Origin of the sequence: Legionella sp. 16cNR16C, from assembly GCF_021297775.1 — a bacterium.
GTDB classification, from domain to species: Bacteria; Pseudomonadota; Gammaproteobacteria; order Legionellales; family Legionellaceae; genus Legionella_C; species Legionella_C quinlivanii_A.
In genome coordinates this window covers 575,608-633,278 of record NZ_JAJTMX010000003.1, presented here as the reverse complement: position 1 = coordinate 633,278, position 57,671 = coordinate 575,608, and the positions used below count along the sequence as shown (strand labels likewise).

The following is a 57,671-nucleotide window of genomic DNA, read 5'->3' as shown; positions in this document are numbered from 1 at the left end:
GACCTCCTCGCCCTCTCCATCAGTCAGACTGCCCTTATCAAAAACCTGATAAAACAAATTCATGACATCCAGTGACGCTTTTTCAACTTCATCCAGGAGCACTACTGAATAGGAGCGCTGACGTACAGCCTCTGTTAACATACCCCCTTCACCAAATCCCACATAGCCCGGAGGTGATCCTATCAGGCGGCTGACCGAATGTTTTTCCTGAAACTCAGACATATTAATAGTTGTTAAATACTGACGGCCCCCAAACACTCGCTCTGCGATGGCCAATGCAGTTTCAGTTTTGCCAACACCGCTCGGTCCCACCAGTAGAAACACACCGGAAGGCTTGTCGACAGAGCTTAAACCGGTTTTCGCAGCTTTCAACTTTTGTGAAATCACCTCAATCGCTTCATGCTGGCCTTTGATTTGCTCTTCAAGACTCTGCTCGAGCGTAAGCAGAGCGGAATATTCGTTTTTCAGCAATTTACCTAATGGCACGCCCGTCCAGTCTGAAACAACTTTTGCGACAAGTTCTGGTGAAACTTCATACTCAATTAACGAGATGTTTCGCTCACCCATGATGTTGATCAACTCCTGTTGCCTTTTCTGTAAGCTGCTGCTTTTTTTTGGTTTTTTTGAAATCTCCTCACGGATAGCCAGTAGCTCACTAATTAAAGCACTCTCCTCCTCCCAATCGTTCTGAATTGCATTGAGCCTTGCTTTGTTCTCTTTAATTTCCTGCTTCAATGCCCTTAATTTTTTAGGATCAATGGACTGGCCTTGTTCTTTATCTTTACTTAGACTGCCCAACTCCTGCTCAAGTGCTTCAATTTGATTTTCCATAGCACTGGCCTCGGCCGGTTTCGCACTCAGATTAATCTTTACTCTCGCTGCCGCTGTATCTATCAGATCAATCGCTTTATCAGGCTGCTGTCGTCCGGAAATATAGCGGGTGGACAGTTCTGCCGCTGCTTCCAAGGCGTCAGAACGAACGCTTACACCATGTGCTTTTTCATATATTGGCTGCAATCCCCGCAAAATACGAATGGTGTCCTCGATGTCCGGCTGCTGTAATTTAATCAGCTGAAATCGTCTTGCCAGGGCGGCGTCTTTTTCAAAATATTTCTTATATTCATGCCAGGTTGTTGCAGCGATAATACACAATTCACCGCGAACAAGAGCCGGTTTCAGGATATTGGCAGCATCCAGCCCACCCTGCTGTTGCCCTGAACCAATCAGTGTATGCGCTTCGTCAATAAATAATATTATTGGAAATTTGGCGGCGGATACTTCTTTCAACACCGCTTTCAAGCGTCTTTCATACTCGCCCTTTACACTCGCGCCAGCTTCCAGTAAGCCTAAATCCAAAGCAAGAATACTGGTATTTTTTAGAAAATCAGGAACATTCCCCTTGCTGATTTCCAAAGCAAGCCCTTCAGCCAGCGCGGTTTTACCGACGCCAGGGTCGCCCACCAGTATTGGATTATTTTTACGCCGCCGCCCCAGGATATCAACCATTTGCTGAATTTCACGCTCTCGGCCGAACACTGGATCTATTTGCCCAGTTCGGGCTTTTTCGGTCAAATTGATACAAAACTGCTGTAGAGACTCCCCAAGGCGGGATTGATTCTCAGGAGACTCTGCGTTTGAACCTAACTGCGAGATATCCCGTTCGACAGACTCCATTGTATCCGCCTGCCAATGGCTCATTAGACTTTCCAAAGGCAGAAGCTCAAAAATTTCATTTCCAATATGGGTGGGATAATGATTGTGCTTTTTAATCAGAGCAAATAACAAAGAGCTTGAACGTATTTTCTCTACTTTTTGCTCTAAAGTTGCGATGAGCCAGGCGTCCTGCATCCAGTCAAAAAGAGAAACCGAGAAACTGGGTTTTCCCCTGTGCCCCTGTTTCAATTTATCAATACCGGAATGAATATCAAAACGAATGCTGTCTGGCACCAGAGCCTGTTGCTCAAGAATAAGACTGATATCGCTGCGAGGATTGGAGAGTAATTCACTCAACCAATGATCAATAGTAACTTCCCGATGCGTTTTCTGCATACATAAATTAACTGACTGCTCGAGTGTCAGAGCGGTATAGTCATTCAGACGCTCCAGCAAAGCTTTTAAATTGACGGTTAACATGATTACCTGCCGCTGTTATCAGAACTATTGAACCTAGACTGGCATTTCTTCATGACAGTCTGCTTTTAAGCCAGTACCTTACCGTGAAGGATTCAATCTCTTTCTCAGGAGCAAGCCAACTGGCTACCCCCAAAGGATACATGCTTGACGATAATTGCATCCCATGAAGTGAGCCTCGGTCAAGAATCACTTCCATCATGTAATTAAAAGGCTCACGGACATAAAGTTTAAGCAATAATTGCATTAAGTTAATATTGGAACTATCAATTAAAAATGTAGGGAATACGGAAGCATTCAATGGGCCGATGCGAATCAGCACATTATTACTGCTAGCCCTGATCCTGCTGCCAAGATAGGCAGTACGATTTAACTGATGATTGCTATGCCCAATATGACAGCGCTGATCATAAGGAATAGATTGCATGGCAAGAAAAAATGATTTCACCTCAATTGGTACCTTGAAAAAATCCGTCAGAAAATTTCTTAAGCCATTCAAACTGCGATGAGTATTAATCCAATGCCCGGAATATTTTAACAAGCGCAGATAATGAGGAATTTTTTCCCTAACCTCTGTAAGCGCCAAACCAATCAGACCAAAAAGTGCATCCTCTATTTCCCGGTTATGATGTTCAACGAACTGCTCAATTATCCTGTTTTTAGACCAGACACCATACATCAGGTCATATAATCGCTTATGAATAATGTTCAGCAAATATTTTACCTCTCCTATTTCATAAAACTCATCCTGAATAAGCTGCTCTGTATAGAAGGTTGGCAATGGAGAGGTGGTACCAAACAAACTTAAAAAAGTAGCGGTTAAAATATATTTATTCTGATTTTTTTTTATGTCTTCAATATCGGTTTCAGGAAAGGCAAGGCTTAGCCAGGGAACGATATCAAGACTTGCGGGAATTCCTTGCAATCTTTCCTGTTCAATTTCATGATTAAGTAACCGAATAGCCTGATAAAAATTAAAAGATTTCGGCTGAGCTAAAAGCTTTTTAACTATTTCTGGTGAGGATTGTTCAATCTTGGTGTCCATTTCCAGGTCTCTTTAGTACGTGAATTTTTTAAATTCAGTTGAGTAAATGTATTTATCGGTGAGTTCTGTGAAAAATAAATATCCAGGATACAGCCAAACAAGTACATATCCCCAATACTTTTGAAGTGATCTGGCTCGCATATTAATGTAATGTTCACTCCAGCAATCATTTCAGCAAGATACAAACGCCTGCTCTTTTCAACCAGAATATCTTCAACACCCTGTATTCGGCTCATGTTCAGGTGGTAATTTTCGCCCTTTTCATAGAGATAAAGATTAACAATTTGTTTTAAATAGTTTTTATCCAATATCTGAACAAAATTCAGCACTAGCAAGGACTGAAAATTCCAGATCAAGGCCTGACTATGGAGCGGCGGAATGTTGGACGAGGGCGGTATAATATTGGTGAAACTCAAATTCTCGGGCGAGCTGTCAGTAAAACGGGTAATATCCCCCTCATCCAGCAGGGTAGTCAAATCTCCATTCGTACAGGTTAAAGTCACTGAAAGGGTTTCGTCAACGGGATACTCCTGGCCAAAATTGTAAAAAAAACCTAAATAAATATCCCGCCCGTTGCCGCTTATCGAGGGGCGATTATGTATCGTATATTTTTTGTTTAAATCCAGCTCGTCATTAAAATTTAAGACATGATCATACACTATCTGCCTTTTTTCGCGTTGGCGATATCCTATCACCTGCTTTACTTCATAAATCTGATAGTGTTGATCGGCATTATCACTGGGGATAACGCGATACTCCGGCTTTTTATGATCGAGCTGAATAGGCTCGGCATGGTGCTCAAACAGATTGATAATCGGAACAGTATGCAAAATCAGATTGCCTGTTTCTGGAGGAGAAAACCAGACAGGGATGTCTTTAAACTCAAGCGAAACCCTGAAACTCAAGGCATCCGTTTCTCTTAACCATTTATCAAATCCCTTTAACTTGAAGAACAGAAATTTATAAGGCTGGTTAATATACTGATGCAGAATGCAATGCGTATTGTCATCTTTAAATGCCAGTGGATATAAGGGATCATCTGATTCCAGAGCACAGGCAACCAGATTTTCAAGCGGCAGGATATACTCTTTTTCATTATCAGCCCGTAAAATGATCCGTTTTACATAGCGCTGCAGCATATAAAATGTATTGCAAGCTTCTTCCCAGGGCTGTTTTATAAAAAAACGTAGTTCTTTGCCTTTCCAGTTTTGCAAGGTAACACCGCAAAGCTGGCAACTGATTTCCAGAAGGCTGTCACCCTGAAGTGACTCTTTAAATACGATTTGTTCAATCAATACCGGCTCAACCGCCACATCCACTACGGTACGAAACAGGCACTGCGTGCCATTTACAGGAATGGAAGCCAGCTCCGTTCCTTTTTTGACGTAAATTGCTTCTCCCAGATTAGGTTTGGGAATAAATTGGATGATGGAAGTGCTGGGCAAGGCTCTAGAATACTGAGAAAAGAAAAGCTGAGTTAAATCATCTACCATATCCGGCAAATTGTCATCGAGCAAAATCTGGATTTGACTGGTTAAAAATGCAACCCCCTCCAGAAGCCTTTCAATATCAGGATCAGTGCTCTGCTCTCTTAGCATTGGAGCAATAGCAGGATAGGCAGAAGCAAACTCCTTGGCCAGTTTTTTTATCTTACTCAGTTCAGATTGGTAGTAATCGAGAATCATGGCTTATCCTTCAGCATGTAAAACCTGGACAATGATTAATAATCAATTTCAGGCACTATAGTCTCACTATTACTCTACCATGACTTGTCAGAATCGTGGTGAAATAAACCGATATTTCTTCAAAAGGTTTTTTTAAGGTTCCATCAATATGGCAAGTGATTAACTGTTTATCAGGATTAATGATTAGGTTGCTTATTCTAACCTGGGCCACTCTGGGCTCGTAGGTTTTAATCAGATGACTTAAATGCTCTGCCAGTTCTTCCTTGCGAGCCAGGGAATAATCCTCTACCAGCGCTGGTGACTGAGATAAGCCATAATTGTCATCAATCGGCGCATTACCCTGTCGGGTTGACAGGATCTGCTCGATATGTTTTCTTATTGACTCGACTAATATTTCAGGTTCAGACTGATCCAGAGACCTGGAATCTTTTCTGGCCCATCGCCTTAATCGCTCGGTTAAACGCTCCCCTCTCACAAGGCTCTCCTTAAATAGAAATCCCGGCTGCAGGCAGCCGGGTCACAGTGATTTAAGTATGGATCAGTTAATCAAGCCGTCGTTTATGCTTCGCGAGACAATCGGCTTAAGTTCCAGCTAAACTCATAACGATTGAGATTGTCAACTATCTTGAATGATACGGGATGCAAATCAACAATCACCAGGGGGCCTGCCACATGAGAGTAAACATAATCCACCTCAAGGACTTTCGCCTGACTCAGAGTAATCAGTACAGCAGGTTGTACTTCCCCCTGAGGACCTGAACGCAGACAGTGAATATCACAGGTCGTTACATCTTCTCCTGTGAAAATACTTTGCGTTAAAGGAACAATACCACCGCCATCCCAGAGTGTAGTCAGTCGGAAAAACTTAGCATCAGGAACACCAATCAGCTGATCCTGAGCGTCGAAATTTCTGACAGTTGATGTTTTAAAGTCCACCGCCTGTACCCATTGCTCATAGCCTTTAACGGAGCTGTTGCCCTTGATAACGCCTGCCGCAGTCGTTGTTATTCTTGCCATCAGCTTATACTGGGTGCGTACCACTTCGCCTTCCGGCAACAAGGGTACGACATTAAGTTCCGGTTGTTGCATAGCCATTTTCTCCTTAAGCGGCGGTTTCTAAATTACCTACTAATTGTAGAGTAATATAAGAGCCCATATATTTAAAATGAGGTCTGACAATTAAAGTGGATTTATACCATCCAGGTTCCCCGGCAACATCTTCCACTGTGACTTTGGCAAAACGCAGCGGTTTTTTTGCTCTTACTTCGGCAACCGGATTTTCCATATCCACCACATAACTGCCAATCCACTCATTCAGCTCGCGCTCCATATCCACTCTTTCTTTATGCATACCCAGTTTTTCACGCTGCATAACTTTTAAATAGTGAGCCAGGCGGCAAATGATAAACATGTAGGGGAATTGAGTTCCCAGTTTATAATTGGCTTCCGCTTCCTTGTTTCCGCTGACATCGACAAAGGTTTTTGGCTTTTGGATCGAGTTAGCCGAGAAAAAGGCAGCGTTGTTACTGTTTTTCCGCATGGTTAATGGAATAAATCCCTGCTCAGACAACTCAAACTCACGTCGCTCTGAAATCAACAGCTCGGTAGGAATTTTGCTTTGCACTTCCTTCATGGCATCAAAGAAATAGCAGGGTAAATTATCAACTGTACCACCGCCTTCAGGACCAATAATGTTCACACACCAACGGTATTTGGCAAAACTGTCGGCCAGGCGTCCTGCGAAAGCGAATGCCGCATTACCCCATAGAAAGCTGCCATCATCACCATGGCTGACATCTTCCTTGTAGTTGAAAGTGCGAAGATTATAACTTCTGTCATCATAGGGCATGCGCAGCATAAATCGGGGCAAAGTTAATCCGATATAGCGTGCGTCTTCAGACTCACGCAAACCATTCCACTCCGCATACACAGGGCTTTCAAAAATGGCCGCGATATCATTCAATGTAGGCAGATCAGTCATTGATTTGATATTAAAAAACTCAGGACCTGCTGCTGCAATAAAGGGAGCGTGCGCCATAGCACTGACTGCGGCAATATTACGAAGCAGGGTCACATCTTTATGTGAAGGTCCAAAGGTATAATTTCCAATAATGGCTGCATAAGGTTTACCACCGAACTGGCCATACTCTGAACTATACGCCTGTTTGAACAAGCCTGATTTCACAATTTCGGGAGAGTCCAGGAAATCTTCAAACAACTCATCTTTGGTCACATTAATAAAGTCGACCTGACTATTTTCACGAAAATTCGTTTGATCAACCAGGAATTTTAATGACCGCCAGGCCGATTCCAGTTTCTGAAATTCCGGGTTATGCAGGATTTCATCCATTTGCACAGACAACTGGGCATCAATATCAGCAATCACATCATCAACCATCGCCGAAGTCACCGCTTCATCAGTTCGATGTTCTTCAACAATACGATCGATGAACGCGCGGATCCCGGTTTTAGTTACTTCATACCGCTCTTCTTCCGGGGAAATTTCAATCCCTGACAACAAATCATGAACTATTGATTTATCCTGGCCCTTGCCCGGATTTTCTTTCATATCAGCCATCATTATCTCCTCAAAATTGGGTTATTGATTAGTGATCTTTCGAATCTTTTTTCTCTTCAATACCCAAATCTTTTAATAATTTATCTCTCATGCCAGGATCTTTAACAATAGCATCCAGCTTTCTTCTGAATTCCGGAGTGTTACCCAAAGGCCCTTTCAGGGATTTAAGAGCATTTCGCAATTCCATCAGTTTTCTCAATTCAGGAACTTGTTTGACAAGATGATCAGGTTCAAAATCATGCAGAGACTGAATTTTCAGGTCCAGCGGAATAAAATCATTCTTATCGTTGCTTAAGCGGTTGGGAACTCTTGTTGTTATTCTGATATCGTGAAGCTTTAAAATCTGATTGAAGTTGTCTTTGTTGATACTGACTGTCTGTCTTTTTTCCAGAGGAAGTTTGGACGGTTTATTAGTAAATTCACCTAACACCAGCTGTCGCAGGGGAAGCTCAACTATTTCTTCCGCCCCTTCGATGCTGGGCTTGTACACAATATTGACCCGTTCTTTCGGGGCCACAGACTGATCTTTGCGTGCCATTTTCCTCTCCGTTGTTCCAAAAAGTATGTCCAATTCTGAACTTATAAATTAACCATAGCACAAATTATTAATTTTTCTGCCAATTCAGAATCTTTTCAAAAATTTAACAGCACAAACCAGATTATTGAAGTATTCGCTTAAACTCGCTTCATTCAATGTGATACTAAGATAATAAACACTCGCAATCCGCCTTGCTGGCAAGGCTTATTACCGGCTAACCCTTATAGCCAGTTGACAGTCTATAACTCAATAGCTATTGTTGTTAATGACGTATATGGAGAATTGCATGCAAAATCAGATTCTTATGCCCCGAATGCACGGTGCGCTTTTTGAAGGCAGTGAAACCGAAATATTGCAGTTTGAAGGGACGATGGGGGTATCAGAACTCTATGAGTTTCGTGTTGAGCTTGCATCCAAACGCCTCATTCTCGGTAATGAAATTATTAATCATCCTGCCAAGATGACTTTTACGACCAAAGGGGGAGCCGAAAGCTCTCTGCATGGCCGCGTCCATTACTTCAGCCATACAGACAGTCTCGATGAATATTATGTGTACCAGATGATTATTCAACCTGAAGTGACTCGCCTGCAAAAAACCAGACGTACCCATGTTTATCTCGAAAAAAGAATTGAGGAAATTCTGCGGCATGTTTTTCAGAGAAATAATATTAATCATGTCCGATTTGATCTTGTGAATTCTCATCCTGTACGCGAATTCGTATTTCAATACAATGAGGTCGACTGGCAGTTTGTGACTCGCTGGATGGAGCAAGAAGGATTATTCTATTTTTTTGAACACACTGCTGATAATGAAGTTCTGGTTATCACCGACAGTAACTCCACATTACAACTGAATAAGGACATCAATCGACTATTCTATCACGGCTATACAACGGATAGTGAATTCGACCCCATGGCCAACCTGATTTATGATTTTCAATTTACCACCGCCTCCCAGCCTGCTGAAGTTAAAGTAAAATCGTACAATTATCAACAATCCTCCAAATCCTACAATTCTTCCGCAGCCATTGATCCCCAGGGAGTTGGAGAGATTGTTTACTGGGCTGAAAATGTTCAAAGCCAGGAAGAAAACCAGCGTATCGCTAATCAGATTGCCGAGAGCTTCAAGTGGCAAAAAGAGATTTTCAATGGCACCGCCAGTGCAGCACTGATCAATCCCGGCAGTTTTATACAACACCAGCATTTTAAGCTCGGTCATTTGAATAAGCCGATGCTGATTATCCACGCCAAATATAGCGGCTCGCAGAAAAAATCGTTTTTTTCCTATCATTCAGTCGCTATTGATGCAGCGGAGGATCATTTCTCCTGCGACTACCGTGCAATCGATAAGGCAATCCCTTTTCGCTCCGTTCTTCAGACGCCTATTCCCCGCATCAGCGGCGTACTCCCCGGTTTCGTAGACCATGAAGGAGGTGAAGATACTGTCCAGATTAATGAGAAAGGGCATTATAAGTTTCGTATTGCCATCAGTGATGATGGGCCAGGAAAGGGCTCCCGCTGGGTCCGCAAGCTGGAAAGTTATATTGGCGACAAATACGCTTTCAGCCTGCCTATGCGTAAGGGAATGGAAGTTGCTATCGGTTTTCATTTTGGTAATCCGGATTTGCCTATTCTTTTAGGCGCTATTGACAATTCAACTCATCGGAATCTGATTATTAGTGATAACCAGCACTATATGGGACTGCAAACGAAGGAAAACAACGTATTCTTTATCAATGAACAAAAAGGGAAAACCCAGGGAATAAAACTGCGTACTCCTCACAATAATACCACCATGATTCTGGGTACGGACAACATATTCCAATCGCAGCAGGATATGGGCTACTATCTGAGCACTTTAAGCCACTCAAACTCCTATATTGGTAAAGACGCCAATATAACCGTCAAACAGAATAAAACGCTTAGTGTAGACAAGGATTACACCCGTTTCGTCAAAGGGAACGCTACGATGGTTTGCCATCAGGATACAAACTACCAGGTCAAAGGGAATGAAACTGTCCAGATCAACCAAAGTCAATACAATTTTATTGATCAAAATGTAATGAGCTCCATTGGGAAGCACATGATTACGGAGGTTAATGGTAATTTTGCCTTGCACACCTTAGGATCCCATATTAACTCTGTAAAAGGATTCACCGGCAGTTATCATCTGGGCGCCACTATAAAAAGTTACACTGGCTGCCATATTACGGATACTACAGGAATCGATATTAAATCGGTCCTGGGAGGATTCATTCAGTACCTGGGTCCTTTTTCAATGCACATAACCCAGGGATTTAAATACACGGATGATTCAGCGACCAGTTTGCACACCTCTCCTATGATAATCCAGGAGGCGCTTGGCATGATCATGCTTCAAGTGGGAGGATCATCGCTGATCATTGACCCATCTGGCATTAAAATTGTGGCGCCCAGTTTAACAATAGACTGTCCTGCGACGAACGTTTCCGCAGCGGTTACCGCTTTTGACAGCGCTGAGTTTGGAGTGACTGGCAATGTTACTATCGGCGGCGCATTGATCAGTCTGGGTATACCAAGCCCGGATGCAGCTGCAGCAGCTGCTGCAGCGGGTGAAGCCGCTGCAGCTGTCGGCGCAGGAAGCGTGGTTTCAGAAGGAGTAGCTGCAGCAGCAGAAGAAGCCAGTTCCTCTGCTGTCGAGCATATCACAGAAGTCATCAGCACTACACTAACCGCTGTGGCTGGTGCCAAAATAGCCGTTGGCGCTACGGTATTTGCGACAGACGTTATGTCAACTCTGGCAGGCAGTGCACCTCCGTCGGCCCCATCACCCGCTTCAGCGCCCCCGGAAGTTCCACCGGCTCCAGATGATGGTCTTGGGAGTTAAGTTAGTTCGGATATGTCATTATCTCTATGCAAAAGCAGAGGCTCTATACTATCCTAAGCTAAAACTTGAAAACCATCCCGGTGATTTTGCGGTTTCTTCAAGCAAATGAATTTGCTTTATATTACTAATGCGAAAATTTTGATCCCAGCGTTCTTTATCCCAGTCCAGCCAGTCAAAAACTTCGAATCCCAGCTCTTTAAGCCTTTTAATACCCTTATCCCTGTAGGTTTCCTGCTTGACAACCAACCTTTCATAATAGCGTAAATTATAAAAAGGATTAAGCGGTACGGTATCCACTGCTTTTCTAAAATATTGCAGATTATTTTCATTTAAATCAAAAAAATAATTAATATCACCCAAAAGAAAATAAGCTTTTCCCAGTATTAATTTCTGCTCCCGGTCCTTTGTGCCTTCTAATAAAGCCACTATTTCCTTCAAGGACTCCAGGATCCGTTTAAAATTTTTTGTATGCTCTGCAAGGTGTTCTTTCTGAACATCCAAATTCGCCGAGTAGGTTGCCGGCACGCGAATTAGCTCACAAAAATAATCAACTTTTCGCATCAGGGCTTTAACCAGAGCTTTACAGTGATATTCCTTTTCAATGCTATCCGTCGGTTGACAGGATTTGAGCAGTTTAATCGCATAAATAATATGGGCAATTTTGCATTTTGAAATATCAGTGTTTTCGGCCTCATCCGCATCGACGAGAATTTGGGCATAGAATCGTTTTGAACTGGTATAATGCTCAGTCCTGTCATCGCATGGATTGAGTTCATAAGCCTGTCTGCTGGCTGTCAGAGCTTGCGAATAAAGGGGAGCTGCCTTTTCCCAGTCAGTCAATCCTCTGAAATCACGACCCATTTTTAATTTCTTTTCTGATTCCTGATGAAAATAGGTGGAAGCCAGTGAACAGCTATTCCGATCGAAATTAATGCCATCAGAACATCTCTGATAAAGTGTATACGCATCCTCAAATTTTTGATCTGCCACCAGCACACGAAACACTACTGCCGGTTCTCGTTTAGCTAATTCGGGATCGAGCTTCATTGCCAGCCGAATATTGCCAATATTCCTTGCATCTCTTAGATAATGTTTCGCCAATTCAATCGCCAAAATGCTGCCTGCAGTCACCAGGGTCATGTGTTGGTCAGCACTAAAGTGTTTGATTAAATAAGTACAGGCTTTTCTGAGATCTTTCAATTCAACAATCAGGTTAACGGCACTGGCGAAATTTTTCTTCTCAAGAAAATACTCTATATAAATCTCCAAATCCTGCAGGTAAATTTCGGGATCATAGTACAAGGCATGTTCCAGATTTCTCTGAGTTTTAACCTTTGGATTCTCCATGAACAAATTAACAGGAGTAAAACCATAGAACAGGCTTTGCTTATCCTGTTTCGCTTTATCCAGATAATCTTTTGCAACTGCCTTTGCATAATGGCTGCCATTCAGAAAAGAATAGCGCTGGTAGAAGCCAGGCTCAAGATTTTCTCTTGTTTGAGTAATGAGGTGACTGTCCTGAGGGTCAAGACTGGGAATTAAATCCCATAAATTCAGCGCGGCGAAACTTTTTCCAAAATAAGACGGAGGAGATATTCCCCGCCCGGAGCTAAATTGAGGGAAATAAAAGGAGTGATTTCGATAATAAAGGAGCAAGTCTTTTTGCAATTCAGTGGAAACCTCAGAGCTTCGATTTTGGCAAGCCAACTGCTGAAAACGATGAGGCAAAGGGTATTTTATTATCGTCTCATGAGGCCGATATCCTTTTAAATAACCATAATAAGCAAACTTGCGCAGTGATAACTGCACCAGGTGTTCATCGCAATGATTAGTAAATCCTAACCAGCCCTTAAAAGATTCGAAATAGTATCGCCATCGTTCCGCAGGGCGCAGTTTATAACCATCTGTATAAATATAATTGGCTCTTGCTAATTGCTGCCACTTGCTTTCAAATTGATTCTGACTACATTCATAAAGAATGACGTCAGGATAGTAACCCATCACACTGCGATATGCTTTAGGGATCCGGCCCATCGCAATTTTATTGATAATGCTCACCGACTTCCCAATAAATTTATCAATGAGCACAATAATATAACATTTTTAATAGTAGATGAACTATTTATGGCTTAGATCATCGATTACAGCGGCTTGAGCTGAATGCACATGCTCTTCTGTTTTTGTATTTTTACTGCTTTCATGACCAACCCCGGACATTTCCCTGCGAGTCGTTTCCGTCGTTGTGCAGGCAAAAATTGAAAACCAGAAAGCAATAATCATTGTAGATATCAATGTTTTCATTATCTGCTCCTTCCTGGAAGAGATAAAACGACTGAGTCCAATTACTGCTCTGGCTTCTGTCTATCCTATAATTAAAGAAAACTATTTAAAGATAGACGACGCTTTGAAAATTAACAAGCGAGGAATTTTGCAATGAATCAACCCAAAGACTCTCCCGATCAAGGCAGTGAAACTGAAGAACCGACAGCGGTCGAGTCAGCCGATGATAAAAAACTGGATACCGAACAGGACGAAGGACGCCTTGATAACAAAGAGCGCGATCCGAGAACCGGGGATTTTCGCAGCTCATGACGGTTATTTTCTTGAAACAAAGGGATTATCCTTGATGTAAAAGCGTAGTAATTCGTTTGCCCATTCCTTGGCATAATTAACGCCAATTCTAGGTGTTTTAACAATCGAAAATGGGGTTTGTCCTGGCTCATCCTGCAGAAGATAAAAGTGATCGCTTAAGAGATCCTGTCCATAATGCTCTTTGGTGATCCCCATTGCTTTTGATAACAAGCCAGGGCCTTGAGTACGCTCTGAGATATTTTTGATGGGCTCGAGTGCCCGCAACAAAACGCCACAGCCCTTCCCCTCTGTTTCAGTGACAATATTGGTGCAGTAGTACATCCCATAAATCAGATACACATAGGCATGGCCCGCTGGTCCAAACATGACACGTGTTCTTGGAGTCAGGCCTTTTGAAGAGTGCGCGGCAAGATCATGCTGTCCCAAATAAGCCTCCACTTCAACAATACGCCCTATTTTCTGTTCATTACCAATGTGGCGAACCAGATATTTTCCCAGTAAATCCTGTGCCACAATGGTCGTATCCCGGGCGTAAAATTCACGTTCAATTTTTTTCATATAAGACAAATACCGAAATTTCTATTAGTATGTTAATTCCAATTACAGTCATAGACAGGGAGCCGCTATGAGTTCTAGCGTTAATTATAAACCAAATGATTACAATCACATCACCCCTTATCTCATTGCCAAAGAGGCGCGTAAGGCCTTGGAATTCTATAAAAAGGTACTTGGCGCAGAAGTTGTCATGTGTATGGATGGTCCCGACAACCGCATTATGCACTCTGAGCTTCGTATCGGTGATTCCAAATTTATGCTTGCTGACGAATGCGAAGAAGCCCATGCCAAAAGCCCGGCAAGTTATGGCGGCTCGCCAGTCGGCTTATACGTCTATGTTCCAAACGTGGATGAAGTGGCTAAACTCGCAGAAAAAGAAGGGGCCACAATTACTCGTCCTTTAGAAAACCAATTCTACGGGGATCGTACCTGCACTTTCACTGATCCTTTTGGGCACATCTGGTCCATTGGCACTCATATCGAGGACGTTTCAGAAGAAGAAACCCAGCGGCGAATGGAAAAGATGATGAAAGAACAGAGCAGTAAATAAATGTTCCTGGCAGCAACACTGTCATTAAGTTAGCTCAATGTATATTAAACTGTCCTCCCCGCGAAGCGAATAGGTGTTAACTTAAGAAGTTCGTACCTTACGAAATTCTCTCGCCCCTCAGGGGAGAGAGTTAGAGAGAGGGGGGTTAAAATCAACCCTCACCCTAGCCCTCTCCCAAACTTGGGAGAGGGGATTTTCTCTTACGTTTACACCAACGCAGGCTCAGGAATAACAGAAAATTCATTAACTTAATGGCAGCGCCTGCCAGTAATCACTTCTACCAGCAACTCATCCCCTTCGCAGCTGCTGCGCTAATTTTCTCTTCCTGCTGATACCCTTTGTATGAATGAAAATAGAGGCCACCAGCATCTGGCTCAACCAACTCTTCCAAAGCCAAATCATTGGGTTTAAATATTTGCTGTAAATCAGCATAGGAATCGCGGTCGTTCTGACTGTCAAACTGTGAATCGCAACACTCCAAATGGGGTATCGACTGTTTTTTGAAGCGCCAAAGATTGCAGAAAACCAAACCCATCTGCAAAATCATCAGGCTGGCGCCTATTCCCGGATTGAGTACAAAACCTGCAGCAATCAATAGAGTGCTGGCAAGCAGCACCGCAAACAGATTATAACCCAGAGTAAAATACAGATTTTGAGTAATATTACTCATCGTTTGCCGAGCGACAGTAAAAATAGTTGCAATGGGTAAAAGCGAACCGCTCTGGATAATAGCGCCCGCTTTTTTCAATGTCAGCACATGAGAGGATTGCGATTGAACACCCACGCCAAAATCAGCATCAGTGACCGCCACTGAATCATTCGCCGCATCACCCACCATTGCCACGACATAGCCCAAATCTTTCAACTCTTTAATTAATTGTGATTTAGAATGGTCCTTGTCTTTATCGGCCAAGGCAACTCTGCCTGCCCAGATATTAGAAGTTGGGATCTTAAGGCGTTTAGCATAACGGTTTGCAGTTTCTTCACAGGCACCAGTGCTGATGAATACTTCGATACCATTGGCTCTCATAATCTCCAGAGTACGGAATGCATCTTCTCTCAAAGGATCGACCAGTTTAAAATAAACCTGCAGTTTTCCGTTAATGGCGACATAGGCTAAAGAATCCGCATCATCGAGGACACTCGGATCAATATCGACAGCAATCTGATGTTTTCGCATGAAATCTTCATTACCAATACAGATCTCAAACCCGTCAATGATCCCGCTGACTCCCGAGTGATCCCTGTTATTAAACTCTTCAATCTGCAAAGACTTATACTCTTCTCCAAAAGCCGCAGTGTGCTCAAACAAGGCTTCACCTATAAAATGCTCCGCCTTTTTTTCAAGGGCGGCAATATAAGAAAATATGCGTTTCTGATTCAGAACAGGATCTAAAAACTGTACTTTTTCTACTACCGGAATGCCGGTGGTTAAAGTGCCATGGAGATCAAAAACGACTGCAGTGACTCTTGCGGCGGTTTCCAGGGCCTCAGGACTGCTGAACTGAACCCCATGTTGGGCTGCTTTGTGGATTCCGATTTTCATTGCCGTAGGAACAACTAAGCCCAAAATACAGGGACAGGCAGAAACCAGTACTGAAACTGCGCATTGAATAGCAAGAACGGGAGGAAAAAAAAGACCGATGATAAGACCAGTCAGCGCTGCGATGGCAAACACCGAGGGGATGAAATACTGCATAAGCCTGTCGGCTGTATGCTGAATCGGTGCTTTCGAAATCTCTGCAATCTTTAAAGCATGATCCATATGTGCAAGATGCGATTCAGCTTTTGTATGACTGACCCGCATCATCAAGGGAGAGGGGTATTTTGTAAGACGCATTCCTGAAAGTAACTCCGTACCCTGTTTGAGTTTCTTAGGCAGGGGATAGCCATTGATCTCCCTTGTATAAAATTCGCAGCCTTCCGTCAGGCAGATTCCATTCACAGGGATTATCTCTCCTGGAAAAATACAAAGAATTTCTCCCTTCTCAATCTCTTCCAGTGGTTTTTCTGTCAATTGTTCATTTTCATAGACATGAACAAACTCTGGCAGATCATCTTCAAAGGCTTGCGCAGTAATTAACTGTCTGGTCAGGGAGTTTTTAATCGCCTGACCTATATGACGGAATCCAAGAATCAATAAGGCCGCTTCAAACATCATGGAAAACCAGGGAACAAAAAATGAGGCCAGGGAAACCACCAAAACCACCAGGGTACTTATGGCAAATAAAGTATCCATACTCAATTTTTTTGATTTGAAAATATCCAGATAAGCCTGTTTGAATGTAGAAAAGCCTATCAGAAATGTCAGTAAACTGCTGATTCCGCCTATTGCAATCATGGCCGCCAGAGGGAGACCGCCTGAAAGAATACATAGAATCATTAAGACAAATCCGGCAGTAACCCCCACACTGCCCTGAAACCAGTGTGAAACTAAGCCATTTTTTAACTGATTCCAGAACGTGCTCTGGTCTTCGTCCTCGATATTTGATTCCAGTGCAGGCGATTGGGGCTTCGCTGTCGTTCCGGTTTTGGGTAATGTTTGAAAACTTAGAGAATAGCTTTCCATAAACCTGCAAGTAACACACATTTCCTCATCAAGAAAACCGCAAATCTTGCCGCCCAGCTCAACATCCTCTTCATTATGTTCCCATACAATCACTTTAAGCGTTTTGCTTGCCGGGTCGGCATAATATTCATATTTTGGGTTAAAATCCGCTTTCAGGCGGTTTTCGATCGGCTGGGTGCAGGCACTACAGGTTACATCAGGAATAGAAAATTGATAAATAATGGTCATGAATTGCCCTTTGTAGAAAGTGATTCATCCCTGGACTGACATTATCCATTTCCATTAAACCCTTCGCTTTCGCGAAGGAATACATGCTAAACGGTTTACGCATCCATTTTGCGAATCATTCCTTTCATATGCTCGCTGCGAGCCACATCGGCCTGTGCTTTCTCTGCCAGTGCTTTAGAACGATAGGGACCAAGAAGTACCCGATACCAGGTAACCTGTCCCTGTGGAGCAGAGGTTATCATTACATCAAAACCTTTTAATACCAGATTGGCTTTCACTTGTTCAGCATCCGGGCGTCGATTGAAGGAAGCAATTTGCACCAGGTAATACTCTTTCGTATTTTTGGCTGCCGGAGCTGCCACTGGTTTGCTTTCTGCAACTGTTACTGCTTGCGGGGCTGGCGGGGCTGGCGTTTTAGCGGTAGTTGCCGGCGCTGTCGATACGCGGGCTACTTGAGAAGACTGTTGTGCAGCTTGTTGCGCGGTTAGAGTATTTGTAGAGGGAATCGCACGGGGTGTGCCGGCTCCTGGCCGGTTAGCCAATACCTGAGGACTGGAATCTTTAGCCAACAGGGTATAAAACTCAAATTTTGGTTTCGGAGCTTCGGCCTTTTTAGCCGGTATTGTTGCCTCGGGATGAATTTCCTGAGCAGCAAGCACATGTTTATTAAGCCATGCGCTCAAGCTGGTAAAATCGAAAATCGTGGCGGTAAGATAACCGCCCAAAAAAGAGGCCAGCAACAATAGCAATTGGCGGGGCGCATTGCTTCGTTGTCGTGACTGTCGCTTTCTTACGTAATCCTTTGCCATCACATGCTCTCTGGGCATGATACGCCCAATAATTGTAAACCATTCCTTAAGACCTGCCTTACAGCAGTCAATAAACACAATCTTGCAGAGCGTAGAGTATCTTGTTCACACAATAAAGTCACGGCATTGTAATAACTATGAAGCCCGTTTGCGAGTTCACGCAGATAATAGGCAATCTGATGTGGTTCACAAACAGCAGCTGCTGAAGCAATCACTTCGGGATATCGACTGATCAAAGTCATCAAAGCCAGTTCATGAGGTTCAGTCAGTTTTGAAATATTCGCCAGGCCTGTTTCCTGACTCCAGCTTAAACCTCTTTCCTTTAATTGCCTTAACACACTGCTAATGCGCGCGTGAGCATACTGAATGTAATAGACTGGATTATCATTGGACTGGGATTTGGCCAAATCCAAATCAAAGTCCATATGCTGCTCAGGTTTACGCATAACATAAAAAAAGCGAGCCGCATCCTTACCCACCTCTTCTCGCAACTCACGCAGAGTCACAAAAGAGCCGCTTCGGGTAGACATCTGAACACGATGCCCGCCACGGTATAAAATAGCAAACTGTACCAATAACACATCCAGCGCACTGTCATCATGGCCCAAAGCATTAACTGCTGCTCGGATTCGAGAAATATAACCGTGATGATCGGCGCCAAAAATATCAACCACACGGTCAAAACCGCGATCATATTTATTCCAGTGGTATGCAACATCTGAGGCAAAATAGGTCGTTTGACCATTAGCGCGGACTAACACTCTGTCCTTCTCATCATCAAAATCGGTCGCCTTAAACCATAGCGCGCCTTCGTTGGTATAGGTGTGCCCGGCATCTTTCAAAGCCTGGATCCCTTTTTCAATCGAACCGTCTTCCAGCAGATGCTGTTCTGAGAACCAGCAATCAAAATGGACACCAAAGTCTTCCAGATCGTCTTTAATATCATCCAGAACAGAATCAAGCGCTGCTTTATGAAAATATTTAAACCCATCAAGACCCAGTAATTGCTTGCAGCGTTCGATAATCGCATCAATATAGAGTTCCTTGTCGCCGCCTTCGGGCTCATCAGCAGGCAGGTTTTCCCTGATTAAAGTCCAGGCCTTTTTATATTCATCGCCATGCTCTTCAAATACTGCAGCAGCAATATCATTAACATATTCCCCACGATAACCGTTGGCCGGAAATGTAATCGTCTCGCCGGTCAGCGTCAAATACCTCAGCCAGACACTAACAGCCAGAATATTCATTTGCCTTCCGGCGTCATTCACATAGTATTCGCGGCTCACTTTATAGCCCGCAGCACTTAGCAAATTCGCCAGCGTAGCACCAAACGCGGCTCCACGGCCATGACCTACATGCAGAGGCCCTGTGGGATTGGCTGACACGAACTCAATTAACACAGACTGCTGCTTGCCGAGATCACTGTGACCATAATGTTCCTGCTGTTCCAAAACAGTCGCAATCACCTGTGACAAACTATCTTTTTGCATAAAGAAATTGATAAAACCGGGGCCGGCAATTTCAATTTTTGCAATGCTCTCCGGTTGGCCTATTGCTTTAATCAATAACTCGGCTAGCTGACGAGGAGCCTGACGGCAGGGCTTTGCTAATATCAAGGCCAGATTGCTGGCAAAATCGCCATGTGAAGTGTCTTTACTGCGTTCTACTTTAATTTCAACCTCAACGTCCTGTGGGATAATGTTAGAGGCTTTCAGGGAGTGAATCGCATCAGTAAGCAAATTTTCGACAGTCAGTTTCATTGGCTTAATTCATTTCGTCAAAAACCAACTATTATGCGCTTTTTCACGTCAGATGCAAACTATTATCGAGGCTGGACAACAAAGTCCAGCCCTATGCAACTACAAGTTCTATTGAACATTTAAGCTTGCGGCTTAAAACATTCTCCATAAGGACTCTTTGGATTTTGTCATTTTGAAGTTGCGGTAAAAATAACAGGCGGGATACATGAGCATTAATCCCATTAGCCAGAAACCCAGGAGTCCACCTGCCGAGCTGAGTTTAGCGGGTAACAGTATGGAAATTATATAATAGAGATACCAATGACAAATGAAAAAGAACAACGCGCATTGGCCAAAGGTTTTCAAGGGCTGCAGGACAAAGGGTATGTGTCCGATACGGTTTTCCAGTTTTAGCCACAGCAGAATTCCTGTCAGATTAATGCCCCAGGCAAAAAGAAAATAGGAAAGACTGGGAGGATATTTACTGGAGCAGAAATACGCACGCCAGTCCAGATGTTCACCAGGTACCAGTAACTTATAATCACCCCAGGAAAATATTCCCTGTAAATAGGCAGTTTTTATCAAAAACCAGCTTGCCAGCAAAGCCAATGCTATCCACTGTAAAAGTTTAATGCTTTTCCCATCTCGACGAGAAATGATCTTGCCAATAATGAGTCCAAAGGCGACTGCAGGGAACCAGGGAAAGGGCATAAAATCAAAATCCACATGAATCCCGTGAATGTCATAGCCTCCCCCTAGTAACAACAGAATTTTGCCCAAGGTTGGAGAAATATCCGATGCTTGAGTCTGAAACACCAGTAACTGGTTGATAATTATTATTCCGACGCCAATCATTAACGGCAGCCAATATTCGATAGCAGAATGTGCTTTACCCCAGGCAGTTTGTTTTATAGCTTCAATTAATCTTAAGCAACAAGCCGCTAACATCATGCATATGCCCAAGGCATAAAGAACACCTACGTATAAATAAAAATGCTCGGAGGAAATGGTTTCAAAGAAAGCCATGATAGTAAACTGGACGGTTACCATCACTGCTCCACGAGTTAGCAAGTATCGCCAAACTTCATTGGGGTGGTAACCTTCCTTCAGACGAGAATGCCATAGAAAGTGAATTCCGATGCCCATCATCATAAAAAAACCACCTGCGACAATGGACGATACACCCACTTGCTGGAAAAAATCGACCCAAAAATCACCCTTCCATGCAGGAGAAGCATCCATGTGATAATTGGAATAACTATCTGACCCCATGTATTCGCGGCCGTGAGAAAAAGCCATCATCATCATAATCAGACCGCGCTGTATATCTAAAGCGCTGAAACGGGCTGTTTTTCCACTGGCTCTGGTTTTCGTTTCATCATTCAGAAATGAGGCTTGCGAAATAGCTGACTGATTTTCTTGCAAGATATTCAAGATTAATATCCTTATCGTTGAATGGTCCAAATAGGTGATGAACATGGCATTGCCTGTTCATCGTGGACCTATCTTTGCAATTTATAGGCGCTTAATCAAGAGCTTCTGAATCGTGCAAGCAAATATTCACCTACTGCCCGAATACCCATCGCCTCTCCTCCTTCGGGTTTTCCTGGTTTGGAGGAAGTGTTCCAGGCCATCACATCAAAATGGAGCCAGGGAGTGTCTGCGGGAATAAAGCGTTGTAAAAATAAAGCGGCAACAATTGCTCCGGCATAAGGCGCCGCGGAACAATTGGATAAATCTGCAATTGAAGAATCCAGCAAAGGCGCGTAAGGTGCATAAAGCGGCAGACGCCATACCGGATCATTGACCTTCACTGCCGTATCGTAGAGCTCATTCGCCAATGCATCGTCATTACAGAACAGGGCTGAAATCTCGGTACCTACTGCAGTTCTCGCAGCTCCGGTTAAGGTGGCAAAATCAATGATAAGCTCTGGTTTCTCCTCACCCGCCAGAGCAAGCGCGTCAGCAAGGACTAACCGTCCTTCCGCATCAGTGTTATCCACTTCCACAGTAAGACCATTTCTCATCGTTAACACGTCACCAGGACGATAGGCGTCCGGGCCGATAGCATTTTCTACAGCGGGGATTAACACTTGCAGTCTGACCGGGAGTTGCTTATCCATAATCCACTGAGCCAGACCTAGCACTTGCGCTGCTCCACCCATATCTTTTTTCATCAGACGCATGAAATTAGAAGGTTTAATATCCAGACCGCCGCTGTCAAAACAAACTCCTTTTCCAACCAGACAAACCTTGGGATGATCTTCCTTCCCCCAGTTTAAGTTTAATAAGCGCGGCTGATGAACAGAGGCTCTTCCCACAGCATGTATGGCAGGAAAATTGGCAGTGAGAAGCTCATCACCAACCCACTCCTGAAAGCTTGCTTCATAACGAGTGGCCATCGCTTTAACAACATCCGCCAAATCCTCAGGCCCCATACAATTAGTGGGGGCATTAATCAGATCCCGAACCAGAAATGCGGCATCCACATCCTGAATAATATCTTGAAGGTTCTCTTTAAGTATTAAAACCCGAGGCTGTATTTCCTGCTTTTTATAACGATCGTAGCAGTACTGGGCCAAACCCCAGAAAATAATATCCGCATTGCTCAAATCCTGCTGCAGCTGATAATTCCCTTCTGGCAGGCGGGAAGCAGCGATAGCCAGCGACAGCGAATAATTGTTGGAATCCCCCGCTCCCAGATACACTTTCTGACACTTTCCATTGTCGCCGCTAATGATACAAATATCCCCCGCATTTCCCTTGAAACGCTGGGTAAAAAACTGATTACGCTCAGAAGCAGTAAGCTCCGGCATTCCCGAGGCCCAATCCTGTTTAGCAAGCAGAAAAACAGGAACGATATCCTGACCTTGATGTTTATAAAATAATTCTGCCTGCATAGCCTACTCCTTAATTAGTCCGCGAAATTGCCGGGGTCTTACACCGGTTAAATACAGTGCTGAAAAATAAATAAGAATTGCCGCACCCACATGAGCGAACAGCAGCATGAGCCTCATAACCGATGAAAGATGCAACCACGTTTGGACATCGCCACTGGCATAATAGAGATAAACGGCAATTAATGTATTGGCAAACAACAACTGCATTATAAATTTTAGCCAAGCTTTTGCCGGATGATAAATTTTTTTACGCAAAAGCAGAAAAATAAGCAATCCGCAGTTTACATATCCTGCAAGGGTCGAAGAAAGCGCCAAGCCTGCATGGGCCAGGGGCCATATCAATACAGCGCAAAGAATACTGTTAACCACCATTGCGATGGCCCCGATTTTTACCGGCGTTTTAATATCCTGACGAGCATAAAACCCTGAGGCGAGCACCTTGATCATCATAAAAGCAGGCACGCCACTGCCTAATGCAATCAGGCTTTTCTGAGTTTGCAGAAGATCATTTAAATTAAATTTGCCATAGGAAAAACAACAGGCAATCATTGGCATGGAAAAAACAGCCAGACCAATACCTGCCGGCAAGCCAATTAATAAAATGAGCCTTAATCCCCAGTCCAGCGCCCGAGAATAGCGTTCATTGTTTTGCTCGGCATGACGGCGTGACAAATGAGGCAAAATAACCGTGGCAATTGCCACACCAAAAACACCAAGAGGAAAATCAGTCAGGCGATCCGTGTAGTAAAGCCAGGAAACGGAACCTACTTTTAAGAAAGAGGCAAAAATTGAGTCGACCATCAAGTTTAACTGGGCAATGGAAACGCCAAAAAGCGCAGGAATCATTAATTTCATCACCCGCTTCACCCCTTCGTCCTTTCGCGCCAGACGGGGTCTTACCAATAAGGTTCTTTTATAAAGAAAAGGCAGCTGAAACAGAAACTGGGCGACACCTGCAATAAATACTCCCCAGGCCAGTGCGACAACCGGCTGAGGCAGCATGGGACTTAAATACCAGGCCGCCAGGATCATGCTCAGATTTAACATGACAGGTGTTATTGCGGGAATGGCAAAATAGCCATAGGTATTCAACACGGCACCCGCCATTGCGGTTAACGAAACTAACATCAGATAGGGAAACGTAATACGCAGCATTTCTGTGGCCAGCAAACTGCGCGGACTCCCCTCTCCAAAACCGGGAGCAAAAATAAAAATAATCAGCGGCGTGGCCAGAATACCGATTAGAGTGACTACCGAGAGCACTGCGGATAATTGGCCCGAAACGCGCGCGATAAACAGCCGCACATCATCAACGGACTGCGTTTGCTGATATTCAGCCAAAACCGGAACAAATGCTTGTGAGAATGCGCCTTCGGCAAATAAGCGCCGCATAAAATTGGGGATCCGAAACGCTACAAAAAAGGCATCCATTCCAGCCCCTGCGCCAAAAAGCTGGGCGATGACCACATCACGGGCAAAACCGGTCATTCTTGAAATGAATGTCATCACGGAAACCAGTGTGGTTGAGCGCAGCAGGCTTTGTTGTTTTGGAAGCATTATCTCAGTCGCAGACATGATTATTCAGATTTAAAAGAAAGAATGATTATCCCATTAATTACCAACTGAGTCTAACGCTCACTACCATTAACCTACGTAAATTTTGCAATTAGCTATATGGCCTAATGTCACGTACTTAAGGCTTTACCCCTACTCCCCTACGTCCCTCGGCTTGTCCGAGGGATCCAGGAATCTCATGTCAGGATTGGATCTCTGGATCCCTCGGACAAGCCGAGGGACGTAGAGACTAGGAGCAGACTGTGTTTTCTGAGATGTGTAGATACCCATGGAGCAAACCACGGGACGTAGGTAAATTTATTTCATTCTTGTCTTAACAATCATATCCGACATCTCCGGACCCTCTACTGAACCGTTCGTATAATTTTTGCTTTTTTCAACAATCACCTGTGTGGAGGCCCCGATTGGCCCAACCCCAACACCAAGCTTGACACTTGTTTTATTTTCTTTATTCGAAAATCCCACTTCTCCTCCCGCGCTGAGAAGGCTCAGTTCACCTACTACGGTCACTGTTGTACAGGTATCCTGATTGCAACTTGGCTTCGACCGGAAAAAAGTCTGTCCTTTTGCCGCAGAAACCCGGGCACCCACACTAAACCCCTCAGAGGATACATTGCCAGTGACATCGCCAGTAAACAAATCTACGCGGCTGCCACCCTCGGTTTTTAAAACCTCGAGACGGGTGGAAGCTGCAACACTGACTGAGGGTATGCCGCTTTCCGTAGTGACCTGGACAGCCGACACACTGGTCGACTTCGTCAATTCCACTTGTATATTTTCGCTCAGCTTTACAGGCTCTACAAAGGAAACACTGTTTGAAACCGCTGCTGTTCTATCAGCGTCTCTGATGCTGAGACCAGGTTTATTAAAAAAACCAATATTGCCAGTTGGAATTTGTTTCTGAGGGGCTGTGGTATATTGACCCGTCTTGGGATCACGCCAGCGTGTTTTGTCTTTCTTATCTTTTTCTTTCTGTTTTTCTTTAGCAGGTATAGTTAATTTGGTACGTTCAGCTTTGCTCGAAGAAGCGCTTGTTTTCTCTTTAGCCAATTTCTTTTGAGGGGGAGTATTCTTTATTTTTTCAGAAAGAGCCGGTCTTTTCAACGACAAGGGCAGTGTTTCAGGCACAGCCGATTTCTGTAAAACCACAGTTTCCTCTATATCCATTGCTACAGGCTGTTGCTCTCGAGCAGGAGCAGGCTTGTTGACTGCCTCATCTAACTGCTTGCTGAACTGGCCTTTCTCACCTGAGTTATATACAGGGATGGCATCAGGCTGTTTGGCGGTTCCAACCGTTGCTTTCACGTCCTGACCATTCGTTTGCACGCCAACTCCCACACCGCCTTTGAATACTTCTTTAACGGCTTGTTCGCCAACTTTTACGACACTCTTTAGCACCTTGGTTCTGTTTTTATGAACGCGTTCCTGTTGCTGCACTTCCAAGCCGCCAAATCTACGCTCGCCCACATTCACCGCAGTTTTATGAGCCAGTTCAAATATTCCTCTGCCCTTCGTAATCTCATTTGGGGGAAAATTACCTCCCGCTGTTGCAAAACAGGCGTTAATAAAAGAATCCCTTTGTCTGACAGTTGCAGTGGTTTCCAGATGTTGATTGCAAATCATCGTTAGTTCCGTCTTTTGTTGTCCATTCAGAGGCGCAAACCCGGCTTTTTTGAATTCCTTGTCAATTTTCTCTATGAAAACCTGTACAATGAGATTGGCTTGAGGCACGCTATCTAAATATTTAACCGTTTGTACAGTAACTGGTTTTTGAGATTCGTATTGAGCGAGCAAGGCTTTGGCAGCGGGTTCAGCTCTATTGGATTCCATGTATCGGGTTGCCGAGCGGATCAGGCGTTTTTCATGCCTTTTTGAACTACCACCCTGATCTTTCTCAAACTGTACACGCATCGCTTCTTTTGCAGCGCTATCATGATAGGCAGGATCCCCGCCCCAAAACTTACAGGCCAAAGTATCAGCCATTCGTTGAGCAATAGCCTGTATGCCTCCTCCAGCATGCCGCTCGGTCTTAACTAATTTCTCCGCAGTCAGGGAGTCATCCCATTTTTCAAAAGGAACAAGCGGTTCGACTCTGGCTCTTTTAACTCGGGATATTTCATCGCCATCATCATCTGCTTTTCTTTTTCCTGAGCTTTTTTCGCCAGTTATTTCTGCCAGTCTCTCTGTCAGTTGATCGAGATCCATCACTTCCTGCCATTCTTTGACCTTCTCAGCAATGTCGTAATCCTCATAATCCTGCTCACTGCCGCTCCACAGAACGCGCTCATTGCCATCATCATCCTGCACGGTTAATTTGACCCTTTTGTCCTGATGATTCATATAGGCATGGATACCACCAGCAGCTCCTGAAGCCAGTGCGGTAGCAACAAGAGTAGCAGGCTCGAGGTTCTTACCCAAAGGCTGCTGAAGAATTATGTTTTCAGTTAGCGTTGAAGTCACCTGGCTGCTGGTTGCGGCTGTCGCGGCGGTAAGTGACTGGTTCACAACCGCTTTGAGCGCTGAGCTGGCAGGATTAATTAATTTACTCAGTGCAATTTGAGATGCCTTCGAGGTCCACTCGGACGTTTTATTACCTACAACATTCGTAATTCCACCAACTACCACCTCACCTATCAATTCTTTTCCAGAAGGCAGCTTCTTATTATCAACTACTGCTTCCATGACTTTTGCAGTAGGTCGACTCAAGGCACCTGCCAAAATTATGGCCTTATACCCTTCTCCAACCAGAGCCGCAGGACCACCGCCCGCGAGAGCCGCAGTTCCATTAATCAGAGCTGTTTTAAAATAGTCACGTGTACTGCAATTTTTATCTTGTATCACTTTTATGGCAGTTCCAGTCGCTGAGCTCATTAATACAGCTCCCGCGACAGGATTTATAGCACCCACTGCCACAGCAGCAACCATCTGAACTCCAGAAAATGTCAATTTAAGTATCTGATTACTAGTGACGCCTCCCATCAGGCCATAAGATACACCAATAACGACTTTTTTCCCTGAAGGCCTCAGATCAACGACTTCCACCTGCCTGGGATTCAAAGTTTTAAACTGCTCTTGAATGAAGGTACAAAGAAGCTGCTCGTTATTCCGAGAAGCCGGAAAAGTCGACAAAGACTTAAATGACTCAGTTAACTGGTAATCATTGGTTCTAAAGGACTCACCTGGTGTGCGCAACTTAAATTGCAACCGCCCCTCATGAAGGGAAACCGAAATGGTGTATTTTTGGAAATTCTCAAATTTTACTTTCATGCTGGACTTAAGGGAAACAAAATGCGCCATTATAGCACATTATTGCCATCGTGATTATAATAAGCACACAAAGACCTTAAATTAATTCGTTAAATGCAGGCCGGAGAGATTCCATTTCTGGAATATCAAAATTATCCCTGTTTGAAACTTCATAAATATTGACAAAATCGAGTGCATTGTGCATGATCTGCATCTTTTGATATATAGTCCGTAGCCTGAATAGAACGAATGGCTGCTGTCTTACTCAGTGGAGATTTTAAGTGGCAAATATTAAGTCAGCAATTAAACGCGCCCGTCAAAACATTAAATTGCGCCAACATAATGCCAGTGCGCGCTCAATGTACCGTACTTTTGTTAAAAATGTACTGAAAGCCGTTGAAACAGGTGACCATGAAGCAGCTAAAGCAGCTTATGCCAAAGCACAACCTGTTATTGACAAAGCGGCTGGCAAGGGCCTGATTCATAAAAATAAAGCAGCCCGTATTAAAAGCCGTCTGAGTGCTCGTATCAAAGCGATGTCTGCCTGATTATGTCTGAGTTCTCGCATCACTGCATGCGAGAACGCCTTTCTCTCCTTATAACTTCCCCCAATTTAAATAGTTATCTATTGCTCTCTGTGATTGAAAATTACACTGAACCGCCATAAACTTTATATAGTTACTCTCTTTTATTCATTCTGACTAGCCGTAAGTAAGGAGAATTCGCATGGATGATAAAAAACCTGTGAACGTTCAAAACGAAGAGGCCAGTAGCCACCATCAGGGAAACTATCAGACGGAAAAACCTGGCGAAATAACTAAGAAATCGCAAGGTCCTAAAGGAAACCAAATTCCAGAGCCCGATCAAAAAAAGTTTAACAAATAATGCGCGCCTCGAATGATGTGATTAATAGCTTGTTGAAAAATGGGCTTTTATTTTTTTGTTTAATATACTTCAAGTAAGGTTTGAGGAGTCGTGCCGGGATACTAAATGATCAAATTGCGTGCAATTATATCATTTTTATTGCTCTTCTTATCAAACCGTTTTTAGGGAACTGGAAGATACACATCGAAACGGATGGTTTTGCCTGGGATATTAGAATTCGCCGGAAACAAGGGAGGAAGGGTTTGCGGCCATTTTACAACCACTTTATTGCGGACTCTTTTCCTGGCAATCTGCAATAACTGATTTGCATCGTAATCACTGCCAATCAGCTGCTGCAGCACCTGCAAATCTTTTTTTACCAGCGCTGATTTTTGCCGCACCGGATGCATGGGATCGATATAAATGATATCAGGATAGTGCTCTTCCTTTAATTCATTCAAAAAATGAATAGCATTGCAGTGCAGAACTGTTAAATGAAGGGCATTTTCAGACACTTGATCGCGGCGCATTAAGGCATCCTCTAATAATGCCGCAATCACCGGATTTCGCTCCAGCATCAGAACGCTGGCTCCAAAAGAAGCAAGGACAGCCGCATCCCGCCCCCAACCTGCTGTGGCATCGATTATGCGCAAACCGGCTTGTGGTTTGCATGCCCGAACCAGACCCTGCTTTTTACCCTCGTTTTTGCGAGCTTGCCAATAGCCAAGATCAAAATTCGCCTGCTGGGCTGAAAAAGGACCAATTTTGAGTGATAAACCATTGCTGGCGACAAGCAACTGGTTCTTTGCTGATAAATTGATGGGCAAATTCAAGCGCTTTGATAACTCTTCCGCTTGTGAATGCTGCAGATCGTTTTCATAGACAATGGATAAATTTTCAATCATCCCTGTCCTTGCAGACTTTCCACATATTCCAGCAAGGAGTGGTAAACAGGAACTTCCGGATAATTCATCAGCCCTATCCGATCAGTCATTGGCGATAGCACCATAACAGGGGTGGCGCCAGCTGCCATTGCAGCCTGGATATCGGATACTCTGTCGCCAACGAAAGGAACCCCTTCGAGAGAACAGGAAAACCTTTTTCCTAAGCGTTGCAATAAACCAGGCTCTGGTTTGCGGCATGAACAGCCTTCATCGGGCATGTGAATGCAATATTCGATGGCGGCTATTTCCCCCCCCACCGCCTGTAACTCACCAAGCATTTTCTGATGTATCCGCTCCAGCGTTTTTTCAGTGTAATAACCGCGTGATACGCCAGACTGATTGGTGGCAATACCCAGCAAATAACCCGCGCGAGTTAATCTGGCAATAGCCTCTTTGCTGCCTGGCAAGAAATTAAAATCATCCTCGCAGCGAATATAGTTGATTGAATCGGAATTAATAATTCCATCCCGATCCAGCAAAATCACTTTATTCATGATACCGTCTGTAATATCGAAATATCTGCTACACTCTGGAGCAGTACCTGTAAACGACTTAGCAAAGCCAGGCGATTAGCCTTGATTTTTTCCTCGTCGACCATAACCATCACTCGCTCAAAAAATGCATCAACCGCGGTTTTTAAACCGGCTAGTTGATTTAATATCAGCGAATACTTTTTAGTTTCCTGCCAGCTTTTAGATCGTTCCTCAACTTCGAGAAGTGAAGCATAAAGATGCTGCTCAGCAACTTCGGAAAACAGGCTGGAATCCACATGGTTATCATTGCTTTGCTGCTGCAGAATATTGCTGACACGCTTACAGGCCGCCGATAGTGAACTCGCTTCGGGCAAGTTAATAAATTGCAGCAATGCCTGAATTCGCTGATCAAAGTCATAGAGATTGTCAGCCTGGCGGGCACGAACAGCCAGCACGATATCATTGCTTACCGCTTGCGCCTGATAATAGGAATGCAGGCGTTCCAGAATAAAGGCTTGAATTTCTTTCAAAGCCGGCTCATTCGCATCAATCAGACGGCCATAAGCGCTGATTGAGGCTTCAATTAATTCAGAAAGATTAAGCTCGGTGTTATGACTCACCAGCATACGCACAATGGCTAAAGCATGTCGCCGCAGCTTGAAAGGATCTTTCATACCAGTGGGCTTCTGCCCAATTGCAAAAATTCCGACCAGGGTATCCAGGCGATCAGCCAAAGACAGGGCGAGGCCAAGAGAAGACTGAGGAAGACCATCACCCGCAAAGCGCGGCAGATACTGTTCATTAAGAGCGACAGCAACGTCCAGCTTTTCACCATCATGCCGGGCATAATAGTATCCCATAAGGCCCTGTAATTCCGGGAACTCACCAACCATACCGGTCATCAAATCACACTTGCTAAGCTCTGCTGCACGCATTGCCTGTTCTCTGTCTAAACCCAGAGGCTTTATGAGATGTTCCATAATCCCTTGAATGCGGAGCGATTTGTCGAGCAGACTACCCAGTTTTGCCTGAAAGATTACTTTTGAAAGTGAATCAAGGTGTCTGGAAAGTGTCTGCTTTTTATCCTGCTCAAAAAAGAAAGCCGCGTCACTCAAACGAGCGCGCATAACCTTTTCATTACCCGCGATCACCTGCTTCGGCTTTTTGCTTTCAATATTTGAAATTGCAATAAACAAGGGCATCAACTGCTGGCTTTCATCCTTTAGTGGAAAACATTTCTGATGTGATTGCATAGAAGCGATTAATGCTTCGGGAGGCACATCCAGAAAAGCCTGATCAAAACTGGCTAACAGGGCCTGTGGCCATTCAACAATTGAGGTCACCTCATTCACCAGCTCTTCAGGCATGATGGCTGTTCCTCTGGCCTCTGCTGCTGTTTTTTCAATCTGTTCAACTATTAATTGACGGCGTTTGCCAAAGTCAGCAACAACCGACGCACTATGTAAAGCTTGTTCATAATCGGCAGGCTGGTCTATTTGAACAGCGTGAGGATGATGAAAACGATGTCCGTAGGTGATGCGTCCTGTCGCCATACCAAAAATGCTTGCTTTAATGATTTGCTTACCCCAAAGCATGACAGCCCAGTGAACAGGTCGAGAAAATTCATCATCACCTGTTCCCCAGCGCATAGGTTTTGGTATTGGCAAATTAGCCAGTGCCTGTTGGACCAGTGCAGGCAGTAACGTTTCGCTGGGTGCTCCAGGTGAATGACTTTCATAAACAAACCATTCGCCTTTATCAGTTTTGCTGCGGCTAAGCTGTTCAACGTCTACTCCACAGGAGCGCGCGAACCCCAGAAGCGCAGGAGTGAATTTACCCTCCGCATCATAAGCCGCAGCGACTGCCGGACCTCTTTTGACTGAGGTTTGAGAGGGCTGTTCTTTGGCCACATTGCTTATCAGGACAGCAAGGCGCCTTGGCGTAGCAAATGATTTAATTTCATCATAAGCAATTTCGGCTTTTTCTAAAGCATCCTTCATGTTATAGGCTAGTTCTTTAGACAGAGGCAAAACAGAGCCGGAAGGCAACTCTTCACAACCCAATTCAAATAAAAAATCATTGACCATGTTTACACCTTTAATAAAGGAAAGCCCAGGGCTTCGCGTGCCTGATAGTAAGCCTGTGCAACCGACCTTGATAATTGGCGCACACGCAGAATATAGCGCTGTCGCTCAGTCACCGAAATGGCATGTCGCGCATCCAGTAAATTAAAGGCATGTGACGCTTTAATAACCATTTCGTAAGCGGGTAAAGGCAAGCCCAGTGCGATTAATTTTTCAGCTTCAGTTTCGTAATAATCAAACTGACTGAATAAGGCCTCCACGTTAGCTTGTTCAAAATTATAGGCCGACATTTCCACTTCGTTCTGGTGAAACACATCGCCATAAGTCACTGTTTTGTCCTGAGTCTTGCACCAGGGCAAATCAAAAAGATTATCTACGCCTAAAACTGCCATGGCGATACGCTCAAGACCATAAGTGAGCTCGCCAGTGACTGGTTTACAGCTTAAGCCGCCCACCTGCTGGAAGTACGTAAACTGAGAAACCTCCATCCCATTTTGCCAGACTTCCCAGCCTAATCCCCAGGCACCCAAGGTAGGAGACTCCCAATTGTCCTCTACGAACCGAATATCATCGGTTAAGGGATCAACTCCCAGAGCGCGCAGTGAATCAAGATACTTTTCCTGAATATCCAGTGGAGATGGCTTCAGAATCACCTGAAACTGATAATAATGCTGTACGCGATTGGGATTATCCCCATAGCGCCCGTCCGCCGGCCTTCTGGATGGCTGGACATAGGCCGCAGCCCAGGGCTCCGGGCCAATGGCTCTCAGGAATGTCGCCGGATGAAAGGTACCGGCACCGACTTCCATGTCCAGGGGCTGTAATATCACGCATCCCTGATTGGCCCAGAATTGTTGCAAGGTCAAAATAATGTCCTGGAAAGTCGATGGTTTATTCATTCTTATCTCATTTACTCTATGTTTCAGCAAAGTGTAGCAAATATGACATTACTAAAAGAAGTCGTTCTTCTAAAGCAATTCTTGACTTCTACGTTCTGCCGCTTATTCGGCGCCCTTTCATAAATAATCTGTCGTCTTTGCGAACGAAGTGAAGCAATCCAAAACTAACCCTGGACAAAGTCAGGATCTGGGTTGCTTCGCTGACGCTCGCAAAGACGTCTTTTTACATTTATCTTTTTTTATACAACGAGGCCGAACAAGTCCCGGAACGTAGAAAAAACCTATAATGATTGACGTACATCAATTTATTATTTCATGCGTATTAGCCCTGCTTTATACCAAAGCATGGCTAATACAAGCTGGCAATTAATTACTACCGGCTTTCTTAATTAAATCAATCAATGCCTCTTCACTGGCGGCTCCCGGAATGAACGCTGGCTCACTGCCGGCCTTAAAGCTGCCGTTGGGTGTCGATGCAACGATAAATGCAGGTGTTCCCATCAAATGCAGTTTTTCAGCTAATTGGCGATTCGCTTCCAAAGCATCTGTTACTGTTTGGCTATTCAGATCCGCAGCAAACTTGGTCATATCCAGGCCAGCCGCTTTCGCTGCATCATTAATGCTTTGATCCGTTACTTTCTGATCCTGATTAAACAAGGCATCATGCATGGCTTTGTATTTGCCCTGCATCGCAGCCGCTAAAGCAGCGCGGGAGGCCTGTTCAGAGCTTTTTCCAAAAATAGGGAATTCTTTGTAAATCACACGCAGGTTAGGATCTTTTTGTATCAGTCCACCGACAATAGGCGCCATTTTTTTGCAATGGATACACTGATAGTCAAAAAACTCAACCAGGGTGACATTGCCATTGGGATTACCCAAAACAGTTAATTTGTCGCTGAACAAATCGTTAGCATTGGTTTGAATTGCAGCCTGAGCCTGTTGCTGCATGTTTTGCTGTTGTTTTTGCTGCAATGCCTGGGAAGCTTCAATTAAGACTTCGGGATTATTAACCAAATAATCATGAATGACCTGCTCCATCGCTTTCTTTTGCGCGTCGGGTATGGAAGCGGTTGCGGCAGTGTTTGCTGCGGTATTGCTATCGGCCATAGCCATTGGAGAAAACATTGCAGTAATTAATGCGCCAGCTGTTAACAGTCCTGAAAATTTCACGAAAATCCCCTTAATTTATAGTCCACATTGCTGGTGCTCCATCACATGAACTGTGGAGCCACCCGTTTCAATTTTCCGGATGAACCGTAGCATCAGCAGATTTTAATTTCAAGTTAATTTTAAACCTCTTGCGGTGTCAGATTGGCGTAAGCGAGCACGAGCCATTTTATTCCATGACTTTTGAATTTAACCTGTACACGCGTATGCGCCCCGTTTCCTTCCACAGAAATAACCACGCCTGTTCCAAATTTGGCATGAGAAACTGCCTGACCCAATTGCAATCCGGCATCTTCCGCCAAACTGGCGGTCATGGCTTTGGGAGTAACTGGCTTCTGGAATTGCGTTTTTACCCTTAATTCGTGCAAAAGCTCTGAGGGTAATTCACGCAGGAAGCGAGAAGGACGGTGATACTCTTCACGACCATACTGCCGCCTGACTTCCGCATAAGTCAGAAAAAGCTCTTCCATTGCCCGAGTCATCCCAACATAGCATAGTCTTCTTTCTTCCTCGAGCCGTCCAGGTTCCTCAATAGACTGCTTACCGGGAAAAACCCCTTCCTCCATTCCGCTTAAAAATACGACCGGAAACTCCAGACCCTTCGCCGCATGAAGGGTCATCAGATGGACATAACGCTCATGCTCTGCCGCCTGCATTTCGCCCGCTTCAAGCGAAGCATGAGCTAAAAACGCCACCAGTAAAGGCAATTCCTCATCATAATCATCCTGCTCATAGCGAAACTGTTTGGCAGCACTGATTAACTCCTGCAGGTTATCCAGACGCGATTCAGATTTATCCCCCTTCACTTTCGCGAAATGAGCATACAGGCCGCTTAAATTGATAACTTCATTGAATTGTTCATCGAGTTCAAGCCCTGCGATTCGCTGTTGAAGATCTTTTATTAAATCCAGAAAACGGGCCAGGGCACTGCTTGCCCGCTGAGTCAGTGTGGAGTTATTAATTAACAGATCAGCAGCCTGCCAAAGCGAGATTTGCTCTGTTTTAGCCAAATGCCGCAGCTCATCCAATGTTTTTTCACCTATGCCGCGTGTCGGAAAATTAACCACTCGCTCAAACGCGGTATCGTCGTTTGAGTTGGCCATCAAACGCATATAAGCCAGGGCATCCTTAATTTCTGCTCGTTCAAAAAAGCGCAGCCCCCCATGAATGCGATAAGCAATTCCTGCATGCAGCAGTGCTTCCTCCAGAACACGGGATTGCGCATTGGAACGATACAAAATTGCCACCTCATCGGCACTGCGTCCCTGGCTCAACGCAAGGCTAATGCGATCACTGATAAAGCGTGCTTCATCCAGCTCATTAAAAGCACTGTAAACGACAATCTTTTCACCAGCTCGCCCCTCTGTCCACAGCTCCTTACCCATTCGAGACTTGTTGTTGGTAATTAAGGCGTTAGCCGCTTCAAGGATGGTCGACGTGGAGCGGTAATTCTGCTCCAGACGAATCGTTTCCGTATTAGGATAATCCCTGACAAACTGAGCGATATTTTCAACTTTCGCCCCCCGCCAGCCATAGATCGACTGATCATCATCCCCCACTGCCATAACCACTGCCTGCTCACCGGCTAATAAGCGTATCCAGGCATATTGAATGGTATTGGTGTCCTGAAACTCATCAACCAGAATGGCGTTAAATCGCTGGCGGTAATGCTCAAGTATATCCGGATTATTACGCAGCAATTCATGCGTTCTAAGCAGGATCTCGGCAAAATCAATGACGCCTGCGTTCTGACAGGCTAGCTCATAGGCCTCATAAATGCGAATCAGAGTGCGTGTAGGTCCATAGCTTTGTGCATGGATATGCGAAGGACGCAGGCCCTCATCTTTTTTACCGTTAATAAAGGATTGAGCCTGCTTTACTGGCCATTGCTCTTCATCAAGATTAAGTGAAGCAATAACGCGCTTTATCAAGCGAGCCTGATCATCACTATCAAGAATATGAAAAGTTTCCGGAAGGCGCGCTCTTTCATAATGGCGGCGCAACATACGATGACAGAGCCCGTGGAATGTACCTACCCATAAACCATGAACCGGACTGTTAAAAATCTGAGCGAGCCGGCTGCGCATTTCTCCAGCGGCCTTATTCGTAAAGGTGACGGCCAGAATAGAGGAAAAGGGCATGTTATAATGTGAAACCATCCATGCTATCCGGCTTACCAGTACTCGTGTTTTTCCGCTGCCAGCACCTGCTAAAACCAGAACATTCTTCAAAGCAGCAGTGACGGCTTCATATTGTTTTTGGTTCAAACCCTTTGTTAATGTTTCTACCGTCATGCATGACTCCCACTTCAAAAAATGAGCTATTATCTTAAATTTAGTGGAGTTAAAGCAATATTTATGGAATGTTTTCCAATTCAGATAAACAAGTATATGATTAGTAAAAAGGAAGACGAGTAAAACTATGCATACCCTATATCCACCCATTAAACCCTACTATATCCATGAGCTCCCCGTTGCGCACCCTCATGTATTGTATGTTGAGGAAACAGGAAATCCCGAAGGTTTACCGGTTATAGTATTGCATCCAGGGCCAGGGGCTGGGGGTGACGCCTATCTCAGGCGTTTTTTTGATCCGCAGGTTTATCGCATCATTCTATTTGATCAGCGCGGTTGCTGCCGCTCCACTCCGCATCTTGAGCTTAAAGACAACACCACGCAGTCATTACTGGACGATATCGATGCTATTCGGGATTACCTGGGGCTTCAGCGCTTTGTTTTGTCAGGCGGAGGCTGGGGAAGTTTATTGGCATTACTCTATGCGGAACTATATCCTCAGCAAATCTGCGGCTTATTATTACATCGTATTTTTTTAGGCAGACAACAGGATATTGACTGGTTTTATCGCCAGGGCGCTAATTTGATCTATCCCGATTACTGGCAGGAGTTTACTCATCTTATTCCCGAGACTCAGCTTGATGAAGTACCTGCTTATTATACCAGCCGCTTGCAGGGACCTAATGAATTAGGGCGTATGTCCGCTGCAAAAAACTGGACACTTTGGCTGGCTCGTTGCAGCAGCCTGCAACCTCATCAAAACCTGATTGATCAGTATAGCGACCCGCATTTTGCCCTGACCCTTGCTACCCTCGAAACTCATTACATTAATAATCGCTATTTTATTGAAGAGAATCAGGTACTCAAGAATGCCAGCAAACTGCGTCATATCCCGGCATATATAATCCATGGACGTTATGACATGGTATGCCCTTTATCGGGTGCCTTGACCTTGCATCAGGCTCTGCCCGCTTCCAATTTAAGCATTGTGCGCGATGCAGGCCATTCAGACAGGGAGGCAGGAATTATTGATGCCCTAATATGCGCAAGCAAGGAAATGTCTCGCCAGAGATCAGACGCATGCTGACGGTTATTCAGGTAGTTCGTGAAGCACGTGTGGAGGTCGAACAGCAGATCATCGGTCAGATTGAGCGTGGTCTTTTGATTTTATGCGGTTTTGGGCCAACAGACAGCAGCGCCACCCTGGAAAGCATGCTTGAAAAATGCCTTAATTACCGCATCTTTAGTGATATGCAAGGGAAAATGAATTTAAATCTGCAGCAGGTTGAAGGCGGCTTGTTACTGGTTCCTCAGTTTACCCTTCTCGCAGACACACGGAAAGGCCTAAGACCCAGTTTTTCCAATGCAGCACCCCCAAATCTGGCCAGAGCTTTATTCAGCGAACTGGTGGAACGGGCTAATCAGAAATACTCTAGAGTAGCAAAGGGGGAATTCGGAGCCGATATGCAAGTCCACCTTTGTAACGATGGACCGGTAACCTTTGTGATGGATTTTTAAATAGTTTTTTCATATTGTGGCGAATCCAGAGATAGTGGTAACATGAACTTTCCATGACTCGGAATAATTGAAATATCATGCGTTTAATGGCAGTTTTAACCACTTGTGCAAGCTCATTCCTGCTTGCCTCCTGTATCCATAAAGGCCCGAATCCTGTTGACCCTTATGAATCCATTAATCGCGAGACTCACAAGTTCAATATGGCATTTGATGTCACGTTTCTGAAACCGCCAGCCCGCCTATACAAAGCGGTTTTACCAGGACCAGTACGCGCCAGCATTAACAATGCCTATGAAAATGTGAATATGATTCCAACAGTAGGCAATGATTTGCTGCAGGGAGAATTACGTCAGGCAGGCAAAGACACCTGGCGCTTCCTGATTAACTCCACCTTAGGTATCGCCGGATTTTTTGACCCTGCCAGCCGAATGGGATTGCCGCCGCACAGTAATGATTTGGGCCTCACTTTTGCAAAATGGGGTAACAAAGAATCCCCCTATATTGTGATTCCATTCCTCGGTCCAAGCACTTTCCGCGATGGTATGGGCATGCTGTTTGAATACCCGCTGCTAACGCCATATCCTTATCTGGACAGCACTGTTCTGACCAATACACTTATCGGAGTGAGATATGTTGATCTGCGCTCGCAATTATTCGATACCGAACGGCTTATGGATGAAGCGCTGGATAAATATGCCTTTATCCGCGACGCTTACTTACAGCACCGTAATTATCGAATTACCGGCGAACAAGGACAAACTGGTGACTCAGAGTCTCTGTATGTTGAAGAAAATGGAGAAAACGGAGAGAAGCTAAGCAGTAATTCAGCTCTGGGTAGTGATTATATCGATGAATAGGGTAAAATTGTCCCACCCATCTCCATTGATCTAAGTTTCGTATGTTGCATATTGCGCTTTATCAGCCTGAGATTCCACCCAATACCGGCAATATTATTCGTTTGTGCGCCAATACCGGCGCGCAATTGCATTTAATTCATCCTCTGGGTTTTGAGATGGATGACAAGCGCATGCGGCGTGCGGGTCTGGATTACCACGAATGGGCCAATGTCATTCACTATGAGAATGAAGCGGCATTTGTTGAGCAAAACAGCAGTCGGCGTATTTTTGCCTGCTCCACCAAAGGCAGCGTTCCCTATAACCAAATCACCTATCAGGATGGCGATCTATTACTATTCGGACCGGAGACTCGTGGTTTGCCCGCTGAATTAAGAGAGCGCTACAGTGCCATTCGCATTCCGATGAAGGGAAACAGCCGCAGCTTAAATCTTTCCAATTCGGTCGCTATTATTCTTTATGAAGCCTGGCGGCAATTAAACTTTGTTTGACTTTATACCACCGGTAAGCATAGTCTTCGAGAGGAAGCTTCGACTCGAAGACTAATGAACCTCATTTTTAGATATCATTCTCGGCATGATTGGAATCACTGACCCGCAACTCCAGCCACATCGCGTTTAATACAGCAAAAGTGCAGGCCAGACCTGTACCCAAAATCCAGGAAAAATACCACATAATGCCTCCTAATAGCCCATTGCGGAATTATTGTTAACGGTTTCTGTGGTCACCTTACCCCTAAGGACTCGATAAACCCAGGCCGTATATAAAAGAACCAGCGGCAGTAAAATCAGAGTTGCAAACAACATAATTGTTAAAGTCAAAGCACTCGAAGAGCTATCCCATACCGTTAAACTTTGTGAGGGGTTGCTGACAGAAGGCAGAATGAAAGGAAACATACTGACTCCCACTGTAGCAATAATGCATGCAACAGTCAGTGCACTGAATAAAAAAGCTATTTTTTGTTTTTTAGAACATAAGATAGCCAGTAAAGCCGATAGCAGCCCGGCTGCAGGAACAAGCAATGTCCAGGGCTTCTGATAATAGTTAAAAAACCAGGCGCCCGGCACCCTGACAACCGTTTTATAAAGAGGGTTAGAGGGTCCATCCTGTGGAATCGGATGCGCCAACGCATAGCCGTCAATTCCCAGATAAATCCAAACGCCGGCCGCTGCAAATAAAAGAATTACCAGCATAGCACTTGCTCGCGCAGCCACTGTTGCACGGTTTTGTACAGGCCCCGCTGTTTTCACTGTCAGGAAAAACGCCCCATGCATGGCCAGCATGGCGACCGACAATACGCCACATAACAAAGCAAAGGGATTTAGCAGTTCCAGGAAAGTTCCGGTGTAGAAAGGACGCAGGCTCGTATCAAAATAGAAGGGAACCCCCTGTAATACATTTCCCATGGCCACACCGAAGATCAGCGCTGGTACTACTCCGCCGATAAACAGCGCCTTGTCCCAATTATTTCTCCATCGTATCGATGGCAGCTTGGAACGGTATTTAAATCCGACTGGCCGCAAAATCAATGCGAGCAGCACCAGCAGCATCGCAAGGTAAAAGCCGGAAAACGATAGCGCATACAGTGCCGGCCAGGCAGCAAAAATCGCCCCGCCCCCCAGAATGAACCACACCTGATTGCCTTCCCAGGTTGGAGCAATACTGTTAATCAGAATTCTCTTTTCAGTATCGTCTTTGGCGAGCCAGGGCAACCACATCACCACGCCCAAATCGAAGCCATCCATCACCGCAAACCCTATTAATAAAAGTCCTAAAAGAATCCACCATATTACTCGCAGCATTTCGTAATCGATAATCATCTTACTCTCCATGTATCAGGCTGTCAGGACCAAGGCGTATAGCCTTAACCATTAAATAAACCTCAATGATCGCCAGTATCGTGTAAAAAATGATAAAACCGGCCAGAGAGGTCGCGACTTGAGAAAAGCTGACTGACGAGGTGGCAATGTAGGTGGGTAAAATCCCCTGTACAACCCAGGGCTGCCGCCCATATTCAGCAACTATCCAGCCCAGTTCTGCGGCAATCCATGGCAAAGGAAGCGACCAGAAAGCCACATGGAGATACCAGCGAGTGGTGTGCAGCCTGCGTTTTATAGACAAATAAAATCCTATTGCAAACAGCAAAATAAAGAAAAAGCCGCAGGCAACCATGATGCGAAATGAGAAAAACAGAGGCAGCACTTTCGGCTTGAGATCATTTGCTGCCGAATTGATCTGCTCTTCCGTGGCATCACTTACATTCTCTGTGTATTTTTTCAATAAAAGCCCATAGCCTAAAGCATGGCGATGTGCTTCAAAATCAGCTTTTGCCTGACTATCCTGCGGGTTTTGCTGAAGTACCGCCAGGGCTTTATAGGCAAGCATCCCCTCACGAATATTCTGTTTTCCTTCATCAATTAACTCTGAGATACCCTGCAAAGGCTCACTAATAGAGCGTGTGGCGATTAATCCAAGCATATAGGGCACTTCAAAGCCATAGTCGGTGGTCTGTGTTTTTTCATTTGGAATACCGAAAACCGTTAGCCCCGCCGGCGCTTTTTCGGTATGCCACATCGCTTCAATTGCAGCCAGTTTCATTTTCTGATTGCTGTTGGCGACATACCCGCTCTCGTCTCCAAGAACCACCACCGACAAAGCCGATGCCAGGCCAAAGGAAACCGCGACTGTCATAGAACGTTTGGCCATATCAATATGGCGCCCGCGCAGGATAAAATAAGCGCTGATAGCCAAAACAAAAATAGCGCCGGTTACATAACCCGCACTGATTGTATGAACAAATTTAGCCTGGGCAACTGGATTAAACATGACTTCGGCAAAATCACTCACTTCCATTCGCATCGTCTGGTAGTCAAATGTGGCGCCAACCGGATTTTGCATCCAGCCATTCGCAATCAGGATCCATAACGCCGATAAGTTGGTTCCTAAAGCCAAAAGCCAGGTACAGCACATATGCTGAAATTTCGATAATTTATCCCAGCCGAAAAAAAACAGACCGACAAACGTGGCTTCCAGAAAAAAGGCCATGAGCCCTTCCAGCGCTAAAGGAGCGCCAAACACATCACCCACATAGTGAGAGTAATACGCCCAGTTGGTACCGAACTGAAATTCCATCGTCAATCCTGTGGCCACTCCCAACACAAAATTGATACCGAATAACAGCCCCCAATATTTAACCATTCGGCGCCAGATTTCACGCCCTGTCATTACATAGACAGTTTCCATAATGGCCAAAAGCAAAGACAATCCGAGAGTTAGAGGAACGAAGAGAAAATGGTACAGCGCGGTTAATGCAAATTGTAAGCGGGATAAATCGACAACTTCACTGGCAGGAATCATAGCTCACCTTAGTAACTGAAGTTAAAAAAACAAAGCCCTTGTTCGATCAAAGAATTAATGTTCTGCGATAGCCTCCATAGTCACCGGTGAACCAAATAGATATTGCTTGAACGATTGGGGCTTTTCGATGTGATGAAAGCAACAGAACCACAAAGCAGTCAGAAGGACAATTTTTACCGCAAACGTAATCAGAATTTCACGGGAAAAGGAACGCATATCAGGCTCAGCAATTTGAAGACAAATAGTGTAACTGAAACAAAGACTCAGCACCAGTTGAAGTCTGATTATTCCTTTCATTCATTCTCAAAGCTGTATCAGCTTAGAAATCGAATTGCCCAGCTTTCAATCTTAAAATCAGCACCAGATTATAGTGCTGATTTTTTCTCCAGACAGCGCATATACTCTCCTGCGATATCCAGACCAGATACCTGCATTATTTCTCTGATGCAAGTGGGGCTGGTTACATTAATCTCAGTCAGATAATCGCCAATCACGTCAATGCCTACGAAAAACAAGCCTTTTTCACGCAGAGTCGGCGCAATCTGCTCGCAAATCCAGCGATCTCTGTCGTTTATCTCGACTACTTCACCTCTGGCCCCTGCAGCCAGATTGCCGCGAATATCTCCCTTTGCAGGAATTCTGGCCAAAGCATAGGGAACAGGAGAGCCATCGATTAATAAAATGCGTTTATCTCCAAGGGTTTTGATTTCCGGGATGTAACGCTGCGCCATAATGGTCACTGTTTCATCTCGGGTCAACACCTCAAGGATAACCGATAAATTACTGGCTTTTTCATCGACATGGAAAATGGCATTCCCACCCATGCCTTCAAGAGGCTTATATACTACCTGCTGATGCTGCTCCCAGAACTGGTACAAGCGGTCAATATTTTTGGTCACCAGAGTTAAGGGACAGCATTGTGGAAACTGGAGGGTAAAAAACTTCTCATTGGCATCGCGTAAACTTTGCGGCTTATTGGCCACCAGCACTCCGGCCTTTTCTGCAAGCTCCAAAGCATAAGTAGCATAAATATATTCCATATCGAAAGGAGGATCCTTTCGCATCAGAATAATATTGAACTCATTGAGCGAGCGCTCGGCTCTTTCGCTCACCTCTGCCCAGTTGCCAGAGTGCTCATCCCCCACCCTGATTGAGGCGACCTGTGCGAAAGCCTGACCCTGTTTGCAGGAAATATCGGCAGGGGTAAAATAATAACACTCCCATCCCAATTGCTGAGCGCTTTGCAGCATGGCGACAGTAGAATCTTTATACGCCTTTATTGAATCCAGAGGATCCATCAAAACAGCCAGCTTCATTATTCGCCTCCAATTGCAGCGATTTCCCTTGCTGCCGCAAGCGCCGCTAACCGTGCGATGACGCCATAGGCGTAAAAACGGTTGGGGTACTCAACAGGTGGTAAATCACCTCTTGGCATGTTGCAGGGTTGTGAAAAAGCCAAAGGCTCAAAATGCATGCCCGGCGCATTCAGATTTTCATCACTGCCACGCCCCTGATGCACGCGGTAAAAACCACCGACTACAAATTGACCCATCATATAAACCACGGGTTCGGCAACGGCTCCATCGGGCATGGTTTCAAAAGAAAAAACACCTTCCTGCAAAATAACGCGCTCAACTTTCTGGCTTCCTTTACTAGCCGCCATACGGGTACGCTGCTTACGATTCAGCTGACGCAGTTCATTCGCATCATGCACCATCATAACGCTCATGCCATAGGTACCATTATCCGCTTTAACAGCCAGAAATGGCTTTTCGTCAATACCATAAGTTCGGTATTTGTCCTCAATTTGTTTTAAAAGCATATCGGCTGCTGCAGCCAGATTTTCCAGGCCTTCCTGAGCCATAAAATCAATCCCATCCACCGCGGTGAAATACGGGTTAATCAGCCAGGGATCAAGATTGATTAATTCACAGAAATCGCGGGAAACTTCATTAAAAAAACCGAAATGGCTGGATTTTAAACGCGAAAACCAACCGAGTTTGGCCGTGGGACGTATACGCTGCTTAATGCCATCGAGGATGGGAGGAACGCCAGTGGACAGATCATTGTTTAATACAATGAAGCAGGGATCAAAATCATGCAGGCCGACCCGATCCTGGTGTCGTATCAGGGGTTCAATCACTAAACTGTTATTCCCTTCCAGTTCAATTTCAACAGGACTGGATAAATCAGGATCCAGACTGCCAATTCGGACATTAAATCCTGCCTGCATCAAAATATCTCTCAAAACAGCCAGGCTTTGCATGTAAAAGCGATTACGCGTATGGCTCTCAGGCAGAATCAGTATACGCCTGCAGGTCGGCAGATAATCAATTAATACCGCCTGAGCCGCCTGCACGCAAAGGGGTAAGAAATCAGGATTCAGATTATTGAATCCAGCAGGAAATAAATTGGTATCCACTGGAGCAATCTTGAAACCGGCATGTCTGAGATCAACAGATGAGGTCAGAGGGGGCGGAGTCATTCGCCATTGTTGTCTGAACCAATCCTCAATATCAGCGATTCGGCTCAGGATCACTTCTTCCACATGGTACAGTGGGCCGCAATGAGCCGTAAATAAACTGGGTACCGGTACATCGTAGTGATGCATGAGAATACTCCTCAGCGATTAAACTCAAGCCTAATGAGACAGCCAGGTTTTTCTAATTATTATTATTATTTAAAACAAGAAGCAGATTGTTTGCATAGACTCGATAAGCGTAGCGCATCCAGGTTTTTCCACGCAAGAAATTAATCATTTATTTGCATAGAGGGTCAATTAATTGCCTTACCCCTGAGAAAGACAGCGATACTGCATTTCTGTTATGATTACTCATCCGAATTGACGCAATACAATTATGCTTAATCAATTAATAGAACAATATGCAGCACAAATCGACACTTTTCAATATCTGCTCGTTTTAATTAATGCCCTGCTGCATCTGTTATTTGCCGGTGCGGTAGCCCGTGATGCCGGCAGCCTCTATCAGTTGGGCCAGCGGCCTGCTCTGGTTTCTGCAGCATCCTGGGCTTTTGCGACGCTGCTTGGCGGCGTGATCACTGCCGCAATTTACTGGTTTATTCACCACTCCACACTAACACGACCTACTTTGAGAGAGAAAAGCCATGAACGAACATAATATTGCCACAATCGATGTCCACGAATTAAAGCAACGGATGGAAAAAAACAGCAAGCTTTGCCTGATTGATGTTCGTGAAGACTATGAGTGGCAGAACTATCGCATTCGAGAAGCCCTTCACATTCCCAAAGGGGAATTAGCCGCACGCATTACTGACGAAGTAGCCGACAGGGCTGAACCCATTTACCTGCACTGTCAGGGTGGGGTCCGGTCGCTGGCTGCAGCCGATACACTGATGCAGATGGGCTATCAGGAAGTATATTCAGTCAATGGTGGAATTGCCGGCTGGAGTATGGCGGGTTATCCGATAGAGAAGTGAATGTGCTGGGCTTAGAAGCCCAGCTTGCCATTAGGTAAAGGAATTATTGTAGGTTGGGCCCTTGGCCCAACAAAAGGGTTGAGCCACGACAGAACTCAATGTTGGGCCAAGGGCCCAACCTACATGTAATAGTAAAATATCCGTAACTTAATAGCAGTGAGCCTATACCTGTGGGGGTATATCAGGAAGGACCGCTTTCAGGAACGAACTCTTCCTCAGCTACCGCGCTCTTTGACGAAGAGGCTGACGCTTTTCCACCACCAAACAGCATATGTGATACGCCACCTGTGATACTGGATAAAAAGCCTGCGTTGCCCCCTTTTGCTTTCAGCGCTTCTTCTCTGGCTCTTCTTTCTTCTTCTTTCTTTGCCTTTTCCGCAGCTTCATGTGCCTTTTTAATTGAATCATTTTGGTAGGCATCGTTCTTTATCTTGGCATCGCTCTGCAAGAGGATTAGAGTGCTACAAAATTGGATATGATCAAAAATTACTGCTGGTTTTCCTTCCTTGTCTTCCTTTTTCCCTTCTCTGTCATCTCTGATAACAAACTTGTGCTCAGGTTTTTTACCCTGAAGTTCAAGAGGCTTTTCATACACTTCATTGGCAAATGATTCCAGAGCAATGTCATAGACTCTGAAGGATGTCTGTATATCAATTGGATTAGCAGGATCTTCTGGCTTTAAAATGGCGTCAAGAGCACGAAACACGGAACTGCCTTTGTTTAGAAGTCCGCCTTTTGGATTCAGATGATGATATTCTTGCCCAATGACGTGTCGTACGGTTAACATAACCCCTGCCAGGATATCAGCTTTTTGATTATCCTCATAATTCACACTTATACTATTCAAATGCTCGATATAGGTATCGATGAATTTGACATAACCATAGCGTTCCAAGCTTTGAATGTCATTTACAGTTTTATCGGTCTTAATCTGATAACGTTGTTCGTTCCAAGCCTCTAAAAGTTTAGTCCAACTTGGGATTGTATAAGCCATAATTTTCTCCTTAAACTCCATATTCCAAAAGTGAGGGCTTTCCTCACGATACCCAGTGTAAACTAATTATTTCCGTTCGTCATGACTTTTCTTTAAACGACTTAACTAAATTACAACCTCTTGTTTTTACATCAGGTTTAGGAAAAACTCTGATGAAAAATCTTTATTTCTCTTCGCCTCTGCTTTAGGATGACGCTTTGCTTCAACAGAAAGGAAATCAAATGAAGAAATACCTTAGTGTACCCCTGATGCTGCTCACCAGTATCGCCTGGGCAGAAACCAAACCACCTGCGCTGGTTGTTCAGATTGTGGTGGATCAGCTTCGAGGGGACCTGCTGGAACGCTATAAAAGCAAATTTGGCACGGAGGGTTTTAACTACCTGCTGAGTCATGGCATCAATTACCAGAATGCCCATCACCCCCATGCGCATACCGTAACCTGTGTTGGTCACGCGACTATTGCGACTGGCAGCTTCCCGGCTCTTCACGGTGTTGTGGCCAATGACTGGATCGATCGTCAGACAGGTCAGTCTGTTTATTGCATGGAAGATTTAAACAGCAAAATTATTCCAACCTCTCACTCAAAAAAAGAATTGCCAGGACGTTCCCCGCGCCAATTGCTGGCCTCCACTCTCAGTGATGAATTAGTGCTCGCTCAAAAAGGCCAGGCATTCGCCGTTTCCTTAAAGGATCGCGCGGCAATCACTCTTGCTGGCCATGCGGGTCAGGCCTATTGGTTTGATCGAAGCAATGGCGGTTTTGTCAGCAGCAGTTATTATTTGACCCAATACCCGCAGTGGGTCATCAATTGGAATGCTGATTATCATGATCAGAATGAAACCTGGTCGTTAAGTAAACCAGTCAATCAATATACTTTCGCCAAATCGGCAGGCTTTCCTAACCGCTCCTCCAAGGACTTCGGCAAAGGATTCCCGCACCATACTGGTGAACCGGGTAATGAGGAATATTACGAATTTTTATCGATGACTCCCAAAGCGGATGAATTAACCGCTGATTTTGCCATTCACCTGCTTAAAGAAGAAAAATTAGGTAAAACGGCCAATTCAGTCGATTATTTAGGCATTAGTTTCTCTGCTGTCGACGCAGTGGGTCATGAGTTTGGGCCAAACAGTCTGGAGTCAGAAGATAATTTGCTACGCCTTGACCAGACGATGGCCAAATTACTCAAAGCGATTGATGCTCAGGTGGGACTTGCCAATACCCTAATCGTACTCTCGGCAGATCATGGAGTTAGTGACTCGCCAAGCTATCTTTCTGAACACCATATGCCACAGGCCAATGCTTTAAATGAGAGTGAACTGCGTCAAAAAATAGAACAAACTTTACTCAAGCGATTCCAGCTGCCGGCTAACTCACTGCAAGCGATTATGCCTCCCTATGTGTATCTCAATCATGAAGTCATCCGCTCTCATAGTATGGATATTGATCAGGTAAACGCGACCCTGGTTGAAACACTGGGCAATTTCCCCGGCGTCTTTCAGGCTTATGCGCTGTCCTTAGCCAATACACAACACGACTGGCTTAGCGAAAAGGTGATTCGTATGGCTAATTTAAGCCGCGCAGGCGATCTTTATCTGGTGCCGCCTCCTTATCAATTGAGTGAAGATCAGGAAGGCCAGAAAGTCGATCATGGAACGCCCTGGCAATACGACAGTTATGTGCCGCTTCTTTTTGTGAATCCTCAATTTGAGGCGCAAACGATTACTCGTCCAGTCTATACAACAGACATTGCCACTACTCTGGCAGCGGTGCTGGCCATCAAATCGCCTTCTGCCGCCGTAGGACAGCCTTTAGCGGAGGTAACGCGTTTTTATGACAATAAAGCTTGAAAAGCGTTAATTTATGGCTAATTAATAAATAAGAAGCTCAATTCATCGCTTATCGATTCACTGCGAGCCTGACGATAAAGATTCAAATCGTCAGACTTGCAAAACGATCGGTTCAATACCAAGGAATGGTGGTTAAAATGAATAATCTGAAAACTTTAATTCTTCTGGCTGCATTAACAGCCCTTCTCATGGTAATTGGCCGTTTATTAGGCGGCTATGGCGGCATGATGATTGCCTTGATTTTTGCGGTCGTTATGAATTTTGGCGCCTACTGGTTTTCAGATCAGATTGTATTGCGAATGTATAAAGCACAACCACTGGATGAAAGCCATCCGGTTTACTCTATTGTATCCCAACTTGCCAATCGAGCACAAATTCCCGTACCCAAAGTTTATATAGTTGATACCCCCGTACCCAATGCCTTTGCTACAGGACGAAGTCCGGAACATGCCAGCGTTGCCGTAACGACTGGAATATTATCGAGACTTAGCCAGGAAGAACTGACAGGGGTGCTCGCTCATGAAATTTCTCACGTGACTCATCGGGATACACTAATCAGCGTCATTGCCGCTACCCTGGCAGGTGCGATTAGCGGTATCGCTAATATGTTCATGTTTTTACCAATGGGCCATGACTCTGATGGAGAGCGAAGTAATCCAATCGGCGCGATATTAATGCTGATTTTAGCGCCTATGGCAGCAGGCCTGATTCAAATGGCGGTTTCTCGCTCAAGAGAGTACGAGGCCGATATAGGCGGAGCTAAACTATCCGGTCACCCTTTATGGCTGGCCAGCGCATTGGGTAAATTGGAAATGGCCAATCAGCAGGGTCAATTTCCTGCCGCAGAAAGACATCCAACCACCGCCAATTTATTTATTGTCAATCCATTAACCAGCCAACGCCTGACCGCCCTTTTTTCAACTCATCCGCCAACTGCTGACCGGATTGCAAGATTACAGGAAATGGCGCGGGGCGGCTTTTAATCACTTGCGTTAGCAGGATATTCTAAGGATAATTCAGTCCTAGTATTTTAATTATCATGAGTATTGTATGGGACAACTTGGGCAATTTATTGTTAATCACTGGGCTTTATGGTTAGGCTTAATTCTCATTTTACTGCTCATTTTAATTAATGAAATTCAATCGCAGAAAAAACGTGCCAAGGAAGTGTCGCCACAACAGGCTGTTCACTTCATTAACCGAGACGATGCGGTAGTAATTGACCTGCGTGATCTTGAAACTTATCGAAAGGGCCATATTATTAATTCTGTACGTGCCAGTGTAGAGGACTTTGAACAACAATCACTGGATAAATATAAAGACAAACCTATTATCCTGGTTTGTGCTAAAGGTTTACAATCTACGGCATTGGCTGCTAAATTGCGTGCACAGGGATTCACCGCGCCCATGATTCTGGCGGGCGGAATAAGTGCATGGCAAAATGCAGACTTACCTCTGGTAAAAGGAAAATAAACTATGGCAAGCATAATTATGTATAGCACCAGTTACTGCCCTTATTGTCTAAGAGCCAAGCAATTGCTTGATAGCAAAAAGGTCAGTTATCAGGAGATCCGCGTTGATGAAGAACCGGGAAAACGCGATGAAATGATTGCCCGCAGTGGACGCAGAACGGTGCCCCAGATTTTTATTGATGGACAGCATATCGGCGGCTGTGATGATTTATATGCACTCGAAGATGCGGGTAAGCTAAATGAACTTTTACAATAACTAGGAAAAATAATGAACGAAGCCACTACAAATCCAGCGAACGAAGCTCAATTTATGATTCAAAGGGTGTACATGAAAGACAGTTCTTTTGAAACGCCTAATACTCCTGCTGTTTTCCAGCAACAATGGGAACCTGAGTTAACGCTGGATCTGAATACAGAAAATACTGAATTAGAGAAAAACGTGTATGAAGTCGTTCTTACCGTGACTGCTACTGTCAAAAATAAAAACACTACGGCGTTTCTGGCTGAAGTTAAGCAAGCAGGTATTTTTACTATCCAGGGAGCTCCTAAAGAACAATTAGGTCATTTACTCGGAAGTTTCTGCCCAAGTATTCTTTTCCCATATGCCCGCGAAGCAATTACTTCACAAGTTATCCGCGGCAGCTTCCCTCAGCTGGTACTGGCACCCATTAATTTTGATGCCCTGTATATGCAGCAACTGGAAGAGCAAAGCAAATCCAAAGCAGACGAAACAGAAACTACTCATTAATAATGAAAGTTCAAAAAACCATCGCTATATTGGGAGCCGGTTCCTGGGGAACCGCAATCGCTATCCATATAGCGAATACAGGCAGAAACGTCATGCTGTGGGCGCGTAACCCGCAGCATGTTGCTTCCATGCAGACCACTCGCTGCAATCAACGTTATTTGCCCAGCATCAAATTACCTGACAGCTTGCAAGTCACTGATAATCTTCATGAATGTTCTGCATCGGCTGATGAAGTTATTATCGCCGTTCCCTCTCATTCTTTTTCTGAATTGATTCAGCTTATTGACAAACCCGCAAGAGGCATCGCCTGGTTGACCAAGGGGCTTGATCCATCCAGTAATCAATTTCTAAGCCAGATTGTCGCCAATCATTGGGGCGAGGAATTTTCAGTTGCGGCAATTTCAGGTCCTTCCTTTGCAAAAGAAGTCGCTCAGAGCCTGCCGACTGCCCTGACACTGGCGGGTAATAATATTGCCTACCAGGAATCCACTCGGAACCTTCTGCATCATCAGAATCTGCGCGTCTATCTGAGCAATGATTTAATTGGTGTTCAGTTGTGTGGTGCGGTTAAAAATGTTCTTGCTATTGCCTGCGGAATCAGCGATGGACTGCATTTTGGAGCTAATGCCAAAGCAGCGTTAATCACTCGAGGTCTAACGGAAATGCGCCGTCTTGGCAAGGTATTGGGCGCACGTGATGAAAGCTTTATGGGCTTGGCTGGCGTAGGCGATTTGGTCTTAACCTGTACGGATGACCAGTCTCGGAACCGCCGTTTTGGACTGCATCTTGGGCATGGTATTTCCTCACAAGAAGCGGAAAAACTTATTGGACAGGTCGTGGAAGGCAAGCATAATGCCGCACAAATTTGCCTTTTAGCAGATCGCCATCAGGTAGAAATGCCCATCTGTACTGTAGTAAATAGTCTCTTGAAGGGGGAACTCAATCCTCAGCAAGCTGTTCTTCAATTAATGAGCCGCTCTGCTCGAGATGAAGATTGAATCTTTAGTTTTAAAACAATCTATACTTATCCCATTCGTCCTTGCTGCATCGATTACCATTCACTAATAAGGAGATTAATAATGGACCAGCCACAAATTGGAAAATTCTGCTGGAATGAGCTAGCCACGCCTGATGTATCCGCTGCTAAAGAATTTTATGGAAAATTATTAGGATGGCAGTTTACTGAACAAGTAACCGGCGATATGGTTTATAACTTTATTAAAATCCCGGGAAGCGACGATCTGGGTGGAATATGGGGAATCCCTAAAGACAGACAAAACGAAATTCCACCTCACTGGATGGGATATATTCTGGTTGAAGATCTTGAAGATAAACTGGAAAAAGCCACGGAATTAGGAGCCACTGTAAAAATGCCGGTTACGCCTGTCGGTGAAATCGGTTACTTCGCGATCCTCGTGGACCCCACTGGCGCTCATATCGCACTATGGCAAAATAAATAGGATCTGCCCGAAAATGGAGACACTCTAATCCGATTTTACCTAACGTAGGTCGGGCGCTTCGCCCGACGTTTCTTTTCTTAGCTCACTAATTATTGAAATTTGATGAAAATGGAATTGTCGGGCGAAGCGCCCGACTACGTTAGATGTGTTTACCTGGGCCCTGCTGGGATTTGGCTCTGTTCTTCCAAAGATAACTTAATATCATAAACTTCACACAACTCTTTTAATTTCAGATTAAATGGCTCAGCAGAAATTAAAGAGGATTTAATAAAAAATGATTCATCCAAATCTAACTCCTCATTAAATACAGCATCAGACAGGACGTTTATTTTATTACTGCAATCAGCGCACTGTTCCTCAGCAGTAAAAATCTCTTTTCCCTCATATGGTTCCAACAGTAATTTAATACTGTCCTTCATTTCCGAACTAAGATGCCAGGGATTGCTTCTATAATATATATCATCTGCATAACATTGATCATTGTAATACTTGGCAGCTAATAAAGTGCCAATCACAACTTTAAACTGCTCCTCCTGATTCAGATTGGCATCATCTAATAACTCCAATCCTCTTTTTAAATACTCTCGACTATAGCTTTTAAACGGTTTTATCTGAACATACCCCTGATAAATATAAGCGCAGTTCGTCATGCACTGATTCAATATTTTCTTTGCCATATCTATAAACAGCAGACCATCCGTACAATGTGTAACTTCTGCATATTGGTCGCTGACCGACTTTAATTTTTGCCAAAATCCCATTTAAAATCCTTTGATAAAGTTAATCATGAATTATATACCCGCTCGACTAGTGTAGGTCGGGCGCTTCGCCCGACATTTCATTCTTTATCAAATTTAAATAGTGTTCAGTGTGATTTCAATGAGCTGAGAAAGGAAACATCGAGCGAAGCGCTAAACCTACGTGTGCTTAAGATTTATATGGTGCCCAGGGCCGGAGTCGAACCGGCACGGGATTTAACTCCCGAGGGATTTTAAGTCCCTTGCGTCTACCTGTTTCGCCACCTGGGCATTTTTGTGGAGGCTGAGGCCGGAATCGAACCGGCGTACACGGCTTTGCAGGCCGCTGCATGACCACTCTGCCACACAGCCTTATTTTCTTTTGAAAAAAAAAGCGACATATTAGGTCGCTTTGAATTTGGAGCGGGAAACGAGACTCGAACTCGCGACCCCAACCTTGGCAAGGTTGTGCTCTACCAACTGAGCTATTCCCGCGTCTTTATGTGAAGCATTTTACCGAAAATTGATTCGCTGTCAACACATAAATTTAACTTTTTTTAGTTAATTCTGGCCATGCTATGGACAAATAAATAACCATTGACCATATGGTCAAAATGGCGGCCACATAAAGCAAAATGAAACCAAATAATCCCCACCAGGACTGAGTCGGATCAAAGGCTACCAGTAAAACCAGCGCCGCCATTTGCAGTGTGGTTTTAACCTTGCCAATATAACTTACTGTGACACTGGCTCGACTGCCAACCTCTGCCATCCATTCACGAAGCGCAGAGATCACGATTTCTCTGCCTACAATAACGATGGCAGGCAATGTGATGTAATCGACATCCCTCGCTCCAACGAGCAAAAGGAGCGTACAGGCAACCAGTAATTTATCAGCAACAGGATCAAGAAAAGCCCCGAATGGCGACATCAATTTCATCCTACGGGCGACATAACCATCCAGCCAGTCAGTAAATCCGGCTAGAGCAAAAATAATAGCCGCCAACCCCCTCGACCAGGCGAAAGGCAGATAAAATACAATAATAAAAACCGGAATCAGCACTATCCGAAACAACGTCAACATATTGGGTAAACTGGTTAGATTACTCACGACATCAATCCTTTTGGGGCAGTTGAAGAAAATCTGCAACCAGCTGGTAATCATCAAATACGGCCAGTGCACCTGATTGCTCTAATAACTCCGGATGCTGGTGGTAGAAATCAACCCCAATCACATCAACTTGTAAACTTTTTGCCATTTCCATATCAGTGGGTGAATCTCCTATCATCAGCGTCTCGCTCGCAGTGACTCCAAAATCCTGCAAAATTTCCCTAAGCATTTCGGGATGCGGTTTGGATGGGAGGCTGCCTGCCGATTTTGTTACAATAAAATATTTTTCAAGCCCGGTGCTTTGCAGCGCCTTATGTAAACTTTGCTGTCCCTTGTTGGTGGCAATTGCAAGAAAAACGCCTTCTTCACTCAAGCGTCTGATTAGGTCAAGGACACCCGGGATCAAATAAACTTCTGCATGCCGCGTGTATAGTTTGCTTTGAACAGCCTCCAGCAATTCTTCCATCTGCTCCGTACTTAAATGAGGGAATACTTTTTTAGTCGCCTTAACCAGACCAAGGTTTACATTTTCCCTTGCAATTTCAGGATTTAACTCCCCAAAATTCAGGCGCTTTGCTTCACTGGCCACATAATCGATAATCTGCCCCAGAGTGTCGCTGATTGTCCCTTCCCAGTCGAAGACGACCAGACGATATCGCTTACTCATGAATACCACACTCCCGTGTACGTAAAAATTTTAATGTTTGACTAAATTGCTCATCCAATTCAGCTTCAAAGCAAAGTTTTTTATCCTTCAGATTAAATTGAATTGCGCGCGCATGCAAATATAGTCGAGAACGATCCTGAATGAAATCATAGGACAAACGTCTGCCGCCATATTTTTCATCCCCAGCGATTGGGTGTTTAATATGTGCGCTATGTACCCTGATCTGATGCGTGCGGCCTGTTTTGGGCGAAGCCTCTATCCAACAGGCATCTGTATAGTTCTCCAATAATCTGAAAGTCGTTTGCGAGGGCTTGCCTTCCGGATGCACGACAACCACACGCTCGCCTGATTGCAGATTATTTTTCTTTAAAGGGGCATCGACCAGAATCTTTTTTTCATCAGCCCAGCTATTTTGAAGAAGTGCCCAATAAATTTTCTTCACCTCTCTGCTTTCCAATTGTGCCTGAATCAATCGGAGAGCACTTCTTTTTTTGGCCAGCAAAAGACAGCCTGAAGTCTCTCTATCCAGACGATGAACCAGTTCGAGATAATGCAGATCGGTCCGAATTTTTCGCAAAGCCTCGATGACTCCCAGATTTAAACCGCTTCCGCCGTGAACGGCGATACCCGCCGGCTTGTTAATTACAAGCAGTTCACTGTCTTCATAAATAATACTTTTTCTCAGGCGCTGCTCCATCCTGTCGCCGACAAAAATCTCTTTTTCCTGGCTTACACGCACAGGCGGAATACGGAGAATATCGCCCTCTTTCAAGCGGCTGGATGCTTCTGCTCTTTTCTTGTTGATGCGTACTTCCCCAGAACGAATGATACGATAGATATGACTCTTGGGAACTCCTTTTAATACCCTCATCAGATAATTGTCGAGACGCTGCCCCTCTTCATTGGCAGTGACTTCCAGATAGCGTACATCATTCATTCTCAATAACCTATTTGCTGTGGCAGTTTTTTTTGCTAAAATGCTAGGCGTCGGAAAAAAAATATTTCGACGACCGAATTATACCGTATAATGACTAAAAAGTTTAATTGCCGATAAAAATCGGCACACTTACGATAAATAAAATGCGCTTCCCTTAGGTTAATGATATGAAGGAAGTAAACCCGGTATTAAGAGTCATAAACTGAGAACTCACCGGATACCTGCGCATGTGAGACATGTGTGTAGATGTAAAACGACTTGAATATTAGAGTCAAGGCTATGTTACGCTATTCTGAAGTAAACACCTGCTCTGCGTAAACAGTCCTTTAAATACAAGCACTTACATGCACCATTGATTGAATGGTAACTTGCGTACGGTCTGAATTTAGTAATATTGGGAAATGCTTAATAAATTTTGTTTGGTTAAAGAGACGTAAATCCGGGATCTGTTGATTTGACAAAGTAACTTACTGTTACTATTCAATGCCATCATCCCTGTCCAGTACTGCCATACGAACTAATGATTAGTGTTCGTTTGCTGTACTTTGCCTGTACCGGGCGTGAAACGTTTAACGAACAAAAAGATCCTGCACTGTCGTTCTGCTTAAGTGTTGCGCCCTCAACGGGGTGTGTGATGGAGAAAATGTTAATAAATGCGACTCAAACTGAGGAAGTTCGAGTTGCCCTGATAAAAGATAATTACCTGTTTGATTTGGACATTGATTGCCCAACAGAAGTCAAAAAGAAAGGAAACATCTACAAAGCGGTTGTAACTCGTCGTGAACCAAGTCTTGATGCCGTTTTTGTGGAATATGGTGCAAAACGACAAGGGTTCCTGCCACTAAAAGAAATTGCTCCCGAGTATCTGAGTAAAAATCCTGAAGAATTTGGTGAAGATCGTCCTCCAATTACCTCATTAATTCGCGAAAACCAGGAGCTACTGGTTCAGGTGGATAAAGAAGAACGCGGCGGCAAAGGGGCAGCACTCACTACATTCATTACTTTAGCAGGCTGTTATCTGGTTCTGATGCCGAATAATCCAAATTCTGGCGGTATTTCGCGTCGCATCGAAGGCGATGACCGTGATGAACTGAAGGAAACACTCAACGCCCTGGAATTGCCGGAAGGAATGGGCTTAATCATTCGGACAGCAGGTGTTGGCAAAGGCCAGGATGAATTGCAGGCTGATCTTGATATGCTGTGCAATCAGTGGCAAGCCATTAATCAGGCCTATACTAATCAACTGGCTCCTTGCCTGATTCATCAGGAAGGTGATGTGATTATTCGCTCAATTCGCGATAATCTCAGAAAATCGATTTCTGAAATCATCATTGATGATCAGATTTCCTATGTTAAGGCAAAACAATACATTGAGCAGGTTAAACCTGATTTCTTACCCAATGTTAAACTGTATAACAACAATATCCCTCTGTTTAACTATTATCAGATTGAAAGTCAGATAGAAACGGCTTACCAGCGTGAAGTACCCCTGCCCTCCGGCGGCTCTCTGGTTATCGATCGCACTGAAGCGCTGGTGTCCATTGATGTTAACTCAGCCAAGGCGACCAGTGGCGCCGATATTGAAACAACTGCATTAAATACCAATCTCGAAGCAGCCAATGAGATTGCACGTCAGTTACGTTTACGCGATCTCGGTGGTCTGGTAGTCATCGACTTCATCGATATGAACTCCAGCAAGAACCAGCGTGACGTGGAAAATGAGTTAAAAGAAGCATTAAAAACCGATCGTGCAAGGATTCAGGTGGGCCGGATTTCTCGCTTCGGTTTACTGGAAATGTCCCGCCAGCGTTTGAGACTTTCTTTGGGAGAAACCGCCCAGGAAGTTTGTCCGCGCTGCGAAGGACGTGGTACTGTCAGAAATATTCAGTCGCATGGTTTATCTATCGTACGTCTTATCGAAGAAGAAGCATTGAAGGATAAAACGGCGGAAGTTCATGTTCAGGTGCCCGTTGAAATGGCGACCTTTCTCATTAATGAGAAGCGTGAATTTATTCTGCATATCGAAAAACGTCATGGGGTTAAAATTATCGTTATTGCTAACCCTTACATGCAAACACCTCAATATAACATCACGCGTCTCAAAGAAGATAATGTGGGCAAGAACAAGAAACCCAGTTATTCAATGATTCAACAGCCCGAATTAACGCTTGTGCGCG

53 protein-coding genes and 3 tRNA genes (2 of these 56 only partly in view) are annotated in these 57,671 nt (G+C 44.5%); 19 read left to right on the top strand and 37 right to left on the bottom strand.

Annotated elements, in window-relative coordinates; all coding sequences use genetic code 11:
• From tssH to tssB, 7 genes are all read right to left on the bottom strand, one after another.
• On the bottom strand, window positions 1–2,133 hold the 5' portion of the coding sequence (gene tssH, locus LXA66_RS12930; protein WP_233013478.1) for a type VI secretion system ATPase TssH. The gene continues 456 nt to the left of window position 1, outside the view; only the first 2,133 of its 2,589 coding nucleotides appear in the window; its start codon is at window positions 2,131–2,133; its stop codon lies off the left edge, out of view.
• 49 nt (window positions 2,134–2,182) lie between these two features.
• Window positions 2,183–3,175 carry a type VI secretion system baseplate subunit TssG gene (tssG, locus tag LXA66_RS12925; RefSeq protein WP_133140098.1) on the bottom strand — a complete coding sequence of 331 codons (993 nt, stop codon included), beginning with the start codon at window positions 3,173–3,175 and terminating at the stop codon, window positions 2,183–2,185.
• Entirely contained in the window at window positions 3,139–4,860 is a 1,722-nt protein-coding gene (gene tssF / locus LXA66_RS12920; protein WP_233013477.1) for a type VI secretion system baseplate subunit TssF, read from the bottom strand. Before tssF ends, tssG begins: the two co-directional genes overlap by 37 nt.
• A 55-nt stretch (window positions 4,861–4,915) precedes the next feature.
• Window positions 4,916–5,335, bottom strand: coding sequence for a type VI secretion system baseplate subunit TssE (tssE, locus tag LXA66_RS12915; protein ID WP_165483125.1), 420 nt, complete (start codon window positions 5,333–5,335; stop codon window positions 4,916–4,918).
• Window positions 5,336–5,418: 83 nt separating this feature from the next.
• Window positions 5,419–5,955 (bottom strand): type VI secretion system tube protein Hcp, encoded by a 537-nt coding sequence (locus tag LXA66_RS12910; protein ID WP_083499222.1) that lies wholly within the window; start codon window positions 5,953–5,955, stop codon window positions 5,419–5,421.
• Window positions 5,956–5,962: 7 nt separating this feature from the next.
• On the bottom strand, window positions 5,963–7,438 hold the full coding sequence (gene tssC / locus LXA66_RS12905; RefSeq protein ID WP_304608167.1) for a type VI secretion system contractile sheath large subunit: 1,476 nt from the start codon (window positions 7,436–7,438) through the stop codon (window positions 5,963–5,965).
• Window positions 7,439–7,466: 28 nt separating this feature from the next.
• The gene (gene tssB / locus LXA66_RS12900) at window positions 7,467–7,976 is read right to left on the bottom strand and encodes a type VI secretion system contractile sheath small subunit (RefSeq protein WP_233013475.1); all 510 of its coding nucleotides are present in this window, start codon (window positions 7,974–7,976) and stop codon (window positions 7,467–7,469) included.
• 286 nt (window positions 7,977–8,262) lie between these two features.
• Here tssB and LXA66_RS12895 point away from each other — a divergent pair, with 286 nt between their 5' ends.
• On the top strand, window positions 8,263–10,842 hold the full coding sequence (locus tag LXA66_RS12895) for a type VI secretion system Vgr family protein (RefSeq protein ID WP_233013473.1): 2,580 nt from the start codon (window positions 8,263–8,265) through the stop codon (window positions 10,840–10,842).
• Between the two features lie 48 nt (window positions 10,843–10,890).
• Here LXA66_RS12895 and LXA66_RS12890 read toward each other — a convergent pair whose 3' ends face one another.
• Together LXA66_RS12890 and LXA66_RS12885 are read right to left on the bottom strand one after the other, a co-directional pair.
• A complete protein-coding gene (locus LXA66_RS12890) occupies window positions 10,891–12,900 on the bottom strand; it encodes a hypothetical protein (RefSeq protein ID WP_233013472.1) in 2,010 nt (669 codons plus the stop codon).
• 60 nt (window positions 12,901–12,960) lie between these two features.
• Window positions 12,961–13,143: a hypothetical protein gene (locus LXA66_RS12885; RefSeq protein ID WP_233013470.1), complete on the bottom strand. Its 183-nt coding sequence runs from the start codon at window positions 13,141–13,143 to the stop codon at window positions 12,961–12,963.
• Between the two features lie 132 nt (window positions 13,144–13,275).
• Between LXA66_RS12885 and LXA66_RS12880 the strand changes: the two genes are divergently transcribed.
• Window positions 13,276–13,434 carry a hypothetical protein gene (locus LXA66_RS12880; protein ID WP_233013469.1) on the top strand — a complete coding sequence of 53 codons (159 nt, stop codon included), beginning with the start codon at window positions 13,276–13,278 and terminating at the stop codon, window positions 13,432–13,434.
• A gap of 3 nt (window positions 13,435–13,437) precedes the next feature.
• Here LXA66_RS12880 and LXA66_RS12875 read toward each other — a convergent pair whose 3' ends face one another.
• Window positions 13,438–13,992: a DNA-3-methyladenine glycosylase gene (locus tag LXA66_RS12875; RefSeq protein WP_233013467.1), complete on the bottom strand. Its 555-nt coding sequence runs from the start codon at window positions 13,990–13,992 to the stop codon at window positions 13,438–13,440.
• Between the two features lie 67 nt (window positions 13,993–14,059).
• Between LXA66_RS12875 and LXA66_RS12870 the strand changes: the two genes are divergently transcribed.
• Window positions 14,060–14,539, top strand: a complete 480-nt coding sequence (locus LXA66_RS12870; RefSeq protein WP_233013466.1) for a VOC family protein — start codon at window positions 14,060–14,062, stop codon at window positions 14,537–14,539.
• Between the two features lie 277 nt (window positions 14,540–14,816).
• On the opposite strand, the gene LXA66_RS12865 is transcribed toward LXA66_RS12870, so the two are convergent.
• The 7 genes from LXA66_RS12865 to LXA66_RS12835 form a co-directional block, all read right to left on the bottom strand.
• A complete protein-coding gene (locus LXA66_RS12865) occupies window positions 14,817–17,336 on the bottom strand; it encodes a cation-translocating P-type ATPase (RefSeq protein WP_233013465.1) in 2,520 nt (839 codons plus the stop codon).
• A gap of 95 nt (window positions 17,337–17,431) precedes the next feature.
• The gene (locus tag LXA66_RS12860; protein WP_233013463.1) at window positions 17,432–18,145 is read right to left on the bottom strand and encodes an SPOR domain-containing protein; all 714 of its coding nucleotides are present in this window, start codon (window positions 18,143–18,145) and stop codon (window positions 17,432–17,434) included.
• Window positions 18,145–19,905, bottom strand: coding sequence for an arginine--tRNA ligase (gene argS / locus LXA66_RS12855; RefSeq protein ID WP_233013462.1), 1,761 nt, complete (start codon window positions 19,903–19,905; stop codon window positions 18,145–18,147). Before argS ends, LXA66_RS12860 begins: the two co-directional genes overlap by 1 nt.
• Window positions 19,906–20,037: 132 nt before the next feature.
• Window positions 20,038–21,318: a heparan-alpha-glucosaminide N-acetyltransferase domain-containing protein gene (locus tag LXA66_RS12850; RefSeq protein ID WP_233013461.1), complete on the bottom strand. Its 1,281-nt coding sequence runs from the start codon at window positions 21,316–21,318 to the stop codon at window positions 20,038–20,040.
• A gap of 95 nt (window positions 21,319–21,413) precedes the next feature.
• Window positions 21,414–22,784, bottom strand: a complete 1,371-nt coding sequence (locus LXA66_RS12845; RefSeq protein WP_233013459.1) for a M17 family metallopeptidase — start codon at window positions 22,782–22,784, stop codon at window positions 21,414–21,416.
• 3 nt (window positions 22,785–22,787) lie between these two features.
• The gene (gene murJ, locus LXA66_RS12840) at window positions 22,788–24,359 is read right to left on the bottom strand and encodes a murein biosynthesis integral membrane protein MurJ (protein ID WP_233013457.1); all 1,572 of its coding nucleotides are present in this window, start codon (window positions 24,357–24,359) and stop codon (window positions 22,788–22,790) included.
• Between the two features lie 297 nt (window positions 24,360–24,656).
• Complete coding sequence (locus LXA66_RS12835) at window positions 24,657–27,626, bottom strand: hypothetical protein (protein ID WP_233013456.1); 2,970 nt, start codon at window positions 27,624–27,626, stop codon at window positions 24,657–24,659.
• A 260-nt stretch (window positions 27,627–27,886) separates the two neighbouring features.
• Here LXA66_RS12835 and rpsT point away from each other — a divergent pair, with 260 nt between their 5' ends.
• Window positions 27,887–28,153: a 30S ribosomal protein S20 gene (gene rpsT, locus LXA66_RS12830; RefSeq protein ID WP_058507698.1), complete on the top strand. Its 267-nt coding sequence runs from the start codon at window positions 27,887–27,889 to the stop codon at window positions 28,151–28,153.
• 178 nt (window positions 28,154–28,331) lie between these two features.
• Window positions 28,332–28,490, top strand: coding sequence for a hypothetical protein (locus LXA66_RS12825; protein ID WP_233013454.1), 159 nt, complete (start codon window positions 28,332–28,334; stop codon window positions 28,488–28,490).
• A gap of 161 nt (window positions 28,491–28,651) precedes the next feature.
• Here LXA66_RS12825 and LXA66_RS12820 read toward each other — a convergent pair whose 3' ends face one another.
• The 6 genes from LXA66_RS12820 to uvrD all read right to left on the bottom strand — a co-directional run bounded on the left by LXA66_RS12820 (window position 28,652) and on the right by uvrD (window position 36,330).
• Window positions 28,652–29,374: a class I SAM-dependent methyltransferase gene (locus LXA66_RS12820; protein WP_233013453.1), complete on the bottom strand. Its 723-nt coding sequence runs from the start codon at window positions 29,372–29,374 to the stop codon at window positions 28,652–28,654.
• Window positions 29,371–29,907, bottom strand: a complete 537-nt coding sequence (gmhB, locus tag LXA66_RS12815) for a D-glycero-beta-D-manno-heptose 1,7-bisphosphate 7-phosphatase (protein ID WP_233013451.1) — start codon at window positions 29,905–29,907, stop codon at window positions 29,371–29,373. Before gmhB ends, LXA66_RS12820 begins: the two co-directional genes overlap by 4 nt.
• Window positions 29,904–31,973 carry a glycine--tRNA ligase subunit beta gene (glyS, locus tag LXA66_RS12810; RefSeq protein ID WP_233013450.1) on the bottom strand — a complete coding sequence of 690 codons (2,070 nt, stop codon included), beginning with the start codon at window positions 31,971–31,973 and terminating at the stop codon, window positions 29,904–29,906. The genes gmhB and glyS overlap by 4 nt, the downstream gene beginning before the upstream one ends.
• Before the next feature lie 2 nt (window positions 31,974–31,975).
• Complete coding sequence (glyQ, locus tag LXA66_RS12805) at window positions 31,976–32,869, bottom strand: glycine--tRNA ligase subunit alpha (RefSeq protein ID WP_133140116.1); 894 nt, start codon at window positions 32,867–32,869, stop codon at window positions 31,976–31,978.
• A 366-nt stretch (window positions 32,870–33,235) separates the two neighbouring features.
• The gene (locus tag LXA66_RS12800; protein ID WP_233013449.1) at window positions 33,236–34,039 is read right to left on the bottom strand and encodes a DsbA family protein; all 804 of its coding nucleotides are present in this window, start codon (window positions 34,037–34,039) and stop codon (window positions 33,236–33,238) included.
• A 119-nt stretch (window positions 34,040–34,158) separates the two neighbouring features.
• Window positions 34,159–36,330 carry a DNA helicase II gene (uvrD, locus tag LXA66_RS12795; RefSeq protein ID WP_233013447.1) on the bottom strand — a complete coding sequence of 724 codons (2,172 nt, stop codon included), beginning with the start codon at window positions 36,328–36,330 and terminating at the stop codon, window positions 34,159–34,161.
• A 127-nt stretch (window positions 36,331–36,457) separates the two neighbouring features.
• On the opposite strand from uvrD, the gene pip reads away from it, so the two are divergent.
• The 4 genes from pip (at window position 36,458) to trmL (ending at window position 39,193) form a co-directional block, all read left to right on the top strand.
• The gene (gene pip, locus LXA66_RS12790) at window positions 36,458–37,417 is read left to right on the top strand and encodes a prolyl aminopeptidase (protein WP_233013446.1); all 960 of its coding nucleotides are present in this window, start codon (window positions 36,458–36,460) and stop codon (window positions 37,415–37,417) included.
• Window positions 37,411–37,848 carry a D-aminoacyl-tRNA deacylase gene (gene dtd / locus LXA66_RS12785; RefSeq protein WP_233013445.1) on the top strand — a complete coding sequence of 146 codons (438 nt, stop codon included), beginning with the start codon at window positions 37,411–37,413 and terminating at the stop codon, window positions 37,846–37,848. The genes pip and dtd overlap by 7 nt, the downstream gene beginning before the upstream one ends.
• Window positions 37,849–37,925: 77 nt before the next feature.
• A complete protein-coding gene (locus tag LXA66_RS12780) occupies window positions 37,926–38,705 on the top strand; it encodes a VacJ family lipoprotein (RefSeq protein ID WP_233013444.1) in 780 nt (259 codons plus the stop codon).
• 41 nt (window positions 38,706–38,746) lie between these two features.
• On the top strand, window positions 38,747–39,193 hold the full coding sequence (gene trmL / locus LXA66_RS12775; protein ID WP_233013443.1) for a tRNA (uridine(34)/cytosine(34)/5-carboxymethylaminomethyluridine(34)-2'-O)-methyltransferase TrmL: 447 nt from the start codon (window positions 38,747–38,749) through the stop codon (window positions 39,191–39,193).
• A gap of 67 nt (window positions 39,194–39,260) precedes the next feature.
• Here trmL and cydX read toward each other — a convergent pair whose 3' ends face one another.
• From cydX to gshA, 6 genes are all read right to left on the bottom strand, one after another.
• Window positions 39,261–39,380: a cytochrome bd-I oxidase subunit CydX gene (cydX, locus tag LXA66_RS12770; RefSeq protein WP_233013951.1), complete on the bottom strand. Its 120-nt coding sequence runs from the start codon at window positions 39,378–39,380 to the stop codon at window positions 39,261–39,263.
• 5 nt (window positions 39,381–39,385) lie between these two features.
• A complete protein-coding gene (cydB, locus tag LXA66_RS12765; RefSeq protein WP_233013442.1) occupies window positions 39,386–40,522 on the bottom strand; it encodes a cytochrome d ubiquinol oxidase subunit II in 1,137 nt (378 codons plus the stop codon).
• Window position 40,523: 1 nt separating this feature from the next.
• On the bottom strand, window positions 40,524–42,059 hold the full coding sequence (locus LXA66_RS12760; protein WP_233013441.1) for a cytochrome ubiquinol oxidase subunit I: 1,536 nt from the start codon (window positions 42,057–42,059) through the stop codon (window positions 40,524–40,526).
• Between the two features lie 54 nt (window positions 42,060–42,113).
• On the bottom strand, window positions 42,114–42,356 hold the full coding sequence (gene cydP, locus LXA66_RS12755; protein WP_233013440.1) for a cytochrome oxidase putative small subunit CydP: 243 nt from the start codon (window positions 42,354–42,356) through the stop codon (window positions 42,114–42,116).
• A 68-nt stretch (window positions 42,357–42,424) separates the two neighbouring features.
• Complete coding sequence (gene gshB, locus LXA66_RS12750) at window positions 42,425–43,375, bottom strand: glutathione synthase (protein WP_233013439.1); 951 nt, start codon at window positions 43,373–43,375, stop codon at window positions 42,425–42,427.
• Complete coding sequence (gene gshA / locus LXA66_RS12745; RefSeq protein ID WP_233013438.1) at window positions 43,375–44,670, bottom strand: glutamate--cysteine ligase; 1,296 nt, start codon at window positions 44,668–44,670, stop codon at window positions 43,375–43,377. The genes gshB and gshA overlap by 1 nt, the downstream gene beginning before the upstream one ends.
• A gap of 247 nt (window positions 44,671–44,917) precedes the next feature.
• On the opposite strand from gshA, the gene LXA66_RS12740 reads away from it, so the two are divergent.
• Entirely contained in the window at window positions 44,918–45,199 is a 282-nt protein-coding gene (locus tag LXA66_RS12740; RefSeq protein ID WP_233013437.1) for a hypothetical protein, read from the top strand.
• Window positions 45,186–45,518, top strand: a complete 333-nt coding sequence (locus LXA66_RS12735) for a rhodanese-like domain-containing protein (protein WP_112220202.1) — start codon at window positions 45,186–45,188, stop codon at window positions 45,516–45,518. The genes LXA66_RS12740 and LXA66_RS12735 overlap by 14 nt, the downstream gene beginning before the upstream one ends.
• A 181-nt stretch (window positions 45,519–45,699) precedes the next feature.
• Here LXA66_RS12735 and LXA66_RS12730 read toward each other — a convergent pair whose 3' ends face one another.
• A complete protein-coding gene (locus LXA66_RS12730; protein WP_233013436.1) occupies window positions 45,700–46,512 on the bottom strand; it encodes a hypothetical protein in 813 nt (270 codons plus the stop codon).
• 221 nt (window positions 46,513–46,733) lie between these two features.
• Here LXA66_RS12730 and LXA66_RS12725 point away from each other — a divergent pair, with 221 nt between their 5' ends.
• From LXA66_RS12725 to LXA66_RS12695, 7 genes are all read left to right on the top strand, one after another.
• Window positions 46,734–48,362, top strand: a complete 1,629-nt coding sequence (locus LXA66_RS12725; protein ID WP_233013435.1) for an alkaline phosphatase family protein — start codon at window positions 46,734–46,736, stop codon at window positions 48,360–48,362.
• 137 nt (window positions 48,363–48,499) lie between these two features.
• Window positions 48,500–49,345: a zinc metalloprotease HtpX gene (gene htpX / locus LXA66_RS12720; protein ID WP_112220199.1), complete on the top strand. Its 846-nt coding sequence runs from the start codon at window positions 48,500–48,502 to the stop codon at window positions 49,343–49,345.
• 67 nt (window positions 49,346–49,412) lie between these two features.
• Window positions 49,413–49,835 (top strand): rhodanese-like domain-containing protein, encoded by a 423-nt coding sequence (locus tag LXA66_RS12715; RefSeq protein ID WP_112220198.1) that lies wholly within the window; start codon window positions 49,413–49,415, stop codon window positions 49,833–49,835.
• Window positions 49,836–49,838: 3 nt separating this feature from the next.
• The gene (gene grxC, locus LXA66_RS12710) at window positions 49,839–50,090 is read left to right on the top strand and encodes a glutaredoxin 3 (RefSeq protein WP_112220197.1); all 252 of its coding nucleotides are present in this window, start codon (window positions 49,839–49,841) and stop codon (window positions 50,088–50,090) included.
• Window positions 50,091–50,102: 12 nt separating this feature from the next.
• On the top strand, window positions 50,103–50,582 hold the full coding sequence (gene secB, locus LXA66_RS12705; protein WP_058507721.1) for a protein-export chaperone SecB: 480 nt from the start codon (window positions 50,103–50,105) through the stop codon (window positions 50,580–50,582).
• Window positions 50,583–50,584: 2 nt separating this feature from the next.
• A complete protein-coding gene (locus tag LXA66_RS12700; RefSeq protein ID WP_233013434.1) occupies window positions 50,585–51,580 on the top strand; it encodes an NAD(P)H-dependent glycerol-3-phosphate dehydrogenase in 996 nt (331 codons plus the stop codon).
• 81 nt (window positions 51,581–51,661) lie between these two features.
• Window positions 51,662–52,042, top strand: coding sequence for a VOC family protein (locus tag LXA66_RS12695; protein ID WP_233013433.1), 381 nt, complete (start codon window positions 51,662–51,664; stop codon window positions 52,040–52,042).
• Window positions 52,043–52,191: 149 nt separating this feature from the next.
• Here LXA66_RS12695 and LXA66_RS12690 read toward each other — a convergent pair whose 3' ends face one another.
• From LXA66_RS12690 to LXA66_RS12660, 7 genes are all read right to left on the bottom strand, one after another.
• Window positions 52,192–52,803, bottom strand: coding sequence for a hypothetical protein (locus tag LXA66_RS12690; protein WP_233013432.1), 612 nt, complete (start codon window positions 52,801–52,803; stop codon window positions 52,192–52,194).
• Window positions 52,804–52,981: 178 nt separating this feature from the next.
• Window positions 52,982–53,070 (bottom strand) — tRNA-Leu (locus LXA66_RS12685).
• A 7-nt stretch (window positions 53,071–53,077) separates the two neighbouring features.
• Window positions 53,078–53,151 (bottom strand) — tRNA-Cys (locus tag LXA66_RS12680).
• 47 nt (window positions 53,152–53,198) lie between these two features.
• Window positions 53,199–53,274 (bottom strand) — tRNA-Gly (locus LXA66_RS12675).
• Window positions 53,275–53,326: 52 nt separating this feature from the next.
• Window positions 53,327–53,890: a CDP-diacylglycerol--glycerol-3-phosphate 3-phosphatidyltransferase gene (pgsA, locus tag LXA66_RS12670; RefSeq protein WP_233013431.1), complete on the bottom strand. Its 564-nt coding sequence runs from the start codon at window positions 53,888–53,890 to the stop codon at window positions 53,327–53,329.
• Window positions 53,891–53,894: 4 nt separating this feature from the next.
• Window positions 53,895–54,557 (bottom strand): HAD family hydrolase, encoded by a 663-nt coding sequence (locus LXA66_RS12665; protein WP_133140135.1) that lies wholly within the window; start codon window positions 54,555–54,557, stop codon window positions 53,895–53,897.
• Complete coding sequence (locus LXA66_RS12660; protein WP_112220648.1) at window positions 54,550–55,494, bottom strand: RluA family pseudouridine synthase; 945 nt, start codon at window positions 55,492–55,494, stop codon at window positions 54,550–54,552. The genes LXA66_RS12665 and LXA66_RS12660 overlap by 8 nt, the downstream gene beginning before the upstream one ends.
• A 634-nt stretch (window positions 55,495–56,128) precedes the next feature.
• On the opposite strand from LXA66_RS12660, the gene LXA66_RS12655 reads away from it, so the two are divergent.
• On the top strand, window positions 56,129–57,671 hold the 5' portion of the coding sequence (locus LXA66_RS12655; protein WP_233013950.1) for an Rne/Rng family ribonuclease. 425 nt of this gene lie beyond the right edge of the window; 1,543 of the gene's 1,968 nt are visible here — the first part of the coding sequence; it begins with the start codon at window positions 56,129–56,131; its stop codon lies off the right edge, out of view.

Bases quoted from the DNA above. Each gene is read 5' to 3' on its own strand.
- tssG (WP_133140098.1), bottom strand. From the start codon at position 3,175: ATGGACACCAAGATTGAACAATCCTCACCAGAAATAGTTAAAAAGCTT.
- htpX (WP_112220199.1), top strand. From the start codon at position 48,500: ATGAATAATCTGAAAACTTTAATTCTTCTGGCTGCATTAACAGCCCTT.
- argS (WP_233013462.1), bottom strand. From the start codon at position 19,905: ATGAAACTGACTGTCGAAAATTTGCTTACTGATGCGATTCACTCCCTG.
- LXA66_RS12865 (WP_233013465.1), bottom strand. From the start codon at position 17,336: ATGACCATTATTTATCAATTTTCTATTCCTGATGTAACCTGTAGTGCC.
- LXA66_RS12895 (WP_233013473.1), top strand. From the start codon at position 8,263: ATGCAAAATCAGATTCTTATGCCCCGAATGCACGGTGCGCTTTTTGAA.
- dtd (WP_233013445.1), top strand. From the start codon at position 37,411: ATGCTGACGGTTATTCAGGTAGTTCGTGAAGCACGTGTGGAGGTCGAA.
- LXA66_RS12870 (WP_233013466.1), top strand. From the start codon at position 14,060: ATGAGTTCTAGCGTTAATTATAAACCAAATGATTACAATCACATCACC.
- LXA66_RS12690 (WP_233013432.1), bottom strand. From the start codon at position 52,803: ATGGGATTTTGGCAAAAATTAAAGTCGGTCAGCGACCAATATGCAGAA.
- LXA66_RS12725 (WP_233013435.1), top strand. From the start codon at position 46,734: ATGAAGAAATACCTTAGTGTACCCCTGATGCTGCTCACCAGTATCGCC.
- tssB (WP_233013475.1), bottom strand. From the start codon at position 7,976: ATGGCACGCAAAGATCAGTCTGTGGCCCCGAAAGAACGGGTCAATATT.
- LXA66_RS12885 (WP_233013470.1), bottom strand. From the start codon at position 13,143: ATGAAAACATTGATATCTACAATGATTATTGCTTTCTGGTTTTCAATT.
- LXA66_RS12730 (WP_233013436.1), bottom strand. From the start codon at position 46,512: ATGGCTTATACAATCCCAAGTTGGACTAAACTTTTAGAGGCTTGGAAC.
- trmL (WP_233013443.1), top strand. From the start codon at position 38,747: ATGTTGCATATTGCGCTTTATCAGCCTGAGATTCCACCCAATACCGGC.
- glyQ (WP_133140116.1), bottom strand. From the start codon at position 32,869: ATGAATAAACCATCGACTTTCCAGGACATTATTTTGACCTTGCAACAA.
- LXA66_RS12740 (WP_233013437.1), top strand. From the start codon at position 44,918: ATGCTTAATCAATTAATAGAACAATATGCAGCACAAATCGACACTTTT.
- LXA66_RS12880 (WP_233013469.1), top strand. From the start codon at position 13,276: ATGAATCAACCCAAAGACTCTCCCGATCAAGGCAGTGAAACTGAAGAA.
- LXA66_RS12660 (WP_112220648.1), bottom strand. From the start codon at position 55,494: ATGAATGATGTACGCTATCTGGAAGTCACTGCCAATGAAGAGGGGCAG.
- cydP (WP_233013440.1), bottom strand. From the start codon at position 42,356: ATGAAAGGAATAATCAGACTTCAACTGGTGCTGAGTCTTTGTTTCAGT.
- LXA66_RS12835 (WP_233013456.1), bottom strand. From the start codon at position 27,626: ATGAAAGTAAAATTTGAGAATTTCCAAAAATACACCATTTCGGTTTCC.
- secB (WP_058507721.1), top strand. From the start codon at position 50,103: ATGAACGAAGCCACTACAAATCCAGCGAACGAAGCTCAATTTATGATT.
- gshA (WP_233013438.1), bottom strand. From the start codon at position 44,670: ATGCATCACTACGATGTACCGGTACCCAGTTTATTTACGGCTCATTGC.
- LXA66_RS12875 (WP_233013467.1), bottom strand. From the start codon at position 13,992: ATGAAAAAAATTGAACGTGAATTTTACGCCCGGGATACGACCATTGTG.
- tssC (WP_304608167.1), bottom strand. From the start codon at position 7,438: ATGGCTGATATGAAAGAAAATCCGGGCAAGGGCCAGGATAAATCAATA.
- LXA66_RS12820 (WP_233013453.1), bottom strand. From the start codon at position 29,374: ATGATTGAAAATTTATCCATTGTCTATGAAAACGATCTGCAGCATTCA.
- LXA66_RS12715 (WP_112220198.1), top strand. From the start codon at position 49,413: ATGGGACAACTTGGGCAATTTATTGTTAATCACTGGGCTTTATGGTTA.
- gshB (WP_233013439.1), bottom strand. From the start codon at position 43,375: ATGAAGCTGGCTGTTTTGATGGATCCTCTGGATTCAATAAAGGCGTAT.
- LXA66_RS12735 (WP_112220202.1), top strand. From the start codon at position 45,186: ATGAACGAACATAATATTGCCACAATCGATGTCCACGAATTAAAGCAA.
- pip (WP_233013446.1), top strand. From the start codon at position 36,458: ATGCATACCCTATATCCACCCATTAAACCCTACTATATCCATGAGCTC.
- gmhB (WP_233013451.1), bottom strand. From the start codon at position 29,907: ATGAATAAAGTGATTTTGCTGGATCGGGATGGAATTATTAATTCCGAT.
- LXA66_RS12700 (WP_233013434.1), top strand. From the start codon at position 50,585: ATGAAAGTTCAAAAAACCATCGCTATATTGGGAGCCGGTTCCTGGGGA.
- tssF (WP_233013477.1), bottom strand. From the start codon at position 4,860: ATGATTCTCGATTACTACCAATCTGAACTGAGTAAGATAAAAAAACTG.
- glyS (WP_233013450.1), bottom strand. From the start codon at position 31,973: ATGGTCAATGATTTTTTATTTGAATTGGGTTGTGAAGAGTTGCCTTCC.
- LXA66_RS12760 (WP_233013441.1), bottom strand. From the start codon at position 42,059: ATGATTCCTGCCAGTGAAGTTGTCGATTTATCCCGCTTACAATTTGCA.
- LXA66_RS12860 (WP_233013463.1), bottom strand. From the start codon at position 18,145: ATGGCAAAGGATTACGTAAGAAAGCGACAGTCACGACAACGAAGCAAT.
- grxC (WP_112220197.1), top strand. From the start codon at position 49,839: ATGGCAAGCATAATTATGTATAGCACCAGTTACTGCCCTTATTGTCTA.
- LXA66_RS12780 (WP_233013444.1), top strand. From the start codon at position 37,926: ATGCGTTTAATGGCAGTTTTAACCACTTGTGCAAGCTCATTCCTGCTT.
- LXA66_RS12845 (WP_233013459.1), bottom strand. From the start codon at position 22,784: ATGCAGGCAGAATTATTTTATAAACATCAAGGTCAGGATATCGTTCCT.
- cydB (WP_233013442.1), bottom strand. From the start codon at position 40,522: ATGATTATCGATTACGAAATGCTGCGAGTAATATGGTGGATTCTTTTA.
- LXA66_RS12825 (WP_233013454.1), top strand. From the start codon at position 28,332: ATGGATGATAAAAAACCTGTGAACGTTCAAAACGAAGAGGCCAGTAGC.
- LXA66_RS12665 (WP_133140135.1), bottom strand. From the start codon at position 54,557: ATGAGTAAGCGATATCGTCTGGTCGTCTTCGACTGGGAAGGGACAATC.
- murJ (WP_233013457.1), bottom strand. From the start codon at position 24,359: ATGTCTGCGACTGAGATAATGCTTCCAAAACAACAAAGCCTGCTGCGC.
- LXA66_RS12695 (WP_233013433.1), top strand. From the start codon at position 51,662: ATGGACCAGCCACAAATTGGAAAATTCTGCTGGAATGAGCTAGCCACG.
- LXA66_RS12910 (WP_083499222.1), bottom strand. From the start codon at position 5,955: ATGGCTATGCAACAACCGGAACTTAATGTCGTACCCTTGTTGCCGGAA.
- uvrD (WP_233013447.1), bottom strand. From the start codon at position 36,330: ATGACGGTAGAAACATTAACAAAGGGTTTGAACCAAAAACAATATGAA.